This window comes from Sphingomonas sp. S2-65, assembly GCF_021513175.1.
Lineage (GTDB): Bacteria > Pseudomonadota > Alphaproteobacteria > Sphingomonadales > Sphingomonadaceae > Sphingomonas.
Genome location: NZ_CP090953.1, coordinates 3,623,752 through 3,677,250, shown reverse-complemented (window position 1 = coordinate 3,677,250; position 53,499 = coordinate 3,623,752). Strand labels below are relative to the sequence as shown.

67 protein-coding genes and 1 riboswitch (2 of these 68 cut by a window edge) are annotated in these 53,499 nt (G+C 65.4%); of the genes, 22 read left to right on the top strand and 45 right to left on the bottom strand.

Features of this window, described 5'->3' with window-relative positions; all coding sequences use genetic code 11:
• Both LZ586_RS17430 and LZ586_RS17425 read right to left on the bottom strand, forming a co-directional pair.
• Positions 1-361: the 5' portion of a (2Fe-2S)-binding protein gene (locus LZ586_RS17430; protein ID WP_235077565.1), read on the bottom strand. Its footprint begins 101 nt before the window's first position; the window shows 361 of its 462 coding nt (coding positions 1-361); it begins with the start codon at positions 359-361; its stop codon lies off the left edge, out of view.
• Complete coding sequence (locus tag LZ586_RS17425) at positions 358-1,659, bottom strand: c-type cytochrome (protein WP_235077564.1); 1,302 nt, start codon at positions 1,657-1,659, stop codon at positions 358-360. Before LZ586_RS17425 ends, LZ586_RS17430 begins: the two co-directional genes overlap by 4 nt.
• 355 nt (positions 1,660-2,014) lie before the next feature.
• On the opposite strand from LZ586_RS17425, the gene LZ586_RS17420 reads away from it, so the two are divergent.
• Positions 2,015-2,644: a response regulator transcription factor gene (locus tag LZ586_RS17420; RefSeq protein WP_235077563.1), complete on the top strand. Its 630-nt coding sequence runs from the start codon at positions 2,015-2,017 to the stop codon at positions 2,642-2,644.
• 16 nt (positions 2,645-2,660) lie between these two features.
• Here LZ586_RS17420 and LZ586_RS17415 read toward each other — a convergent pair whose 3' ends face one another.
• The 3 genes from LZ586_RS17415 to LZ586_RS17405 all read right to left on the bottom strand — a co-directional run bounded on the left by LZ586_RS17415 (position 2,661) and on the right by LZ586_RS17405 (position 5,013).
• A complete protein-coding gene (locus LZ586_RS17415; RefSeq protein ID WP_235077562.1) occupies positions 2,661-3,002 on the bottom strand; it encodes a lysozyme inhibitor LprI family protein in 342 nt (113 codons plus the stop codon).
• 86 nt (positions 3,003-3,088) lie between these two features.
• Positions 3,089-3,436, bottom strand: coding sequence for a hypothetical protein (locus LZ586_RS17410; RefSeq protein WP_235077561.1), 348 nt, complete (start codon positions 3,434-3,436; stop codon positions 3,089-3,091).
• A 104-nt stretch (positions 3,437-3,540) separates the two neighbouring features.
• Entirely contained in the window at positions 3,541-5,013 is a 1,473-nt protein-coding gene (locus tag LZ586_RS17405; RefSeq protein WP_413777303.1) for a PAS domain S-box protein, read from the bottom strand.
• Between the two features lie 161 nt (positions 5,014-5,174).
• Here LZ586_RS17405 and LZ586_RS17400 point away from each other — a divergent pair, with 161 nt between their 5' ends.
• From LZ586_RS17400 to LZ586_RS17380, 5 genes are all read left to right on the top strand, one after another.
• Entirely contained in the window at positions 5,175-5,444 is a 270-nt protein-coding gene (locus LZ586_RS17400; RefSeq protein ID WP_235077559.1) for a GlsB/YeaQ/YmgE family stress response membrane protein, read from the top strand.
• Between the two features lie 17 nt (positions 5,445-5,461).
• Positions 5,462-5,995 carry a hypothetical protein gene (locus LZ586_RS17395; RefSeq protein ID WP_235077558.1) on the top strand — a complete coding sequence of 178 codons (534 nt, stop codon included), beginning with the start codon at positions 5,462-5,464 and terminating at the stop codon, positions 5,993-5,995.
• Between the two features lie 99 nt (positions 5,996-6,094).
• Positions 6,095-7,063, top strand: a complete 969-nt coding sequence (locus LZ586_RS17390; protein WP_235079843.1) for an SAM-dependent methyltransferase — start codon at positions 6,095-6,097, stop codon at positions 7,061-7,063.
• Between the two features lie 102 nt (positions 7,064-7,165).
• On the top strand, positions 7,166-8,443 hold the full coding sequence (locus LZ586_RS17385; protein ID WP_235077557.1) for a cytochrome P450: 1,278 nt from the start codon (positions 7,166-7,168) through the stop codon (positions 8,441-8,443).
• Positions 8,436-9,146, top strand: coding sequence for a DoxX family protein (locus LZ586_RS17380; RefSeq protein ID WP_235077556.1), 711 nt, complete (start codon positions 8,436-8,438; stop codon positions 9,144-9,146). The genes LZ586_RS17385 and LZ586_RS17380 overlap by 8 nt, the downstream gene beginning before the upstream one ends.
• A gap of 109 nt (positions 9,147-9,255) precedes the next feature.
• Here the strand turns inward: LZ586_RS17380 and LZ586_RS17375 are convergent, their stop codons facing one another.
• The gene (locus LZ586_RS17375; RefSeq protein WP_235077555.1) at positions 9,256-9,657 is read right to left on the bottom strand and encodes a UrcA family protein; all 402 of its coding nucleotides are present in this window, start codon (positions 9,655-9,657) and stop codon (positions 9,256-9,258) included.
• A gap of 416 nt (positions 9,658-10,073) precedes the next feature.
• Between LZ586_RS17375 and LZ586_RS17370 the strand changes: the two genes are divergently transcribed.
• From LZ586_RS17370 to LZ586_RS17360, 3 genes are all read left to right on the top strand, one after another.
• Positions 10,074-11,684: a GMC family oxidoreductase gene (locus LZ586_RS17370; RefSeq protein ID WP_235077554.1), complete on the top strand. Its 1,611-nt coding sequence runs from the start codon at positions 10,074-10,076 to the stop codon at positions 11,682-11,684.
• Positions 11,685-11,772: 88 nt separating this feature from the next.
• A complete protein-coding gene (locus LZ586_RS17365; protein WP_235077553.1) occupies positions 11,773-12,543 on the top strand; it encodes a winged helix-turn-helix domain-containing protein in 771 nt (256 codons plus the stop codon).
• Between the two features lie 136 nt (positions 12,544-12,679).
• Entirely contained in the window at positions 12,680-13,828 is a 1,149-nt protein-coding gene (locus LZ586_RS17360) for a GAF domain-containing protein (RefSeq protein ID WP_235077552.1), read from the top strand.
• Positions 13,829-13,832: 4 nt separating this feature from the next.
• Here the strand turns inward: LZ586_RS17360 and LZ586_RS17355 are convergent, their stop codons facing one another.
• The gene (locus LZ586_RS17355) at positions 13,833-14,309 is read right to left on the bottom strand and encodes a MarR family winged helix-turn-helix transcriptional regulator (RefSeq protein ID WP_235077551.1); all 477 of its coding nucleotides are present in this window, start codon (positions 14,307-14,309) and stop codon (positions 13,833-13,835) included.
• Positions 14,310-14,440: 131 nt separating this feature from the next.
• On the opposite strand from LZ586_RS17355, the gene LZ586_RS17350 reads away from it, so the two are divergent.
• The 3 genes from LZ586_RS17350 (at position 14,441) to LZ586_RS17340 (ending at position 16,340) form a co-directional block, all read left to right on the top strand.
• Positions 14,441-14,866: an Ohr family peroxiredoxin gene (locus LZ586_RS17350; RefSeq protein WP_235077550.1), complete on the top strand. Its 426-nt coding sequence runs from the start codon at positions 14,441-14,443 to the stop codon at positions 14,864-14,866.
• 20 nt (positions 14,867-14,886) lie between these two features.
• Positions 14,887-15,681, top strand: a complete 795-nt coding sequence (locus LZ586_RS17345; RefSeq protein WP_235077549.1) for an alpha/beta fold hydrolase — start codon at positions 14,887-14,889, stop codon at positions 15,679-15,681.
• Between the two features lie 92 nt (positions 15,682-15,773).
• Entirely contained in the window at positions 15,774-16,340 is a 567-nt protein-coding gene (locus LZ586_RS17340; RefSeq protein ID WP_235077548.1) for a benzoate/H(+) symporter BenE family transporter, read from the top strand.
• Positions 16,341-17,632: 1,292 nt separating this feature from the next.
• Here LZ586_RS17340 and guaA read toward each other — a convergent pair.
• Positions 17,633-19,192 carry a glutamine-hydrolyzing GMP synthase gene (gene guaA, locus LZ586_RS17330; protein ID WP_235077547.1) on the bottom strand — a complete coding sequence of 520 codons (1,560 nt, stop codon included), beginning with the start codon at positions 19,190-19,192 and terminating at the stop codon, positions 17,633-17,635.
• Between the two features lie 511 nt (positions 19,193-19,703).
• Between guaA and LZ586_RS17325 the strand changes: the two genes are divergently transcribed.
• Genes LZ586_RS17325 through LZ586_RS17315 form a run of 3 tightly spaced genes read left to right on the top strand, consistent with a single transcriptional unit; the run spans position 19,704 to position 21,492 of the window.
• Positions 19,704-20,681: an alpha/beta fold hydrolase gene (locus LZ586_RS17325; protein ID WP_235077546.1), complete on the top strand. Its 978-nt coding sequence runs from the start codon at positions 19,704-19,706 to the stop codon at positions 20,679-20,681.
• Positions 20,678-21,034: a PadR family transcriptional regulator gene (locus LZ586_RS17320; protein WP_235077545.1), complete on the top strand. Its 357-nt coding sequence runs from the start codon at positions 20,678-20,680 to the stop codon at positions 21,032-21,034. The genes LZ586_RS17325 and LZ586_RS17320 overlap by 4 nt, the downstream gene beginning before the upstream one ends.
• Positions 21,031-21,492 (top strand): HAAS signaling domain-containing protein, encoded by a 462-nt coding sequence (locus LZ586_RS17315; RefSeq protein ID WP_235077544.1) that lies wholly within the window; start codon positions 21,031-21,033, stop codon positions 21,490-21,492. The genes LZ586_RS17320 and LZ586_RS17315 overlap by 4 nt, the downstream gene beginning before the upstream one ends.
• Before the next feature lie 105 nt (positions 21,493-21,597).
• Here LZ586_RS17315 and LZ586_RS17310 read toward each other — a convergent pair whose 3' ends face one another.
• The 4 genes from LZ586_RS17310 to LZ586_RS17295 all read right to left on the bottom strand — a co-directional run bounded on the left by LZ586_RS17310 (position 21,598) and on the right by LZ586_RS17295 (position 25,567).
• On the bottom strand, positions 21,598-23,745 hold the full coding sequence (locus tag LZ586_RS17310) for a prolyl oligopeptidase family serine peptidase (protein ID WP_235077543.1): 2,148 nt from the start codon (positions 23,743-23,745) through the stop codon (positions 21,598-21,600).
• Positions 23,746-23,858: 113 nt separating this feature from the next.
• The gene (locus LZ586_RS17305) at positions 23,859-24,281 is read right to left on the bottom strand and encodes a c-type cytochrome (protein WP_235077542.1); all 423 of its coding nucleotides are present in this window, start codon (positions 24,279-24,281) and stop codon (positions 23,859-23,861) included.
• Positions 24,282-24,357: 76 nt separating this feature from the next.
• Complete coding sequence (gene rplQ / locus LZ586_RS17300; RefSeq protein ID WP_235077541.1) at positions 24,358-24,780, bottom strand: 50S ribosomal protein L17; 423 nt, start codon at positions 24,778-24,780, stop codon at positions 24,358-24,360.
• Positions 24,781-24,907: 127 nt separating this feature from the next.
• Positions 24,908-25,567: a CGNR zinc finger domain-containing protein gene (locus tag LZ586_RS17295; protein WP_235077540.1), complete on the bottom strand. Its 660-nt coding sequence runs from the start codon at positions 25,565-25,567 to the stop codon at positions 24,908-24,910.
• Between the two features lie 57 nt (positions 25,568-25,624).
• Here LZ586_RS17295 and LZ586_RS17290 point away from each other — a divergent pair, with 57 nt between their 5' ends.
• The 3 genes from LZ586_RS17290 to LZ586_RS17280 all read left to right on the top strand — a co-directional run bounded on the left by LZ586_RS17290 (position 25,625) and on the right by LZ586_RS17280 (position 27,512).
• Positions 25,625-26,476 carry an AraC family transcriptional regulator gene (locus tag LZ586_RS17290; RefSeq protein WP_235077539.1) on the top strand — a complete coding sequence of 284 codons (852 nt, stop codon included), beginning with the start codon at positions 25,625-25,627 and terminating at the stop codon, positions 26,474-26,476.
• A gap of 69 nt (positions 26,477-26,545) precedes the next feature.
• Complete coding sequence (locus LZ586_RS17285) at positions 26,546-26,974, top strand: VOC family protein (protein WP_235077538.1); 429 nt, start codon at positions 26,546-26,548, stop codon at positions 26,972-26,974.
• Positions 26,975-27,041: 67 nt separating this feature from the next.
• Entirely contained in the window at positions 27,042-27,512 is a 471-nt protein-coding gene (locus LZ586_RS17280; RefSeq protein WP_235077537.1) for a hypothetical protein, read from the top strand.
• Between the two features lie 103 nt (positions 27,513-27,615).
• Here LZ586_RS17280 and LZ586_RS17275 read toward each other — a convergent pair whose 3' ends face one another.
• The 33 genes from LZ586_RS17275 to LZ586_RS17115 form a co-directional block, all read right to left on the bottom strand.
• Positions 27,616-28,683 (bottom strand): DNA-directed RNA polymerase subunit alpha, encoded by a 1,068-nt coding sequence (locus LZ586_RS17275; RefSeq protein WP_235077536.1) that lies wholly within the window; start codon positions 28,681-28,683, stop codon positions 27,616-27,618.
• A 95-nt stretch (positions 28,684-28,778) separates the two neighbouring features.
• Positions 28,779-29,168 (bottom strand): 30S ribosomal protein S11, encoded by a 390-nt coding sequence (gene rpsK / locus LZ586_RS17270; protein ID WP_077511532.1) that lies wholly within the window; start codon positions 29,166-29,168, stop codon positions 28,779-28,781.
• A gap of 60 nt (positions 29,169-29,228) precedes the next feature.
• On the bottom strand, positions 29,229-29,597 hold the full coding sequence (gene rpsM, locus LZ586_RS17265) for a 30S ribosomal protein S13 (RefSeq protein WP_235077535.1): 369 nt from the start codon (positions 29,595-29,597) through the stop codon (positions 29,229-29,231).
• A gap of 249 nt (positions 29,598-29,846) precedes the next feature.
• Positions 29,847-30,071 (bottom strand): hypothetical protein, encoded by a 225-nt coding sequence (locus tag LZ586_RS17260; RefSeq protein WP_235077534.1) that lies wholly within the window; start codon positions 30,069-30,071, stop codon positions 29,847-29,849.
• Between the two features lie 162 nt (positions 30,072-30,233).
• Complete coding sequence (locus LZ586_RS17255; protein ID WP_235077533.1) at positions 30,234-30,893, bottom strand: adenylate kinase; 660 nt, start codon at positions 30,891-30,893, stop codon at positions 30,234-30,236.
• Between the two features lie 32 nt (positions 30,894-30,925).
• Positions 30,926-32,287 carry a preprotein translocase subunit SecY gene (gene secY / locus LZ586_RS17250; RefSeq protein WP_235077532.1) on the bottom strand — a complete coding sequence of 454 codons (1,362 nt, stop codon included), beginning with the start codon at positions 32,285-32,287 and terminating at the stop codon, positions 30,926-30,928.
• 179 nt (positions 32,288-32,466) lie between these two features.
• Positions 32,467-32,997, bottom strand: coding sequence for a 50S ribosomal protein L15 (rplO, locus tag LZ586_RS17245; protein WP_235077531.1), 531 nt, complete (start codon positions 32,995-32,997; stop codon positions 32,467-32,469).
• A gap of 122 nt (positions 32,998-33,119) precedes the next feature.
• Complete coding sequence (rpmD, locus tag LZ586_RS17240; protein WP_235077530.1) at positions 33,120-33,299, bottom strand: 50S ribosomal protein L30; 180 nt, start codon at positions 33,297-33,299, stop codon at positions 33,120-33,122.
• Between the two features lie 5 nt (positions 33,300-33,304).
• Complete coding sequence (rpsE, locus tag LZ586_RS17235) at positions 33,305-34,072, bottom strand: 30S ribosomal protein S5 (protein WP_235077529.1); 768 nt, start codon at positions 34,070-34,072, stop codon at positions 33,305-33,307.
• A gap of 2 nt (positions 34,073-34,074) precedes the next feature.
• Positions 34,075-34,434, bottom strand: a complete 360-nt coding sequence (rplR, locus tag LZ586_RS17230) for a 50S ribosomal protein L18 (RefSeq protein WP_235079842.1) — start codon at positions 34,432-34,434, stop codon at positions 34,075-34,077.
• Positions 34,434-34,967 (bottom strand): 50S ribosomal protein L6, encoded by a 534-nt coding sequence (gene rplF, locus LZ586_RS17225; RefSeq protein WP_184084628.1) that lies wholly within the window; start codon positions 34,965-34,967, stop codon positions 34,434-34,436. The genes rplR and rplF overlap by 1 nt, the downstream gene beginning before the upstream one ends.
• Positions 34,967-35,362 carry a 30S ribosomal protein S8 gene (gene rpsH / locus LZ586_RS17220; RefSeq protein WP_184084631.1) on the bottom strand — a complete coding sequence of 132 codons (396 nt, stop codon included), beginning with the start codon at positions 35,360-35,362 and terminating at the stop codon, positions 34,967-34,969. The genes rplF and rpsH overlap by 1 nt, the downstream gene beginning before the upstream one ends.
• 11 nt (positions 35,363-35,373) lie before the next feature.
• Positions 35,374-35,679, bottom strand: a complete 306-nt coding sequence (gene rpsN / locus LZ586_RS17215; protein ID WP_235077528.1) for a 30S ribosomal protein S14 — start codon at positions 35,677-35,679, stop codon at positions 35,374-35,376.
• A gap of 19 nt (positions 35,680-35,698) precedes the next feature.
• The gene (rplE, locus tag LZ586_RS17210) at positions 35,699-36,283 is read right to left on the bottom strand and encodes a 50S ribosomal protein L5 (RefSeq protein WP_235077527.1); all 585 of its coding nucleotides are present in this window, start codon (positions 36,281-36,283) and stop codon (positions 35,699-35,701) included.
• On the bottom strand, positions 36,276-36,593 hold the full coding sequence (gene rplX, locus LZ586_RS17205) for a 50S ribosomal protein L24 (RefSeq protein WP_235077526.1): 318 nt from the start codon (positions 36,591-36,593) through the stop codon (positions 36,276-36,278). Before rplX ends, rplE begins: the two co-directional genes overlap by 8 nt.
• Positions 36,593-36,961: a 50S ribosomal protein L14 gene (rplN, locus tag LZ586_RS17200; protein ID WP_235077525.1), complete on the bottom strand. Its 369-nt coding sequence runs from the start codon at positions 36,959-36,961 to the stop codon at positions 36,593-36,595. The genes rplX and rplN overlap by 1 nt, the downstream gene beginning before the upstream one ends.
• An 83-nt stretch (positions 36,962-37,044) precedes the next feature.
• Positions 37,045-37,314, bottom strand: coding sequence for a 30S ribosomal protein S17 (gene rpsQ, locus LZ586_RS17195; protein ID WP_184084646.1), 270 nt, complete (start codon positions 37,312-37,314; stop codon positions 37,045-37,047).
• Between the two features lie 11 nt (positions 37,315-37,325).
• Positions 37,326-37,529, bottom strand: a complete 204-nt coding sequence (gene rpmC, locus LZ586_RS17190) for a 50S ribosomal protein L29 (RefSeq protein ID WP_184084649.1) — start codon at positions 37,527-37,529, stop codon at positions 37,326-37,328.
• 4 nt (positions 37,530-37,533) lie between these two features.
• A complete protein-coding gene (rplP, locus tag LZ586_RS17185) occupies positions 37,534-37,965 on the bottom strand; it encodes a 50S ribosomal protein L16 (protein WP_235077524.1) in 432 nt (143 codons plus the stop codon).
• A 14-nt stretch (positions 37,966-37,979) separates the two neighbouring features.
• Entirely contained in the window at positions 37,980-38,690 is a 711-nt protein-coding gene (gene rpsC, locus LZ586_RS17180; protein WP_184084654.1) for a 30S ribosomal protein S3, read from the bottom strand.
• Positions 38,690-39,067 carry a 50S ribosomal protein L22 gene (rplV, locus tag LZ586_RS17175; RefSeq protein WP_184084657.1) on the bottom strand — a complete coding sequence of 126 codons (378 nt, stop codon included), beginning with the start codon at positions 39,065-39,067 and terminating at the stop codon, positions 38,690-38,692. Before rplV ends, rpsC begins: the two co-directional genes overlap by 1 nt.
• Positions 39,067-39,342, bottom strand: coding sequence for a 30S ribosomal protein S19 (gene rpsS, locus LZ586_RS17170; protein WP_029936458.1), 276 nt, complete (start codon positions 39,340-39,342; stop codon positions 39,067-39,069). Before rpsS ends, rplV begins: the two co-directional genes overlap by 1 nt.
• A 1-nt stretch (position 39,343) precedes the next feature.
• Positions 39,344-40,195, bottom strand: coding sequence for a 50S ribosomal protein L2 (gene rplB, locus LZ586_RS17165; protein WP_235077523.1), 852 nt, complete (start codon positions 40,193-40,195; stop codon positions 39,344-39,346).
• Positions 40,195-40,515, bottom strand: coding sequence for a 50S ribosomal protein L23 (locus tag LZ586_RS17160; protein ID WP_184084663.1), 321 nt, complete (start codon positions 40,513-40,515; stop codon positions 40,195-40,197). Before LZ586_RS17160 ends, rplB begins: the two co-directional genes overlap by 1 nt.
• Positions 40,508-41,119, bottom strand: coding sequence for a 50S ribosomal protein L4 (rplD, locus tag LZ586_RS17155; protein WP_235077522.1), 612 nt, complete (start codon positions 41,117-41,119; stop codon positions 40,508-40,510). The genes LZ586_RS17160 and rplD overlap by 8 nt, the downstream gene beginning before the upstream one ends.
• Complete coding sequence (gene rplC / locus LZ586_RS17150) at positions 41,120-41,869, bottom strand: 50S ribosomal protein L3 (protein WP_235077521.1); 750 nt, start codon at positions 41,867-41,869, stop codon at positions 41,120-41,122. It abuts the gene before it with no gap.
• Between the two features lie 337 nt (positions 41,870-42,206).
• The gene (rpsJ, locus tag LZ586_RS17145; protein WP_184084671.1) at positions 42,207-42,515 is read right to left on the bottom strand and encodes a 30S ribosomal protein S10; all 309 of its coding nucleotides are present in this window, start codon (positions 42,513-42,515) and stop codon (positions 42,207-42,209) included.
• 176 nt (positions 42,516-42,691) lie between these two features.
• Positions 42,692-43,888, bottom strand: coding sequence for an elongation factor Tu (gene tuf, locus LZ586_RS17140; RefSeq protein WP_184084683.1), 1,197 nt, complete (start codon positions 43,886-43,888; stop codon positions 42,692-42,694).
• 90 nt (positions 43,889-43,978) lie between these two features.
• Positions 43,979-46,075: an elongation factor G gene (gene fusA, locus LZ586_RS17135; protein WP_235077520.1), complete on the bottom strand. Its 2,097-nt coding sequence runs from the start codon at positions 46,073-46,075 to the stop codon at positions 43,979-43,981.
• Between the two features lie 66 nt (positions 46,076-46,141).
• Positions 46,142-46,612, bottom strand: coding sequence for a 30S ribosomal protein S7 (gene rpsG / locus LZ586_RS17130; protein ID WP_235077519.1), 471 nt, complete (start codon positions 46,610-46,612; stop codon positions 46,142-46,144).
• Positions 46,613-46,674: 62 nt separating this feature from the next.
• A complete protein-coding gene (gene rpsL / locus LZ586_RS17125) occupies positions 46,675-47,046 on the bottom strand; it encodes a 30S ribosomal protein S12 (RefSeq protein WP_235077518.1) in 372 nt (123 codons plus the stop codon).
• A gap of 326 nt (positions 47,047-47,372) precedes the next feature.
• Positions 47,373-47,975, bottom strand: coding sequence for a DUF4142 domain-containing protein (locus LZ586_RS17120; RefSeq protein WP_235077517.1), 603 nt, complete (start codon positions 47,973-47,975; stop codon positions 47,373-47,375).
• Between the two features lie 79 nt (positions 47,976-48,054).
• Positions 48,055-49,317 (bottom strand): methyl-accepting chemotaxis protein, encoded by a 1,263-nt coding sequence (locus LZ586_RS17115; protein WP_235077516.1) that lies wholly within the window; start codon positions 49,315-49,317, stop codon positions 48,055-48,057.
• Positions 49,318-49,478: 161 nt separating this feature from the next.
• Positions 49,479-49,667: riboswitch (cobalamin riboswitch) on the top strand.
• 114 nt (positions 49,668-49,781) lie between these two features.
• Between LZ586_RS17115 and LZ586_RS17110 the strand changes: the two genes are divergently transcribed.
• The 4 genes from LZ586_RS17110 to LZ586_RS17095 form a co-directional block, all read left to right on the top strand.
• On the top strand, positions 49,782-51,635 hold the full coding sequence (locus LZ586_RS17110; RefSeq protein WP_235077515.1) for a TonB-dependent receptor plug domain-containing protein: 1,854 nt from the start codon (positions 49,782-49,784) through the stop codon (positions 51,633-51,635).
• Positions 51,636-51,706: 71 nt separating this feature from the next.
• Positions 51,707-52,456: an ABC transporter substrate-binding protein gene (locus LZ586_RS17105; protein ID WP_235077514.1), complete on the top strand. Its 750-nt coding sequence runs from the start codon at positions 51,707-51,709 to the stop codon at positions 52,454-52,456.
• Entirely contained in the window at positions 52,453-53,424 is a 972-nt protein-coding gene (locus tag LZ586_RS17100) for a FecCD family ABC transporter permease (protein WP_235077513.1), read from the top strand. Before LZ586_RS17105 ends, LZ586_RS17100 begins: the two co-directional genes overlap by 4 nt.
• A protein-coding gene (locus LZ586_RS17095; protein WP_235077512.1) for an ABC transporter ATP-binding protein crosses the window boundary here: on the top strand, positions 53,415-53,499 show its beginning. Its footprint extends 692 nt past the window's final position; the window shows 85 of its 777 coding nt (coding positions 1-85); the start codon lies at positions 53,415-53,417; its stop codon lies off the right edge, out of view. The genes LZ586_RS17100 and LZ586_RS17095 overlap by 10 nt, the downstream gene beginning before the upstream one ends.

Sequence of the window (53,499 nt, the reverse complement as noted above, 5' to 3'; positions counted from 1 at the left end):
CGCTAGGTGTTGAATTCACGTCGAGCAGGGCCTGTGCGCGCATGATCATCCCGGCGATACAATAGCCGCACTGGGCCGCCTGTTCGTCTTCAAAGGCACGCTGAAGCGGGCTCATCTCCTCGGCAGTGCCCAGCCCCTCGACGGTGCGAACCGATCGTCCTTCCAACGCGGCGAGGGGCGTGACGCACGAGAATGCCGCCTGGCCGTCGATCTGCACCGTGCAGGCGCCGCATTGCCCCAGGCCGCAGCCATATTTGGCGCCGTTCAGTCCAAGCTCCTCGCGAAGCACGTAGAGCAGTGGCGTGGCGGGATCGACGTCTACGCGGTGCGACGTCCCGTTTACGGTGAGCGTGACGGTCATGGCTGTGTCCCCTGCTGGCGAGCGTTGCGCACGGCCTTGGCGAGCTTCGGCCAAGCGGGATTCGCGGTGTATCGCGCGCGGGCATAAGCGAGCACCGCGGCCACTTGGGCGTCGGTCAGGCTGGTGGCGAAGGGTGGCATCTTGGGGCCGCGCCCCGCGACCGGAGGTTCGATCCCTTGCAGCACGGCCTGGATCGCGCTGGTCGGATCGCTGTCACCCAGATCGCTCGACAGCGCCAGGGGCGGCCTGCCCTGCACGGCCATCGCCGCGCCAGATCCGTGGCATCCCGCGCAAGCCCCCGCAAACAAAGTCGCACCCTCGGGTTCGCGGCGCGACGCCAGATCGGCGCGATCGATCAGGCTGCCTGGGCCATGGCCGGCGCCGCCGCCCATTTTGCTGGCGAAGTAATTGGCGAGTGCGCGGACATCGGCTTCAGGCACCGTCGACAGGCTCTCGACCACCGCGCCCATCGGCCCTGCCGCGGCGGAGTGATCGGGCGAAACGCCGGTGCGCAGGAAAGTGAAAAGCGCATCCGCGGTCCACCGCCGCGCGGCCGGGTTGCTGCGATCCAGCGGCGGGGCGCGCCATCCCTCGGCCACTCCCCCCGCATAGGCGCTGCTTCGCTCCTCACCGCCCGCCAGGTTGCGGGGCGAATGGCAAGCGGCGCAGTGGCCCAGCCCTTCGGCGAGGTACGCGCCGCGATTCCACTCGGCCGACTGGCCCGGATCGGCGGCGATCGGCCCCTTGTGCAGGAACAGCAGCTTCCAACCCGCGAGCAGCGGCCGAAAGCCCAGCGGGAAAATCAGACGATTGGACGGCGTGACCGCGCGCACCGGCCGGCGCGTCATCAGAAACGCATAGATCGCCGCCAGGTCGGCGTCGGTGACATGCGTGAAATGCTCATATGGCAGGGCCGGATAGAGGTGGGCGCCATCGCGCCGTACGCCATCGCGCATGGCGCGCGTGAAGGCCGCGAGCGACCAGCGCCCTATACCGGTCTCGGGATCGGGCGTGATGTTGTTGGCATACAAGGTCCCGAACGGCGTGGGCAGCGGCCTTCCGCCGACAAGCGGGCGCCCGCCCGCCGCGGTGTGGCAGACGGCGCAATCCCCTAGCTTCGCCAGCACCGCCCCGCGCGCGACTTGGCTCGCCGCGAAGGATTGCGGCGGGGGCGGCGCGATCGGTGCGATCGACGGCCGCCACGTCGCTGCGAGCGCAAAGAGCGCCGTCGCGAGCAATAAGGGGCCCCAGCGCCAAAATGTCCGCCTTGCGGCCGCGAGGAAGGTGCGAACGATCATTCGACATGGCTAGCTCGCGCCGATCAGAGCGCCAACTATATCAAGGTATGTCGGCAAGCCGCCGCAGAAGAGCCGCAGCGCCGGAGCCCCGGCCGCGGCGCGCAATCCACGTCAAGCCGGCCACTCCCCTTCCCGCCTCGCTCACCCTCAAACCTAGGTATTATTAGAACAGCGCGACCCTCTTCTTAGATCGCCTCCGACGCGAAATCAGGATGCCGCTAGCGAGCAGCATCCGCGCATTGTCGAGTGCTGGACGTTTCTTGATCGATACTGTGCCACTTGCCGGGCGCAAAGCGCGGCCCGGTGGCCGCAGCCGATCCTGACAAACTCCTTCTCGGCGCGAGGGAGAAAGACGATGAAGCACATCTATGTGGTCGACGATGATACCGACATGCGCAACTGGCTGCGAAACCTCATCCTTGAGGAGACCGAGGCGACAGCGGTGGAGTGCTTCGAAGACGGGCGCTCCTTCCTGGCAGCTGCCGACCATCTCCCTCCTGGGTTGGTCATCCTCGACATCCGCCTGCCGCAGTTCGACGGGCTCGATGTCCTCCGCACGATCCGCCGCGGCAAACTACGCTTCAGCGTCATCTTCCTGACGCGGCACGGAAGCACGCCGATAGCGGTTGAAGCCATGAAAGAGGGTGCCGTCGACTTCCTGGAAAAGCCCGTGGATCCGGAGCTGCTTCTGGGCTCGATCGCCGCGGCCTGGCAGAAACTGCATGTCGATCGCGCGAAGGCCGATCGAGCCGCGGAGGCGTCCGCGAAGATGGAGAAGCTCAGCCCCCGTGAAAAGCAGGTGCTGCACGGTCTCATGGATGGATTGCGAAACAAGGACATCGCTCTCCGTCTTGAGATCAGCCCCCGGACAGTGGAAATCTACCGGGCGAAGATCATGGACAAATTGGAGGCGCGAACATTTGCAGATGCCGTGTTTCTCGCGCTTCAGTCAGAAGCAGCTACCGTACAAGCCAACGATCGATGAGGGGCTCATGGCGATGTCACTGCGCCTCGATCTGTAGGATGCGCAGACTGGCTTCCAACTGCAGTGCCCGGTCTCGCACGACACGTGTAGCGGAGCCGCCCTGCATCGGAACGTACATCGTTCCCTGCCTGGTGGCGAACAGGGCCGCGTCCGCCATGCGCTGCGCGTCACGAAAGGCGAGCCAAGTGCGCTGCGCATTCCTCAACTCGCCCGCGGCCCGACGTGGCAGGGTGCGGAGCAATGCTCCATAGGCCGCGTTCATCCGCCGATCATAGGCACTCTCAGCCTGGACCTCACAGCGCGTCTGCGCCGAGGTTGATCCGTTCGCGGGATTGTCGAGGCAAAGGTTGAGCGCCATTTCCGTGGGATCTGCTTGCTGCCCTGCGAAGCTGGCCGCGGAGAATAGTATCGCGGGAAGGAGCGAAGCGAACAAGTTGCCGTCGCTCAGCGGGCCATGCGGCGCTGCTGACGTGCAGCAATCCCGCCGAGAACAGCCATCACGGCCCCGATGCCGATGAGGAACATCGCCAGCATGCCGCCGCCGACTTCAGCGTTGTTCGCGCGGCTGATCGCCGCCGCCGCTTCGTTGGCATCGGTCGCGGTCATCGCGGAAGCAAATGCGCGGTCCTGACACCGGGCGATCATTGCAGCCCCCTGGCTGCGTACCCGGTCCTCACACTGCGCGACGCTTATCGGATCGGCAGCGGGCGGCCCATTGGTCAGGCGAAGCGCCAACCCCGCAAGAAGGAGGATCACGCCGATGACTGCGACGCTTGCCGGATACTTCTTCATGCAGAACCCCGCGAAAAATTGGACGCACGGTCGCAACGAAGAACATCCGCTTTCTTTCCTCCGCACGGCACCGGGACCGCGCTGGTCGGCGTGCTGCCTGGCCCTCAGTCCCGCTTGGAACCCATGCCACGCTCCCGGCCCCAGACGACGGCGCCGCTGCGCCTGTTCGTGCCGATCTTGGCGTAGATGCGCGCGACATGGTTCCGCACCGTGTTGCGCGCGATCGCCAGCCGGTCGGCAATGGCGCTGTCATCGAGATCGTCGCAGATCAGGTCGAGGATTTCGCGCTCGCGCGGGCTCAATTCGGTCGTGGCGTGATGCGGCGCGGGCCTGCGCAGCCGCGCCAGCCTGTCCAGGATGGAGCGGCTGAGCCAACTCGCGTCCTTCAGTGCCTCCTCGATCGCTTCGCCGAGCTCCGCCTCGCTCCTGCGGCGCTCGGTCACATCTTCGTAGACCCAGAGTACGCAAGGCGCGCCATGGACGTGGATCGTCTCGGCCGAGACGATGCAGTCCACCGGCACCTGCGACCGCGAAACCAGGCTGGCGTCGCGGCCCCGAACCGAGCCGTGCCGGCGCACCTCTCCCTCTACCGCCGCGCCCTCCTCCGCCCTTTGCCACAGCCCCAGCTCGTCCGCGGTATGGCCCAGCGCGAGATCGCCCTCATGGCCGGTGAGCTGGCGAAAAGCGGCGTTTACGCTGGTGATGCGGTGATCGACATCGCGGGTGATCGCCATCGCCACCGGCGCCATCTCGAACACCGCCTGCAGATGCCGCTCGCTGGCGACGAGCGACTGCTCGGCTTCCCGCCTGGGCTGAAGGTCGGCGAAGGTGAGCAGCAGCGCATCCTCGCCCATGACGTCGATCGGCTGGCCGGCGAACAGCACCAGCCGCCGCGATCCGTCGGCCACGAGCAGTTCGGCCTCGGCTTGGGAGATGATCTCGCCGCCCTCCATCTGCTGCCGCACCGCCGAGCTGTCGGGCAGGCCGCCCAGCAGGTCGAGGCTGAATAGCGAGCGGCCGACAAGTTGCTGCGGCTCGAACCCGGTCAAAGCGAGGAAGCCGTCATTGGCCTGAAGGAGCCGAAGATCCCGTTGCCGCACGATGATCGCCGGCGCGGGATTGGCCCGGAACATCGCGCTGAACCGCGCTTCCGCATCATGCCGCTCGGACACGTCGCTGAGCACGATGGCGAGATAATCCGGCTCGCCGCCGTCCACGTCCATCGTGACATCGCGCGCCTGATGCACCCAGCGCGCCTGGTCCTCGCCCGCGGGCGCCACTTCGACCACCATGTCCGGGATAGCCTCGCCGGCCAGCACCTTGAACAGCGGGTACTCCCGTTGCTTCAGCCGGCGGTGGTCGGCCGCCCACAGCGTGAAACGCCGGGCATAGCCCTCGGCCGTCCCACCCAGATCCTCCAGGCGATGAACGCCATGCATTTCGAGCGCCGCGGCATTAGCGCTCAGGATCACCCCGCTCGGGTCGAGCAGGATCACGCCGTCGAGAAGTTGCGCCATCAGCTGTTCCAGGTGACGCAGGTTCGGCTGCCGGTGCGCAGAGGCGGTGGTCGCTGGCATCGATGTCCAACCCGGCACTCCTGCCCGAGTTCCCGGGGCAAGCACCACCCCGACTAGTACTGGCGCACTAGCTACCGGCCTCGGGAAGCACCGCCTTTTTGAACCTAGCCAGGCACTCCTCCGTTCTGAGCCCTGTTATCCACCATGCGGAAGGAACGGCCATGGGCCTCATCTTACTTCTTGTTGTCGGCGGCCTGATCGGCTGGGTCGCCAGCATGATCATGCGTACCGACGGTCAGCAGGGCATCTTTCTCAACATCGTCGTCGGTATCGTCGGCGCCCTGCTCGCCGGCTTCATCGTGACCCCGCTTATCGGCGGCGCGCCGATCACCAGTGGCGAGATCAGCATCCAGTCGGTGCTCGTGTCGCTGGTCGGCGCGGTCGTGCTGCTCGCCATCATCAACCTGGTTCGCCGCGGTTCGGTTCGCTGATCAAAGGACATAACACCATGAACACCCAAACGGCTTCGGCCATTTTCGATACCGAGGCAGCAGCGCAGCGCGCCGTCGCCGATCTTCGCGACGCCGGCGTGCCCGAGCAAGCGTTCTCGGTCGTCACGCAGCGCGGCGGCGTCACCACCACGGCGGATGCCGACGGTGCCGTCACCGACGAGGATCATGGCAGCGTCGCGCGCGGTATTCTGGGCGGCGGCGCGCTGGGCGCCGGCCTCGCCGTCGCGGCGCTGGCGATCCCCGGCGTCGGCCCTCTCGTCGCTGCAGGTGCTATCGCAGCGTCGGCTGTTCCCGGTGCAATGGCGATCGGCGCCGCTGCCGGGGCCGCGGCAGGCACCTTGAACGAAACGCTGGGCAAACACGGCATCGACCACGACGATGCCGATTATTACGGCACGCATCTCGGTCAGGGCGGCGTGCTGGTTTCGGTGGACACAAACGCCGGCGGCGTGTCGTCCGAGGCGGTCTCCGACATCCTCTACCGAAATGGCGGCCACAACTCGCGCCGCTCTCGCCTGTCGGCCTACTGACGCCGGGTCATTCGCAAGCGGGCCGGGGATGCGTGTAGCGTCCCCGGTTCGCCTGCAATGCCGGACGCGAGCGTACGCCCTCACTCAAAATGATTGCGGGTGTCACAACAGTATTTCGTCTGTAACGATAACAGCCATCCCGAAGCTCAGCCGAAACCCATTCGAGCGCAGAACCTGCCGGTCACAATTAGGGTTCGGCTTATGGAACAGAGCATTCAGGACTGCATCGACGAGCTCCGCCGCTCAACCAGAATGATCGCAGTGATCGGAGCGTCGCTCAAGCTGCGAGCCGATCTGGACGTCGCGCCGAGCGTTGCCGAGTTGATACGTCACGGTGCCGAGATGGCCCTCGGTGAGGACCTGGCGACGTTGAGCGCTGCCGACGCGCATGCGCTGCTTGTCTCGATTGAGATGGCGATTGCGGAGAGCAGCGAATTGCTCCGCCATCCTGAACGAGCGACCACCTGGAAGGTCGAGGACGCCGACCTTCTTCAAGCGACGACACGAGCATCAAGCGCTGCGTTCACCCGCATCCTCGCCCTTGCTGAAACGCGTCCGGCCCTGCGAGGGGCGTTGAACGGCGTGTTCCTCGATGTCGGCACGGGCGGCGGCGGCATCGCACTAAAAGCCGCGGAGGCCTGTCCCGATCTCGAGGTCGATGCGATCGATCTGTGGCAGCCCGCGCTTGCTCTGGCGCGGCAGAATATCGCCGCCAGCCCCTATGGCGATCGCATCCGCCTGTCCGATCTGGACGTCACCGCCCTTCCGTCGCGGCCACGGTACACGCTGGTCTGGCTGCCGACCATGTTCCTGTCGCGCGCCGTCCTCGAACAGGCGCTGGACCGCATCGTTGCAGCGTCGCGAGGCGGCGCTTCGATCGTCGCGGCGCTCTACACCGCGCCCGACGATCCGTTCCTGGCGGTGATGGCGGCGCTGCGGACGCTGCGTAGCGGGGGTGAGGTCACCGAGCCTTCTGAGCTGGAGACGATGCTGCGCGCACGCGGCTATCGCGATGTCGAGATCGATATCGCCCCGATCGCAACCTTCGTGCTGGGTCGCCTGCCCTAACCACCCGGGCAACACTGCATTCGTAACCCGAAGCCGTGGTCCTGAAATGCCGGGTCAGCCCCAGCGGATCACCTCGCAGCTTCCATCTGCGAGGAGCGCTGCATGCACGGAACCGAAAAAGACGCCATCGACACCAGCACGTTCGAGCAGGATCTCGCGTCGCTTCCGATCGACTCGCTCGATGTGGCGCAGCCGCGGCTGTTTCAGCTCGGGCTGGCGCCGCGCTATTTCGAGCGGCTGCGCCGCGAAGCGCCGGTGCATTATTGCGCCGACGGCCATTACGGCGCCTATTGGTCGGTGACCCGGCTGGCCGACATCGAGGCGGTCGAGCTTGATCCCGCGACCTTCTCGTCGGATCACGCGAACGGCGGGTTCACGATCGCGTCCCACCAGGACCAACCGCAATTCCTGCCCTCGTTCCTGGCGATGGATCCGCCGCGCCATACCGAGCAGCGCAAGATCGTCGCGCCAGCCTTTTCTCCCGACCGGCTAGGAGCGATGGCGGACCAGCTTCGGCGCTGGTCGGCGGATATCCTCGATGCCCTACCCGTCAACGAGCCCTTCGACTGGGTGGATCGCGTATCAGTGGAACTCACCGCGCGGACGCTGGCCCTGCTGCTCGGCTATCCGCAGGAGCGATCGCGCGACCTGATCCGCTGGTCGGAGGCGATGGTGGCGCTGGTCGGCACGCCCGCCTTCCCCACGCTCGCGGACAAGCTGCGCGTCATGCAGGAATGTTTCACCGCCTTCGATGCGATCTGGGCCGAGCGGCTGCAACGACCCGCCGGCAACGACCTCATCTCGATGCTGGCGAGCCAGCCGGAGACGCGCGATATGGCGCCCACCGAGCTGCACGGCACCCTGCTGCTGCTGATCGTCGGCGGCAACGACACGACACGAAACAGTATCACCGGCAGCGTCGTCGCGTTCGACCGCTTTCCCGAGCAACTCGAGCGCCTGCGTGCGCAGCCGGGCCTGATCGCGGGACTGACGCCCGAGCTGCTGCGGTGGCAGACCCCGATCGCGCATATGCGCCGCACCGCTACACGCGACGCCAAGCTGGGCGGCCGCCAGATCGCCAAGGGCGACAAGGTCGTCCTGTGGTATCTGGCGGCGAATCGCGACGACACGATGTTCGAGCAGGCAGACTCGTTCGTGCTCGATCGGCCCAATGCGCGGCGGCATCTTGCCTTTGGCGCGGGCATCCACCGCTGCGTGGGCGCGCGGCTGGCCGAGTTGCAGGTGCGTACGCTTTGGGAAGAAATCCTGAAGCGCTTTCCGCGGATCGAAGTGTTGCAGCCGCCGGGGCGGACCTTTTCCACCTTCATCCACGGCTATACCGATCTTGAGGTGATCCTTCCGGAACGCCGCGGTGGCTGACACGCCGGCGGGTTACGACGGTAGCGCGGGCGCCTGTGGCGGTAATTCGATCGCGTTGCGGCACGAACAAGCTCTCCGCATGGAAACCGAAGACAAGCCCGAGCGCCCGCCGTCCTTCCTGTCGCTATTGATCGAGTCGATGGCGGCGGCCGGTTGCGCCCTCTACCCCTCCTCCGCGTCGATCACGCTGATGGTGGAGATCGAAGCGCAACGCGAACGCCGCCGGCGCGAGCGGCTGGCCCTCAAACAAGAAAACAACATGGAGCAGGCTCGGACAACAACGGAGCTGTCGATGAATACCGTGGTCGAACGTCTGTTGAAACTGCCGATGGTCGAGATGATCGCCCGTATCGTGCTGACCTTTCCCTTCTGGGAAAGCGGCCTCGCGAAAATCATCAACTTCACGGCGGGTGTCGCCGAGATGGCGCATTTCGGCCTGGAGCCCGCCCCGGCGTTCAACATCGCGACGGTGATCGTCCAGCTCGGGGGATCGATGCTCATCATCCTGGGCCGGTACGCCTGGCTCGGGGCCGGCGCCCTCGGCGTGTTCACCGGGCTCACGATCGTTCTGGTGCACCGTTTCTGGGCAATCGCCGAGGACCCGTTCAGGACGATCGCGTTCCACACCGCGACCGAGCATGTCGGCATGATCGGGGGCCTGCTCGCGATCGCGATCCTGACGACCCGTTCCCGGGCTGAATGAAGCAGCATCCTGAACGGCACCGAGAAACATCGGGAGCCGCTTCAACACGCCGAAAGGCTGGCCGGCACGTCTGCGACGACCGACCAGCTCTTCGGCGCGAGATCCCAGGTCAGCCGACCGGCGGGCCGAACTCCTCCCCGATCGTCTCGCCCCGCCCTTGATTGGTGCGGCTCGGTTCGCCTGCATAAGGCGGGCGAACGGCGTTGCAGACACGGACAGCCTTGGCGATCACGCGATCACGCTGGACCACGGCGCTGCGATACGCTTCGCGCCGGCATGCCATCGTCGGGCTCAACGGGTGCACAATATCGGCCGCCGGACATACGGCGGCAGCGGCGGCGCGGATCCGCCGGTCCAGCCGCTTCTGCCCATGCCGCGTCGTAAGGTCGAGATCGTTCGTCCGTACTACGATGTGAGCCTCGTGGCTGGAATCGACGGGCTTCGCTGCGGCGACACCCGCGGCCATCGTTGCCGCGACAAACGCGGCGGTAAGACCTGCTACTGTTCTCATTTGAATGCTCCGATACTGAAAAGATGCCCCACCCAGGCCCCTTCACGTTCGGCAGTTGCGATTGCGCTTCGTGAGAAACGGAGATCGTTAGGGTTGAAACAGCGGTTCGGAGCGCCCCGGCGGCTTCGCTCCAAGGCGGCTCCATCACCAATTTCGCGCAAGCCCCTGCAATTCTGTAAAATTATCTTATTTGCTATATTTGATATATTTGATAGAAAGACGTTGTCCGAACGGTGCTGATCAAAGCGCTTCGGGTGCTGCACTCGATCCTGATGCCTAAGCGCATCTGAGCGAATGCGGCGACACACGTCTGGATGAGGTCCGGTTTCGACCGCCGCTGCTTGTGCGCACCCGCGCCAGCGGCGCCGGTCTTCTGCGGCTCACGTCTGGCGATCGAAATTCGAAAGGAGATACCGATGGCAAACGCGACTGATGCCCACGACTTCGCCCGAGCGGCGCAGGAAAACCAAGCCCGGCTGACCGCCGATCTGAAGCCCAGCTATGACTTCATTGTCTGCGGTGCCGGCGCGTCCGGCTCCGTCACGGCACGCCGGTTGGCGGAGAACCCCGACGTGCAGGTGCTGCTCATCGAAGCGGGCGGCAGCGACGAGGTGGAGCAGGTGCTCGACCCGGCGCAATGGCCGACCAATCTGGGCAGCGAGCGTGACTGGGGGTTTCAGGCCGAACCCAACCCGCATCTGAACGGCCGCGCCCTGCCGATGTCGATGGGCAAGGTGCTCGGCGGCGGCTCGAGCGTCAACGTGATGGTTTGGGCGCGCGGCCATCGCAGCGATTGGGACTATTTCGCCGCGGAGGCGGGGGACGACGCTTGGGGCTACCGGAACGTTCTCGACCTCTACCGCCGCATCGAGAATTGGCAGGGCGCGCCCGACCCGGAGTATCGCGGCACCTCCGGTCCGGTCTGGGTGCAGCCCGCGGTTGATCCGAGCCCGATCGCACGGACCATGCTCGACGCAGCCCGCGAGATTGGCATCCCGACCTTCGACAGCCCGAATGGGCGGATGATGGAAGGCTTGGGCGGCGCGGCGATCAGCGACATGATTGTGCGCGACAGCCGGCGTCACTCGTTGTTCCGCGCCTATGTCCAGCCCCTGCTCGACCGCCCGAACCTGACTGTGCTGACCGGCACCACCGTTCTCCGCGTCACCCTGGAAGGCAATCGCGCGACCGGTGTCGAGATCCTTCGCGGCAACGACGTGCGCACCATTGGCGCGCGGATGGAGGTGATCCTTTCGCTCGGCGCGATGCAGACTCCCAAGGTGCTGATGCATTCCGGCATCGGTCACGAAGGTGAGCTGAACCGCGTCGGTATCCCGGTCATCCAGCATCTCCCCGGTGTCGGCCAGAACCTTCAGGACCATGTCTCGTTCGGTTGTATCTGGGAATATCAGGAACCGATCGCCCCGCGGAACAGCGGCAGCGAGGCGACTCTATATTGGAAGAGCCGACCGGAGCTGGAATCGCCCGACCTGCTGTTCTGCCAGGTCGAGTTCCCGGTGCCGAGCGACCGGACAGTGGCACGCGGCGTGCCAGACCACGGCTGGACGATGTTCGCCGGCCTTGCGCGGCCGAGCAGCCGAGGCCGGCTGCGGCTGCGCAGTTCGGACCCGTTCGCCCCGCTGCAGATCGACGCCAACATGATGTCCGATCCGGACGACATGCGCGCAGCGTTGGCCTGTGTTCAGCTGTGCCGCGACTTGGGCAATGCGCAGGCGTTCCGCCCTCACGTCAAGGGAGAGGTCATGCCGGGGAGTCTGGAAGGCGAGGCACTCAAGGACTATGTCCGCGATGCGGCTGTCACTTATTGGCACCAGACCTGCACCGCCAAGATGGGCCGCGACGCGATGTCGGTCGTCGACGCCTCGCTCAAGGTCTATGGCATTGACGGACTGCGCATCGCCGACGGGTCGATCATGCCGCGCGTCACAACCGGCAACACCCAGGCGCCTTGCGCCATCATCGGCGAGCGCGCCGCCGAGATGATCCGCGCCGCGCACCAACTCTGACTCCTGCGCCGCCACGGCAGGCCTGCCTGCGCCATCGGTGCGCAGGTCGGGCCGGTCGCGGCCGCGCTCAGATCGGGAGACTGAAACCATGTACCGTTCCGGCACCAGCCTCTTCACGACGCCGCCATCCGCGCCGATCCGCCCGAGCCACTTCGGCCGCGTCCTCGTCATCGACGAGGACGCGCGGATGCGGGACACAATCATCGACCATCTGAGAGACCGCGACTGGGCGGCGATCGGATGCGGCCAGCGCGACGTGACGCGCCACCTGCAGAGCAAGGACCTCAGCCTCATCGCGCTCCATGCGCGGCTGGAAACCACGGTCGGTCTCGACATGCTACGTCAGATCCGCGGCCAGTCGCATGTGCCGGTCGTGCTCTATGGCAATGACTTGGGCGACGGCGTCACCCGCATAGTGGCGCTCGAGCTCGGCGCAGACGACGTGCTGTGCGGGCCGCTCAATCCGCACGAGTTCCTGGCGCGCGCCCGGGCGATTCTCCGACGGCAGGAACTCGGCCGCCTCGTCGTCCAACCACGTCGCGGCGGCTATCGGTTCGATGGCTGGGAGCTGCGCCATGCCACGCGTGAGCTTCGCTCGCCCCAGGGCGAACTCGTCCCGCTGACCAAGAAGGAATACGCGTTGCTCGGCGTCTTTCTCGGCGCTCCGGGCCGGCCACTATCGCGCGTCCAGCTGATGCATGGAACGCGTGCCGACGAGGACATCTTCGATCGTAGCATCGACGTTCAGGTACTGCGGCTGCGGCGCAAGCTGCAGACCGATCCGTCGGCGCCACAGCTGATCAGGACCGAGCGAGGCTTTGGCTACACGCTGAATGCCACGGTGGAGCCGCTATTCTGACGACCCTGATAGGCAATCCGTGCAGCGGTCGATTGTCGAGATCGTCTGAACACACATGCTTTTCGCAGTGCGCAAGCGCTGTGCTAGGCAGGCGCGGCGAGGGCGCATGGCTTCGCGAACTGGGACTGAGAGAGCGATGGCGACGGCCGAAAAGGACATTCTGACGACCGCGGACACCGCGAAGCTGCTCGGCGTCTCGATCCGCACCGCCCAGCTGCTGATCGAGGGCGGGTCGATTCCGTCGTGGAAGACCCCCGGCGGGCATCGTCGCGTGTACCGCACCGACGTGATGGCTGTGATCGACGGACAAGCGAACGATCCCCTTCCCCAGCCCTCCGCGGTGATCGTCGTGATCTGCCCGAGCGCGCAAGCCTCCGAGTACAGGCAGATCTTCGCGAAGCTGGGTGAGTTCGCAGTCGAGATCTTCGAGGACGTCCTCGCCGCGCTGGTGGCGGTTGGCTCGCTCAGGCCGCACGCGATCATCGCGGACGTCGCGGACACGGGCGTCGATCACGCGTCGCTATTGCGCAGCCTGGCGGGCAATCCGGCGCTCGGGCATAGCCGGATCTTCACCGTCGGCAGCGAGGCGAGCCACGCCGCCAAGCTGCCCGCGCGGGTGGTGCGCGTCGATACTCCGGAAGCGGCACGGGACGCGATCCGCCAGGCGCTGCAGGCGGACGGCGGCGCCACGCTTGATGGCGGCGACCTGCCCTTCCCGATCGCGCTTAACGAGAAGCAGCGGCTGATCGCGCTCGAGCGCGCCGGCCTGCTAGACACCGCGCCCGAAGAGGCGTTCGATCGGCTGACTTGGCTCGCTGCGGAGAGCCTGCAGGCACCGATCGCACTGATGACCCTGCTCACGCCGACGCGGCAATGGTTCAAGTCGCGCGTCGGCCTCGATCTGCCCGAAACGCCTCGGAGCTGGGCATTCTGCAACCACACGATCACGCAACGTGAGGTCTTCAGCGTCGAGGATTTGGCAAGCGATCCGCGTTTCGCCGAAAATCCCGCGGTGACCGGCGCCCCCGGCTTCCGCTTCTACGCCGGCGCGCCGGTCACCGACGAAAACGGCTTCGTAGTCGGGTCGCTATGCGTGATCGACTATAAGGCCCGCCAGCTGGATGCGCGCGAATCGCAGATCATCCAGGCGCTAGCCGCGCTCGCCTCCGACGAAGTGCGTCTCCGCGCGTTCGACCGCCAGGCTCGCAGATCGACGCCTGCAGCCGGGCGCGAAGCCCGCAAGCGCGGCGGCGAAGGGCAGCGCGAAGCCAGTCCCAAGGACTGACGCGTCACACCTCGTCGACGCCACCCCGCGACCATGCACCGATATGCCCGTACAGTGAGTCGCGAAGCTGCCGGGTGCTCTGGTTGAGCGAACCCAGCTCGGCCGCGGTCTGGCCCGATCCGGCGAGCAGCGCGTCGGCCAGGCAGCCCGCATCCTGCCGTAGGTCGCGGCCCTTCGCGGTGAGCGACACCAGCACCTGCCGCTCGTTCCGCGGATTGCGCGATCGGCGCACCAGCCCTGCCGCTTCGAGCCGCTTGAGCAGCGGCGTGAGCGTGCTCGATTCCAGCGCCAGCTGCTCCGCGATCCCGCCCACGGTCTGGCCATCTTTCGCCCACAGGACGTTGAGCACCAGATACTGCGGGTAGGTCAGCCCCAGCCGGTCGAGCAGCGGCTTGTACAGCCGCTGGATCGCCATGGCCGCGGAATACACCGCATAGCAAAGCTGGTCGTCGAGCGGCACCGGGCCGGCAGGGTCGGTCATGGAAAATCCTCGAACGCGCGCGAAAATCGCGCAAGTCTCTAATATCGCGATAAACATTATCCTAGACAAGTCCATCCGGATCATCGATACATATATCGCGATAAACGTTATCGCAGCATTGGAGATGGTGGATGGACATCCTGTATCGAGCCCGCGCTTCTGCGACCGGTGGCCGAACCGGTCATGCCATGACCGATGACGGCGCACTGGCTTTCGCCTTGATGACGCCGAAGGAACTCGGCGGCCCCGCTGGCCAGGGCGCCAACGTCGAACAGCTCTTCGCCTGCGGTTATGCCGCCTCGTTCCTGGGCGCAGTCAAGTTCGTCGCCCGCCGCCACAAGCTGGAGCTGACCGCCGAAACCAACGTCGCCGCCACCGTCGGGATCGGGATGCGTGAGGACGGCACCGGCTTCGGCCTAGACGTCGCGCTTGCCGTCACTCTCCCCGAGATCGAGCCCGCCCTCGCCGCCGACCTGATCGAAGAGGCCGGCGTCGTGTGCCCCTATTCCCACCTGACGCGGAACGGCCTCGCGGTCCGCGTCTTCCTCGCCGCCTGAACCCAAGAAAGGACATGATCATGCTTCGTAACATTCTGACCTTCGCCGCCACCGTAACCGTCGCTGCGGGCCTCGCTACCGCCGCCCAGGCCCAGACCAGCCAGTCGCTGCCGCAGGAACAGGCAGTGAAGAACGTCGTCCTTGTCCATGGCGCCTTTGCCGATGGTTCTGGCTGGCGCGGGGTCTATGACAACCTCACCAAGCGCGGCTATCGCGTCACGGTGGTGCAGAACCCGCTCACGTCGCTGGCCGACGATGTCGCGGCGACCCAGCGCGCGCTCGACCGCCAGGACGGCCCGGCCATCCTCGTCGGCCATAGCTGGGGCGGCACCGTGATCACCGAAGCGGGCGTCCACCCCAAGGTTGCCGGGCTCGTCTATGTCTCCGCACTCTCTCCGGATGCGGGCGAGAGCACCGCGCAGCAATATGACGGCTTCACCACCCCGCCCGAGTTCAAGCTCGACACGCATGGTGACGGGTTCGGTTTCGTCCTGCCCGCGCAATTCAAGGCCGGCTTCGCCGCCGACACGAGCGACGCCGACGCCGCCTTCATGCGCGACTCGCAGGTGCCGATCCGCATGTCGGCCTTCGGCACCAAGCTCGAGCATGCGGCCTGGCGCAGCCGCCCGAGCTGGGCCGTGATCGCCACCGACGACAAGGCGTTCGACCTCAAGATGCTGCGTTCGATGGCCAAGCGGATCGCCGCGGCGACGGTGGAGGTGAAGGCAAGCCACGCGGTCTTCAAGACCCAACCCAAGGTCGTCGCCGACGTGATCGACCAAGCGGCCAGGGAGTCCGCGCGCAAGGCCGGCTGACGCCAGCTCCCTAAGCTGACCATCGCAGGCGGACGAGGAGCCATCCTCGTCCGCCTGTTTGCCGTTCGAAGACGATGACAAGAGGGCGCCCCATGCTTCGATCCCTCCTTCCCCTCTCCGCCTGGTCCTCGGCGCTCGTCGCCGCCGCGCTGGGTTTTGGCGGCACGATCGCGCTGGTCATCCAGGCAATGGCCAATCTCGGCGCATCGGTCGATCAGACCGGGTCCGCAGTGACCGCCTTGTGCCTCGGCATCGCGATCGCCGGCGCTGCGCTTTCCTTCCGGCTCCGCATCCCGGTGGTGCTCGCCTGGTCGACGCCTGGAGCAGCGCTGCTGGCGACGGCGCAGCCGCTCTCCTGGCCGGTCGCGTGCGGCGTGTTCCTCGCTGCCGGGCTGATGACCGCGATGCTCGGCGCGATCCCCGCGCTCGCGCGGCTCGCCACGGCGATCCCCGCCTCGATCGCGTCGGCGATGCTGGCGGGCGTGCTGCTGCCTTTCGGACTCGAAGTGTTCCGCCTTGCGCCGAGCGAGCCGCTGCTCGTCGTCCTGCTGCGACACTCGCCTGCTGGTCGGCCGTGCACGGTATGGCGACGCTCGCGCTCGACGGTGGCTTACCAACCGGGGGAGCACGGCTCGAACACGCGGCGCTCTCGCTCGTAGTAGCGGGCTTAGCTACATCGAGACCGACCATGCCAAGATAGACAGCACCGTGCGTTACCTGGGCGTTGACGTAGAGGACGCTTTGGAATTGGCCGAGCGCACGGAGATCTGAGCCGGCCCACAATCGGTCGTCCAGACCACCCTTTCAGCTCCCCAACTCCGGACGCTCATTCACATCAATCCGACAGCCGCTATCCGGGCGCCGCACCAGCGGTTCGGACGTCTTTACGCGGTTGGAAAGCGGAATGGCGGCTTCAGAGCGTCAATCTTCAAAAGCTGACGCTCACCTTCCGTCGCTTCGCGCTTGTTCAATGGAGCAGAACTTGGCCCTAGCCCTGCCCTGCGGCCACAGCGACCATGAAGAGGAAGGCGATTCCAGCAAGCAGGGCAAGCGGGCCAAGCAAAAAGGAAAGAGCCGCACAGCCAGCGGCTGATTGAGCACTACGGTTCGAAGATGGAAGTAGCGCCCAAACCAGGAGTCCCAAACCGCCGAAAACCAGAAATCCTAGAGGTGTCATCGATCCCCTCCTACGCTGATACATGACGCCAAGAGGTATATTCTCCATTAATTGCTTTCCCGCCTCGGCTTGTGGATTGTGCGCGGAGGGGCGATGGCTTGCGGTCGTTGCCGAGCCTCCATTTGTCTGTGATAATTAGAAACATGATAGATCAGCCGATCGCATCTAAGGTGGTTAGCCTCCTGGCGGCTCATCGAAGCACATCTAGTGAAGAGATCGACTTGCCACACCGGCTCTGTGAAGATCTTGGCATGAGCGAGCGCGAGGCTGCGGAATTCTTAGCGCTTTTGCATTGTCAGTTCGGAACCGACCTACGGCACCTGCACCGGGAATGGGTTAGCCACTTCGAACCTCGCCTTGCGGCAGGGTGCGGCGTGTTATATCTTTTCTTCTCCCTTGCCGTAGCGGTGCTCGCATTTTGGGCCTCGCCGGTTGTCTTGCTGGTGCTCGCGCTAGTGGCAGGATGGTATTGGGTTTCACGAAAGACCGCACGAAGACGAACGCCGATCACAGTGGCGCAAGTGATCGCGGCGGCCGAGGCTGGGTCGTGGCCGAAACATTCCAAGTTTTGGTAGGGCCAGCGGACTGCTTTCGATCGCCAGGGTGCATGAGCCGAGCGGCGACTATTGAGCGGAAGCGGAAGGGCGGGTTATTGAGAGACACAATCGAGACCGGGCGCTTACAGTTGTATCCCCCAGACGAAAAAAGCCCGCATTTCTGCGGGCTTTTCCGTAGCGTATTGCCTCCCAGTGCCGGCCTGTACCGGAGGTCAGATCATTCCCATTCGATCGTACCGGGCGGCTTCGACGTGTAGTCGTAGGTCACCCGGTTGACGCCGCGCACTTCGTTGACGATCCGCGTCGCCACCCGCGGCAGAAAGTCGCCGGGGAACTGGAACGCGACCGCGGTCATCCCATCGGTCGAAGTCACCGCCCGCAGCGCCAGCACGCTGTCATAGGTCCGGCCATCGCCCATCACGCCGACGCTGCGCACCGGCAGCAGCACCGCGAACGCCTGCCAGATCGCATCGTACAGCCCGGCGTTGCGGATCTCCTCGAGGTAGATCGCATCGGCCTTGCGCAGGATGTCGCAGCGTTCCTTGGTGACTTCGCCGGGAATGCGGATCGCCAGGCCGGGGCCCGGGAACGGGTGCCGTCCGACGAAGATGTCGGGCAGCCCCAGCTCGCGGCCGAGTTCGCGGACCTCGTCCTTGAACAGCTCGCGCAGCGGCTCGACCAGCTTCATGTTCATGCGCTCGGGCAGCCCGCCGACATTGTGGTGGCTCTTGATCGTCACGCTCGGCCCGCCGGTGAAGCTCACGCTCTCGATCACGTCGGGATACAGCGTGCCCTGCGCCAGGAAGTCGGCGCCACCGATCTTCTTGGCTTCATCCTCGAACACTTCGATGAAGGTCTTGCCGATGAACTTGCGCTTGGCCTCGGGATCGGTGAGCCCGGCAAGCCCGTTCAGGAACAGCGTCTCGGCGTTCACATGGACGAGCGGGATGTTGTAATGCCCGCGAAACAGGCTGACGACCTGATCGGCCTCGCCGCTGCGCATCAGGCCATGATCGACGAACACGCACGTCAGCTGCTCGCCGATCGCCTCATGGATCAGCACCGCCGCAACCGCGGAGTCGACGCCGCCCGACAGCCCGCAGATCACGCGGCCGCTGCCCACCTGCGCGCGGATCTCGGCAATCTTGGCGGCGCGGAACTCCGCCATCGTCCACTCGCCCTTCAGCCCGCACACGTGCCGGACGAAATTGGCCAGCAGTCGCGCGCCGTCGGGCGTGTGCACCACCTCGGGGTGGAACTGCATCGCATAATAGCGCTTGGCGTCGTTGGCGATCACCGCATGCGGCGCGCCCGGGCTGGTCGCCACCGCGCGGAAGCCGGGCGCGAGCGCGGTCACCTTGTCGCCATGGCTCATCCACACCTGGTGCTTCTCGCCGACCTGCCACAGCCCGTCGAACAGCTCGCAATCGTCGACCACGTCGACGAACGCCTGGCCGAATTCGCCCGAATCCCCCAGCACCACGTCGCCGCCGAGCTGGTGAGTCATGGTCTGCTGGCCATAGCAGATGCCCAGCACCGGCAGCCCGGAATCGAAGATCTCCTGGGGCACGCGCGGGCTTCCTTCGGTCAGCACCGAAGCGGGCGAGCCCGACAGGATCACGCCCTGCGGCTTCATCCGCTCGAACGCCTCGCGGGCAGTGGTGAAGGGTGCGATCTCGGAATAGACCCCGGCCTCGCGCACGCGGCGCGCGATCAGCTGGGTAACCTGGCTGCCGAAATCGACGATGAGGATGGATTCGCTGTGCTCGACCGTCATGGCTGGCCGATAGGCAGGGTGCGCCGGTCTGTAAAGTCGGCCGCGCCGCACGGCAGGCGCCGACTCGAGAGCCGCGGATCAACCAACCTTTTGGTTGGATGAAGAACCCACGCATTTGCGCGGAACCGCGGCGCTTTGGACGAAGGTGAAGTTGGCGAAGTTCTTGTCTGCCGCAGGTTCGTGGCGGGGCAAGCGGGGGCGTAGAGACCAAGCATCGGCGAATACCAGCAAAGCAAATCCAACTTTGCCAGCTAATCCGCTGACCGTCGGCAAGCGAGTGGGTGTCAGATCTTCCACTTTCGAGCCGTAAGCGGTTCAGGCGGGCCTTCGTTCAAATTGCGGGTGGCTCCCTTTGCGGGCGCTAGCTGCCGCCGCAGTTTCGCGCAGGTGCTGATTTTTCGCTGACGCGCATCTCCCCGCTTCCGCAACATGACTTCCGCCAGGCGCCGGACCGTTGACAGTGCGACGCACACTGTGCAATGCATGCAGTCAGAGTAACGGAGTGTCACTCATGCACCGACTGCTTGTCCTTGCCTGCCTTTCGACCACGCTTGCCTGTTCGCCCGCTGTCGCTGCTTCCGGGGATCGGCAGGCCGCGACGGCGCTGGTGCAGGCGAACGGCGTGCAACTTGCCTATCGCATCGCCGGGCCGGCAAAGGGCCGGCCGCTGCTGCTGATCGCCGGGACGGGCATGCAGTTGATCGAGTGGCCGCCCGAGTTGATCGATCGCCTCGCCCGCGCCGGGTTCCGCGTCATCGTCTTCGACAATCGCGACGCCGGCACCTCGACGCATTTTTCCCGTGCGGGCTCTCCGGATTGGGCCGCAATTTTCGGGGCACTCGGCGCCGGCAAGAAGCCGGATCTTCCCTACACCGCCGACGACATGGCGAAGGACGCCGTTGCGCTGCTCGACCAGCTCGGGATCGCCCGCGCCGACCTGCTCGGCATATCGGGTGGTGCCACCATCGCCGCTCTCGTTGCGGAGGCTCGGCCAGAACGCGTCCGCTCGCTCAACCTCATCGCCGCGAACTCGGGCAATCCCCAGATCCCGATGCCGGCTGATCCTGCGACGCTGTCCGCCATTCCGCAGCCGTCCCCCAACGATGGCGCGCCGCAGGTGCTGGCCCGCCGGCTTGCCAGCTATCGCGCACTCGCCGGCCGCGCATCCGGCTTCGATGCCGACGCGGCGCGGCAGCTGATCGAACGGACCGTCGCGCGCGACGCGGACCCGGTCGGCTTCGCGCGGCAGGGCGCGGCGATGCTAGTGCTTGGCGATCTCCGCCCGAGGCTGGCCAAGATCCAGACCCCCACGCTGGTAATCCACGGTGGGGACGATCCCCTGATCTCGCCTAAATCGGGCCAGGAGGTTGCCGACACGATCGCCGGGGCGCGGTTCATGACGATCGAGGGCATGGGCCATGATCTGCCAGCCGGCAAAGGCGCGGCCATCGTCTCGGCCGTAAAAGCCAATGCGGCGAGAGCCCGTTGAGCGGAGGAACGCCCACGAAGCGGCCTGTCGCCGACGCGCTGCGCCAGGAGTTGCGACGCGGCACGTTGGTCCTCGCCGTCCTCGCCGTTCTGCGGGAGGAAGCGAACGGCACGGCGGTGCGCGATGCCCTGGCCGGCGGCGGCGTCGAGATAGAGGAAGGCGCGCTCTATCCCATGCTGCGTCGGCTCGAAGAACAGGCGCTGTTGACGAGCGAGTGGCGAATGGAGGGGTCGCGCAACAAGCGCTTCTACCGCCTCTCGTCCGTCGGCGCCGAGACCTATGCGGCCCTGATCGGCGAATGGCGTCGCCAGACTGCTGGGCTCGAAGCACTGACCGGGGAGCAAAGCCGATGACCGCCCTTGACCGATACCTGAAGCGGATGTCCTTCTGGATGCCGCGCGCGCAGCGATCCGACATCCTGGCCGAACTGCGCGGCGTGCTGCTCGAGCGGATCGAGGCCGCCGAGCTGGTGCGTGGGCGGCCGCTGACCAGCGACGAAGAGCAAGACGCGTTGGATGACTTTGGCCATCCCGCCCTGGTGGTTTCGCGGTATCTGGAGCGCCCCCCGGTGATCTCGGGTGGTCTGGCCTTCTTCTTCTGGCGCGTGCTGGCGATCGCGCTGATCGGGACAGTGGTGGGGCAGGCGATCGCGTTGACGATCGAGGCGGCACATGCGCAGTCGCTATGGCCGGTGATCGAGCAAGCAGTCCGGCGAACCCTGCTCGCGCTCCTGCTCGCCTTCACCTGCGTCACGGCGAGCTTCATGCTCCTTGATCGCCGCTATCGCGCAGGCCGAGGGCGGGCTTGCTGAGGCCGAAACAAGGCCGGCTCGCGGGTAGCGCCTCGACCGTGCTGGACGACGAGGCGTGGCGGAAGCTGCCGTTCGCCCGCGGGAGCGAACGGCAGCAGCGCCTGGTCAGCGCGGCTTTACGTCCATGCCCGTCCACTTGGCGGCAAAGGCGTACAGGTCCGACGTTTCCTCGATGATCTTGTCGGTCGGCTTGCCCGAGCCATGTCCCGCGCGTGTCTCGATGCGGGCGAGGTGCGGCTTGTCGCCGATGTCCGCCGCCTGCAGCGCGGCGGTGTATTTGAAGCTGTGGCCGGGCACGACGCGATCGTCGGTGTCCGCGGTGGTCACCAGGATCGCCGGATAGTCCCGCCCGCCCTTGATATTGTGATAGGGCGAATAGGCGTAGAGCCGCTTGAAGTCGGCCTCCTTCGACGGATAGCCATAATCGTCGACCCAATAGCGCCCCGCGGTGAACCGGTCGAAGCGCAGCATGTCCATCACGCCCACCGCCGGCAGCGCCGCCGCGAACAGGTCGGGCCGCTGGTTGACCACCGCGCCGATCAGCAGCCCGCCATTGGAGCCGCCCTGGATCGCCAGCTGGTTCTTGCCGGAGATGCCTTCGCGGATCAGATACTCGCCCGCGCCGATGAAGTCGTCGAACACGTTCTGCTTGTTGGCCAGTCGTCCGCCATCGTGCCACGCCTTGCCATATTCGCCGCCGCCGCGGATGTTGGCCAGCACGAACACGCCGCCCTGCTCCATCCACGCCACCCGGGCCGCCGAGAAGCTGGGGGTATAGGGCACGTTGAACCCGCCATAGCCCCACAGCAATGTCGGTGCCGGCCCGGTGGTGGTCGCCTTGCGCACCACGAACATCGGCACCTTGGTCCCGTCCTTCGACGCGAAGAAGCGCTGCTCGACCTTGTACTGGCTGGGGTCGAACGCGACCTTGGGCTGCGCCCAGGGCGTCGCCTGGCCGGTCTTCACATCGTAGCGGAAGATCGTGGTGGGATAGTTGAAGCTGGTGAACGCGAAGAAGGTCTCGGGATCGTCCACCTCCCCGCCAAAGCCGCTCGCGGTGCCGATGCCCGGCAGGGTCACCTTACCCTCGGCCTTGCCGTCCAGCGTGTAGCGGCGCACCTCGGTCTTCGCGTCGACCATATAGTTGAGCACCAGCCGCCCGCCGACGATCGACGCGCCCGCCAGCGTTTCCTTCTGCTCGGGCACGATCTCCTTGGGCGTCAGACTCGGATCGTTGAGGTCGATGCTGACGATCCGGTCGCGCGGCGCGCCGGCATTGGTCGAGAAGAACAGCCGCGAGCCCTGGTTGCCGATCGCGCTCCAGTCGTTCTCGAGCCGGCCGATGATCGTCCGCGGCGTCCAGCTGGGGTCGCTCAGGTCGACGACATGCACCATGTTGCGGTTGTCGGTGCCTTCGGTGGTGCCGATCACCAGATACCGGCCATCGTCGGTGATCCCGGCATAATGGCCGAGCTTGGGGTTCTCCGGAGTCGCATAGACCAGCCGGTCGGCGGACTGCGGCGTGCCCAGCTTGTGGAAGAACACCTTCTGGTTCTCGCTGGTGGCCTGAAACTTCTCCGCGGCGGGCGGCTCGGGATAGCGCGAGTAGAAGAAGCCGGTGCCGTCCTTCGCCCAGGACACCCCCATCGTGTACTTGGCCCAGCCGATCTCGTCGCCGGTGTCCTTGCCGGTCGCGGTATCCAGCACCTTGATCGTGCGCCAGTCGGTCCCTCCGTCCTGGATCGAATAGGCCAGCAGCTTGCCGTCCTCGGAGGGCAGCCACTCGGCCAGCGCCGTCGCCCCGTCCTTCGACCAGCCATTCGGGTCGATCAGCACGCGCCCCTGGCCGTTCAGCTGGTCGCGCACCCACAACACCGCCTGGTTCTGCAGGCCGCTATTATGCGAATAGAAGTAGCGCCCGCCCTTCTTCACCGGCACGCCGAAGCGCTCATAGTTGAACAGCGTCTTGATCCGCTGCGCGAACAGCTGGCGCCCGGGCAGCGTCGCCAGATAGGCGTTGGTCACCTGGTTCTGCGCCGCCACCCAGGCCGCGACTTCCTTGTCGCCGCGGACGTCGTTCTCCAGCCAGCGATACGGGTCGGCGACCTTCACCCCGAACTGCTGCTCCACCACGTCGACGCGGCGGGTCTGCGGATAAGCGGGCTTGGTCATGGGTGCGGAAGGCTCCGAAGCGGTCTGGGCAAGTGCGGGAGAAACGAAAAGAAGCGGAAGGGCAAACAGGGTGCGGCGCATCAAAGGCCTTTCGTCGGCAGGTGCATGAGGTACGCCGAAAGCTATCCGCCGAGCGCCGGGCTTGTCACCGCTTTTCGTGTGTCTGGCTCGCAATCCTCCCAGTGCCTTGGAGGTTAGTTCGCCCGCAGAAACGCGATCACGTCCGCCCGGTCGAGCGGATCGGCAATCCCGCCGAACCGCATGCTGGTCCCCGGGGCGAAGCGCTGCGGCGCGGTCAGCCACGCGTCCAGCGCCTCGGGCGTCCACACGCCCGGCTTCGCCTGCAACGCCGCGCTGTAGCCGACCCGCGCCCGCCCCTCGGCGATTCTCCGTCCCACCACGCCGTGCAGGTTGGGCCCGTTCAGGTCCGGCCCGCCCTCGCGGACCGTGTGACACGCCGCACATTGCCCGAACAGCCGCCCTCCGCGCGCCGCATCGCTTACCCGCAAATAGTCGGCCAGCGTGGGATCGGCCCCCGCCGCCGCGCGCCGCTCAGCCAGGCCGCTGTCGCCGCACCCGCCCAGCGCCACCGCCGCCACCAGCACCCAACGCCGCATCGCCGCCTCCCGGAACGAAAAAGGGCGGCCGCACCGCAGTGCCGCCGCCCCCGAATTTCTCAACGTCCTGAAGCGATCAGGCGGCGTCGGCGAAATCGTCGTCGTTATAGACCGGGCCCGAATCCTGGCCCTTGGCCGACACGTCGCGGTCGACGAACTCGATGATCGCCATCGGCGAGGCGTCCGACTTGCGGATGCCGGCCTTGATGATGCGGGTATAGCCGCCGGCGCGATCGGCATAGCGGGTCGCCAGCACGTCGAACAGCTTCACCAGCTGCGCGTCGTCGAGCAGGCGCGAATGCGCCAGACGGCGATTGGACAGGCCACCCTTCTTCGCCAGCGTGATCAGCTTCTCCACATAGGGACGAAGCTCCTTCGCCTTGGCGACGGTGGTGGTGATCTGCTCATGCTTGATCAGCGCGGCCGACATGTTGCGGAACAGGGCCAGGCGGTGAGCCGAGGTACGCTGCAGCTTACGGCCGCCAACACGATGACGCATAATCTCTTCCTTCGTTCGTTAAGGGGCCGTTTGACGGAACCCCAGACCAGGCGGTGATCAGGGCCACCGCCAACAACCCACGCGCACAAACGCGAAGCGGCGCCCAAAGCCGACCTGGCTCGCAAAGTCAAGCGCTTCCCGCTTTCCCCCGCTTCCGAAACGCCGCCACCTTGGCGCGGTTGCCACAGCCGCGCATCGAGCACCAGCGCCGATCGCCCTTGCGTGAGGCGTCCAGGAACACCGTCCCGCACCCCTCGCCTTCGCACCCTTTCACGCGCCCGGCAGCATCGCCCCCGAACAGCAAGACCGCTTCGCGCGCGAGCGCCGCCAGGTGTGCGCCCGCGCTTCCTTCGCGCACCACATGCCCTACAGCATCCAGTACCGGCACGGCGGCGTCGCCCGCCGCAGCCGCGTTCACCGCCGCCAACGCCCACTTCCCACCAGCACCGCTCGCCAGGGCAAAGAACGCCTCGCGCAACCGCCGCGCGCTGTCCAGCTCCGCCTGGCTCACCTTGTCCACCGCAGTCGCCACCCCGGCGCTGATCAGCCAGCGCCGCAGATCCTCGGGCGTCGCCAACAGATCGAGCGCCCTGCCACTTGCCCGCGCCGTTAACGTTGCGGTAAGATCCAGTACTGGGTGTCCGGCCAAGAACCGGAAACCGTCACGCCGCTGAGCGGTTGATTGCGAAGCAGCCCTCACGAGCAGGAACGTAACCGCTCCAGCCAGACGCGGCAACCGCCCCGACGGGTTACGGTAACCAGTCGGGGCCGACGTCGTAACCACCATGGACCTCCGGTTCCGGGACACTCTGGACGGGCGGCGACCCGCGCCGCATCCTGGGCCATGCGCACGCCAACCCGACTCCGTGAGTTCGACGACGGCAACGACCGGTGGCACATGGTTGATGTCGCCCCCGCCGAGCATCTGCGCGACGCGATCAGTGGCTATGGCTGGTGGTCGGAAAGCACCACTTCGTTCGATACGCGCCGAGAGCTGGCCGGCACGCGGGGCACGCTGATCGTCAACCTGGCCAGCGACCTCGACCTGGTCGACGCGCAGGGAAACGCGGTCCGGCTGCGCGCTGGTGAGGGCTTCATCGCGGGACTGGCCCAGGCGACCTCGCTGTCGCGCTCCACCGGCGCGATGGCCGGGGTCCACGTCCAAGCCCCCCTGGCGACACTGGCGCGCCTGGCAGGCACCAGCATAGCCGATCTCACCGACCGGATCGTCCCGCTCTCCGACTTGCCCGCCTTCGACATGCTGCGCCTGGGAGACAAGCTGCTGGACGTCGTGGATGCCGAAGCGCGCTGGACACTGCTCGACACATTGATCGGCGACCGGCTGGCCGCCGCCGCCGACCCGTCTCCGGCGATCGCGCACATCGCCCGGCGCCTGCGTGCCGGGGCGCGGGTCGAGGCGATCGCGACCGAACTCGGCTGGAGCCGCAAGCGCCTGGCCGAAACCTTCAAGCAGGCGACAGGGCTTGAGCCGCGCACCTATGCCGGCCTCGCCCGGTTCGAACGCTTTGCCGCGCGATTGCAGGCGGGCCCGGCGCTGCCGCTCGCCCAGGCCGCGGTTGCCGCCGGCTATGCCGATCAGCCGCACCTCACCCGCGAGGTCGCACGCTATGCCAGCATGACCCCGGCCGCGCTTCGCCGGCATCTTCTGCCAGACGGCGGCGGCGTCCGCGAGTGACGCAAAGCTTCAAGATCGGCTTCCCCGGTGCCGCTATCTCGGAGCCGCAGCAAATTGGGAGAAACCACCATGCCCGTTACCCCCGCGATCATTCCGGTGCTCCGTTATGCCGATGCACCCGCCGCCATCGCCTTTCTATGCGCCGCATTCGGCTTCACCCGCCACGCGGTCTATGCCGATCCGGACGACCCGAACCGGATCGCCCACGCTCAGCTGATCAAAGACGGGCACATGATCATCCTGTCATCCGCAGTGCCGACGCCGTTTTCCGAGGCCGTCCGCATGCGCACGCCGACCCAGGCCGGTGCCGTCACGCAATCGATCTACGTCGTGCTCGATGATGTCGACGGGCACGCGGCGACCGCACGGAGCGCGGGTGCCGAGATCGTCCTGCCGCCGGAGGATCAATCCTATGGCGGCCGCAGCTACAGTGCGCGTGATAGCGAGGGGAACGTCTGGACCTTCGGCAGCTACGATCCGTCGGCGGATGCAGGATAGACGCGGGCCGGCCCGCCACCGCGAACAACGTCATTCCCGCGCGTCCTTGCTGTGATAGGCTGGCCGCATGCGCCCGTTCGACCAGCCCGTAACCGCGAAGATCCTCGCCTTTGTCGAGAGGGTCGGCATCCCCGTGGAGATTGCCGATCTGCCCCACGCCACGGTGCTTCCGGGCATGGACGTGGTCCGCGGACGGCTGATCGTCGACCCCGAGCGCCTTGGTTGGCCTGGGGACCTGCTGCACGACGCCGGGCATATCGCAGTCAGCGATCCCGCTTCGCGCGCGACGGCGGAGGCGGTCTCCCCCGATCAGGGTGAGGAAATGGCGGCGATTGCATGGTCCTGGGCGGCGGCTCTGGAGATCGGCATCGATCCCGCGATCGTGTTTCACGATGCCGGCTATGGCAGCGGCGGCGGCTACCTGGCCGAGAATTTCGCGGAAGGGCGCTATGTCGGCGTGCCGCTCCTGCAATGGTTCGGCATGACGCGCGAGCGCGGCGAGGGTGCGTTTCCAGCGATGCAGCGCTGGGTGCGCTGACGCTCCGCTTCCGACGGCTTCGGCTCGGCGCCGCCGCCAAGGCATGAAAAAAGGCCGTCCCTTGCGGGACGGCCTTTTTTGTCTCCACAACAGATCCTGGGATTTAGCCCATGATCTCCTGCTCGAGCTTCTTTGCCATCTCTTCGATGTTCTCCGGCGGCCAGCCCGGGATTTCCATCCCCAGCCGCAGGCCCATCGACGACAGCACTTCCTTGATCTCGTTCAAGGACTTGCGGCCGAAGTTCGGAGTGCGCAGCATCTCGGCTTCGGTCTTCTGGACCAGGTCGCCGATATAGATGATGTTGTCGTTCTTCAGGCAGTTCGCCGAACGCACCGACAGCTCCAACTCGTCCACCTTCTTGAGGAGGTAGCGGTTGATCTGCGCGGTATCGCCACCCGATTCCGGAGCGGCGGCGGGAACGCCACCGGCCTGGATAGGTGCCGAGCGCGTGACGGCCGAATCGTCGAAGTGGACGAACAGCGCCAGCTGGTCCTGAAGGATGCGCGCGGCATAGGCCACGGCGTCTTCCGGAGTGATGGTGCCATCGGTCTCGATCGAAAGCGTGAGCTTGTCGTAATCGAGCTCCTGGCCGACGCGGGTGTTCTCGACCTTGTACGACACCTGGCGAACCGGGCTGTACAGGGCGTCGACCGGGATCAGGCCGATCGGCGCATCCGCCGGACGGTTCGACGCGGCGGGGACATAGCCCTTACCGACATCGGCGGTCAGCTCCATGTTGAGCGTCGCGCCCTCGTCCAGGTGGCAGATCACCAGTTCGGGGTTCATCACTTCGATGTCGCCGGAAACGGCGATGTCGCCGGCCTTCACTTCGGCCGGGCCCGTCGCGGAGAGCTGCAGGCGCTTGGCGCCCTCGCCCTGCATGCGAATGGCGATCTGCTTCACGTTCAGGACGATGTCCGTCACGTCTTCACGCACACCAGCAAGCGAGGAGAATTCGTGCAGCACGTTCTCGATCTTGATCGAGGTGACCGCAGCGCCCTGAAGCGATGACAGCAACACGCGGCGCAAAGCGTTTCCAAGCGTAAGGCCGAAGCCGCGCTCGAGCGGTTCGGCCACAAAGGTCGACTTGCGCTTGGTATCGCCACCCGGCTTCTTTTCAAGGCCGGTTGGCTTCTTGAGTTCCTGCCAGTTCTTGGAATTGACCGACACAGGCTTTCCTCATGTTGGGCAGGCTGGGGCGGCCTGCCAGAAAATAACTGCCGACCGCAGGCCCGCCCCCGGGCCCGCGGTTCAAGCAGGGCAGATCAGACGCGACGGCGCTTCGAAGGACGAACGCCGTTGTGCGGGATCGAAGTCACGTCGCGGATGGACGTGATCTGGAAACCGACCGCCTGGAGGGCGCGAAGCGCGCTCTCACGACCCGAACCCGGGCCCTTCACTTCCACTTCCAGGGTGCGCACGCCGTGCTCGGCTGCCTTGCGGCCAGCGTCCTCGGCAGCGACCTGGGCGGCGTACGGGGTCGACTTGCGCGAACCCTTGAAGCCCATCATGCCGGCCGACGACCAGCTGATCGCATTGCCCTGCGCATCGGTGATGGTGATCATGGTGTTGTTGAAGCTGGCGTTCACATGCGCGACGCCAGAGGTGATGTTCTTGCGCTCACGACGCTTAATGCGCTGCGGTTCACGTGCCATTATTGGAAATCCTTCGAAAAGCGAAGAGCAGGCGGGCCGCTCGGAAAGCGGCCCAGCGGCTTACTTCTTCTTACCAGCGATCGGCTTGGCCTTGCCCTTGCGGGTGCGCGCATTGGTATGCGTGCGCTGGCCACGGACCGGCAGGCCCTTGCGGTGACGCAGGCCGCGATAGCAGGCCAGGTCCATCAGGCGCTTGATGTTCATCGCGGTTTCGCGACGAAGATCGCCTTCCACGGTGTACCCTGCGTCGATCGCTTCGCGGATCTGCAGCACTTCCTGATCGCTCAGGTCCTGCACGCGACGCTCGGTAGCGATGCCCAGCTTTTCGGTGATTTCCTTGGCCTTGGTCGGACCAATGCCGTGGATATACTGAAGCGCGATCAGAACGCGCTTGTTGGTCGGGATATTTACACCCGCAATACGTGCCATGAACTTTGTTCTCCCAGCTCCACGGGACGCCGCATGGCAGCCTGCGTCCCATCTCGTAGCGTTGCCATCCAAATGCGACGACACGACTGGCGCTGGAAGCGCCGCCGGTACAACCGCTGTTCGGAAGAAAGGCGACATATGCAGCCGCACGCCCGCTGTCAAGCGCAGCAAGCCGGGAAAACCGGAACCCGATACATACACGAACGTTCCGGGCGCGCCAAGCGACGCCCGGCGCCGCCCTGCCCCCGTTTACCGCCGCGCGCGGGCTTTCCCCGCGGCGTGGACGATCGCCGCCGATCCCAGCAGGATCATGCCCACCATCCCGCCGATCGACAGCAGGCCGGCGGGCGTCACTTCCACCTCCGCGGTCGCCGCGAATCGCTCGCCCCATCGCATCCGCGCCGAGGCGCGCTGCGGCACCGCGACTTCCCGCAGGTCAGCACGGTCGGCGAGCGGCAAAGGGTCGGAAGGCACGATGGGAAGCGGGTCTACCATCCCCCCTCAACGCACGATCCGGCCCCGATCTCCCGCCGCAGCGGGAGTTGAGCCTCAACGCATTGATCTCAGGGGATATTAGGCCAAAAAACGCCCGCGCAGCCGGATTGTCTCGGCGTCAACAAGATAGTCGCGAGAGCCTCAGGCCCCCGACGCACCATCCAGAACCGCATCGATCTGGCGCGTCACTTCGTCCATGTCGGCCATGCCGTCGACGTGCCGGACCAGTCCCTTGGCCTCGTAGAAAGGCAGGATCGGCGCCGTCTTCGCCCGGTACTCCGCCATGCGGGTCCGCACCGTCTCGGCATTGTCGTCGGGCCGCCGCTTGAACTCGTGGCTCCCGCACACGTCGCACGTGTCCGCCACCACCGGCAGCTTGAAGGTGTCGTGATAGCCGGCGCCGCACTGCGCACAAGTGAAGCGCCCGGTGATCCGATCGACCAGCGCATCCTCGTCGACGTGGAGCTCGATCACATAGTCCAGCTTGCGCCCCCGCTCGGACAGCAGCGCCTCGAGCGATTCGGCCTGTGCCGACGTCCGCGGATAGCCGTCGAAGATCGCGCCCCGCTCGGTGTCGGCCATGTCGAGCCGCTCACCGATGATCCCGGACACGATCTCGTCGGAAACGAGCTCACCCGCGTCCATGACTGCCTTGGCCTTGATGCCCGTAGGCGTTCCGGCCTTCACCGCGGCGCGCAGCATGTCGCCCGTCGATAGCTGGACCATGCCCCGGGCCGCTTCCAGGCGGCTCGCCTGGGTGCCCTTGCCCGCGCCCGGAGGGCCCAACAGGATGATGTTCAACGCAACTGTCCCCTTCGATGCGCTCGCGCCTGTTAGCGCGTCCGACCCTTCAGCTTCGCCTTCTTGATCAGGTCACCATATTGGTGCGCCAGCAAGTGCGACTGGATCTGCGCGACTGTGTCCATGGTTACGTTGACCACGATCAGAAGGCTAGTGCCTCCCATCAGGAAGGTACCGCCGAGCGACGAGATCGCGAACTCGGGCACCAGACAGATGAAGGTCAGGTACGCCGCGCCGACCACGGTGATGCGGGTCAGCACATAGTCGAAATACTTCTCGGTGTTCTTGCCGGGACGGATGCCCGGGATGAACCCGCCATGCCGCTTCAGATTGTCCGCGGTCTCTTCCGGATTGAACACGACGGCGGTGTAGAAGAACGAGAAGAAAATGATGCCGAAGCCATAGAGCGCCATGTAGAGCGGCGAGCCGTGGCGCAGCCAGGTGTTCAGGTTGATCACCAGGTCGCCCATCCAGCTCTCGCCCGCAGTCGCCTGACCGGCGAACTGGGTGATAGTCAGCGGCAGCAGCAGCAGCGACGACGCGAAGATCGGCGGGATGACGCCGGCGGTGTTGAGCTTCAGCGGCAAGTGGCTGCGCTCGGCCTGCACGCCCCGCGCGGTCTGGCGCTTGGGATACTGGATCAGGATGCGGCGCTGCGCGCGCTCCATGAAGCAGATGAACAGCACCAGCGCGATCACCGCGACCAGGATCAGGATGAGGCGCAGCGGGTCGATCGTGCCGGTACGACCGCTCTCGAACAGCTGGACCAAAGTGGTTGGCAGGCGCGCGACGATGCCCGCCATGATGATCAGCGAAATGCCGTTGCCGATGCCGCGGCTGGTGATCTGCTCGCCGATCCACATCAGGAACAGCGTACCGCCGACCAGCGACACCACTGCGCCGACACGGAACAGCATGCCCGGCTCGATCACCGGCTGCAGGCCCTGCGCCGCGCCGAAGCTTTCGAGGCCGACGGCAATGAACCAACCCTGCACCGCGGTCAGCGCGACCGTGCCGTAGCGGGTATATTGGTTCAGCCGCTTGCGGCCGCTCTCGCCTTCTTTCTTGATCGCGTTGAGCTGCGGCGACAGCGACGTCGCGAGCTGCACCACGATCGAAGCGGTGATGTAGGGCATGACGCCGAGCGCCACGACCGACATGCGGTTGAGCGCGCCACCCGTGAAATTGTTGAAGAAGTCGAGCACGCCGCCCTGGGTCTGCTGCGCCAGCAGGTTGAGCTGGGTCGGGTCAACGCCCGGCAGCGGCACATAGCTGAGCAGCCGGAAGACGATCAGCGCGCCGATCGTGAACCACAGGCGCTTCTTGAGTTCGGTCGCCTTGCCGAACTTGGCCAGGCTGATGCTGGAGGCGAGTTGATCGGCTGCGGATGCCATGTGCGAATCTGTCCTGGAAACCAAAGCGGCGGGAAAGCGTTCGACCGCCCCCGCCGCTCATATAGTCACGCGCCGAGGCTTGTCTAACCTCTAGCGCATTTTGTTCCTCGGCCGGGCCGAGGCTCAGGCATCGAGCGGCTCGATACTGAGCCCCGGCTCGTGCCGGGGAACCGCAAGCGTCAGCCCTGCTGCGCGGCCTTCTTGGCGGCCTGGGTCGTGCGATGCTTGGCCTTGTGCTTGTCTGCGGCCGGCACGATTTCCGGCACGGTCACCGAGCCACCAGCCTTTTCAACCGCTTCGCGGGCGCCCTTGGACACGCCGGCTACGGTGAAGCTCAGCTTCGCGGTGAGCTCGCCCTTGCCGAGCAGGCGCACGCCATCCTTGCCGCCACGAGCCAGGCCGACGGCTTTGAGAGCCTCGTGGTCGATGTCGGTCGCGGTCAGGCGGCCTGCGTCGATCATCTTCTGGATCTCGCCCAGGTTCACCTCGGCATAATCCTTGGCGAAGATGTTGTTGAAGCCGCGCTTCGGGATCCGCATGTGAAGCGGCATCTGGCCGCCTTCGAAGCCCTTGATCGAGACGCCGCTGCGGCTCTTCTGACCCTTCTGGCCACGGCCGGCGGTCTTGCCCAGGCCCGAGCCGATGCCACGGCCGACACGGACGCGGCCCTGACGGGCACCCTGGTTATCGCGGAGATCGTTCAGCTTCATATCGTGCACTCGCTTTCGCTTTTGTCGCGCTGACGGTTGATTGAAATTGGAAAGGGGGCCGCATAGCCCCCTCTCCCCAGCTTGTCACTGGTAATATGTCACCTGGTAGAGGCGACGAGGGCTCAGCCCTCGACGACCTGCACCATGTGCGGCAGCTTGCGGATCATGCCACGAACTTCGGGCGTATCCTCGAGCTCGCTGACCTTGTGCATCTTGTTGAGCCCAAGGCCGATCAGCGTTGCGCGCTGATCCTTCGTGCGGCGGATCGGCGAGCCGATCTGCTTGATCTTGATGGTTGCCATGTTCGTTACTCCACGATCGCGGCTGCATCCGCCTCGGCGGTCTGCGAACCGCCGCGGCCGAGCAGGTCGGCAATCTTCTTGCCGCGCCGCTGAGCGACCGACTTCGGCGAAGTCTGCTCGTTCAGCGCCTCGAAGGTGGCGCGGATCATGTTGTAGGGGTTCGAAGTGCCGACCGACTTGGTCACCACGTCAGCAACGCCCAGCGATTCGAAGATGGCGCGCATCGGGCCACCCGCGATGATGCCGGTACCGGCAGGCGCGGTACGAAGCGTCACGCGGCCGGCACCGAAGTGGCCATTGCCGTCATGATGCAGCGTGCGGCCTTCCTTGAGCGGAATGCGGACCATCGTCTTCTTGGCAGCTGCCGTCGCCTTGGAGATGGCTTCCGGCACTTCGCGTGCCTTGCCATGACCGAAGCCGACCCGGCCCTTGCCGTCGCCCACGACGACCAGCGCCGCGAAGCCGAAGCGCTTGCCGCCCTTCACCGTCTTCGAGACGCGGTTGATGTGAACCAGCTTCTCGATCAGCTCTTCGCCGCCATCGTCGGCGCCGCGCGGGCCGCCGCGGTTGTCACGACCGCCACGACCGCCATCGCGACCGCCACGACCGCCACCGCCGCCGGGGCCACCACGGCCACGGCCACCGCCGCCACCGCCGCCGGGACCGCCACGACCGCGGCCACCGCCCTGGTAGCCGCCGTCCTGCGCCGGAGCACTGGCTTCCGCGGGAACGGCCGAGCCGTCAGCTTCTGGCGTGTTGTTCTCGTCAGCCATCTTTAGAACTCCAGTCCGCTCTCACGAGCGGCATCCGCCAGCGCCTTGACGCGGCCATGATAGAGGAAGCCACCGCGATCGAAGACGACCTGCGTCACGCCGGCGGCCTTGGCCGCCTCTGCAACGCGCTTGCCGACTTCCTGCGCCGCCGCGATGGTCGCGCCGGTCGAGCCGCGCACGTCCTTCTCGAGGGTGGAGGCAGAGGCCACGGTGCGGCCCGCGGCGTCGTCGATCACCTGGGCATAGATGTGCTTGCCCGAGCGATGGATCGACAGACGCGGACGGCCACCAGCGCGCGCACGAAGCGCAGTGCGGTTGCGGCGACGACGCTTTGCGAAAAGCGAGAGACCCTTGGTGCTGATCACTTCTTCTTCCCTTCCTTACGGAAGATGAACTCGCCGTCGTACTTGATGCCCTTGCCCTTATACGGCTCGGGCTTCCGCCAGCGGCGAATCTCGGCCGCAATCTGGCCGACCTTCTGCTTGTCGATCCCCGAGATCTCGACCGTGGTCTGATCGGGGGTCTTGATCTCGATGCCTTCCGGCACGTCGATGTTCACGTCGTGCGAATAGCCGAGCTGGAGCTTGAGCACCTTGCCCTGCGATGCGGCGCGATAGCCGACGCCGGTGATCACGAGCTTCTTGGTGAAGCCCTCGGTCACGCCGGTGATCAGGTTCTGGACCAGCGTGCGCTGCATGCCCCAAAAGGCACGCGCCGCCTTGGTCTCGTTCGCCGGCTTCACCAGGATGCCGTCATTCTCGAGCGTGTAGCTGATCTCGTCGCGCAGGTTAAGCGAAAGCGCACCCTTGGGGCCCTTCACGTTCAGCACGCGATTGTCGATCGAGGCGGTAACGCCTGCCGGTACGGAGACCGGCTTCTTACCGATGCGGCTCATCAGAACACCTCCGCGAGCACTTCGCCACCGACATTCTGTTCGCGCGCTTCGGCGTCGGACAGAACGCCACGCGGCGTCGAGACGATCGTGATGCCCAGGCCGTTGCGAACGCGCGGAAGTTCCTGCGAACCCGAATAGACGCGGCGGCCAGGCTTCGAGACGCGGGCGACGTGCTTGATCGCCGGCTGACCCTCGAAATATTTGAGCTCGATGCGGATGCCCGCTGCCGGGCCCATCTGCTCTTCGGAATAACCGCGGATATAGCCTTCGCGCTGAAGCACGTCGAGGACGCGGACACGCAGCTTGGAAGCAGGCGTCAGGACGGAGTCCTTCTTCGCCCGCTGGCCGTTGCGGATGCGGGTGAGCATGTCACCCAGGGGATCGGTCACTGCCATCTTCGTGATCCTTACCAGCTCGACTTGGTGACACCGGGGATCAGGCCCTTGTTGGCCAGATCACGGAACATCACACGAGCGAGACGGAACTTGCGGTAATAAGCGCGCGGGCGGCCGGAAAGCTCGCAGCGGTTGCGAATCCGGGTCGGATTGCCGTTGCGCGGAATTTCCGCCATCTTGAGACGCGCGATGAGACGCTCGGTCTCATCCAGGCTCTCGTCGTTCGCGATCGCCTTCAGCTTCGCATACTTGCCGGCGTACTTCTTCACCAGCTGCTTGCGACGCTCGTTCTTGTTTACGGAACTCAGTTTCGCCATGACTTAAGTTCTCTTTCCCTTACGCTGCTTGCTTCGCTTCGCCGTCCGCATCCTGCGGGAACGGGAAGCCGAAGAGACGGAGAAGCTCGCGAGCCTCGTCGTCGGTCTTAGCGGTGGTGGTGACGATCACGTCCATGCCGCGCACCTTGTCGATGCGGTCATAGTTGATCTCGGGGAATACGAGCTGCTCCTTCAGGCCGCAGGCATAGTTGCCGCGTCCATCGAAGCTCTTCGGATTCAGCCCACGGAAGTCGCGGACGCGCGGCAGCGCGATCGTGACGAAGCGGTCGAGGAACTCGTACATGCGCTCACGGCGAAGGGTGACCTTCACGCCGATCGGCATGCCCTCACGCAGCTTGAACTGCGCGATCGACTTCTTCGCCTTGGTGATGACGGGCTTCTGACCAGCGATCAGCTCCATCTCACCAGCGGCCTGCTCGACCTTCTTCTTGTCCTGGGTCGCTTCGCCAACGCCCATGTTCAGCACGATCTTGTCGAGCCGGGGGACTTCCATGACGTTCTTGTAGCCGAACTTCTCGGTCATCGCCTTGGCGATGGTCTCGTCGTACAGCTTCCGCATCCGCGGCGTGTAGCTATCAGCCATTGATGACATCCCCGGTCTTGACGGCCACGCGGACCTTCTTGCCGTCGCGCTCTTCGAAGCGGACGCGCGTGGGCTTGCCGTCGGCGGTCACGTGCGCGACCTTCGAGACATTCATCGGCGCTTCCGAACGCTCCAGGCCACCCTGCGGGTTGGTCTGGCTCGGCTTCTTGTGGCGAACCGCCACGTTGATGCCCGACACGACGACCTTGCCGTCCTTGGGCAGCGACTTGACGACCTCACCGGTCCGTCCCTTGTCCTTACCGGACAGGACGATGACCTGGTCGCCCTTCTTGATCTTGGCAGCAGCCATCACAGCACCTCAGGGGCGAGCGAAATGATCTTCATGAAGCCCTTCGAGCGGAGCTCGCGGACCACCGGGCCAAAGATACGAGTGCCGATCGGCTCCTCGTTCTTGTTGACCAGCACCGCGGCATTGCCGTCGAAGCGGATCACCGAACCGTCGGTACGACGGACGTCCTTGGCGGTGCGGACGATCACAGCGCGGTGAACGTCGCCCTTCTTCACGCGGCCGCGGGGTGCGGCCTCCTTCACGCTGACGACGATAACGTCGCCAACGCCGGCAAAGCGGCGCTTAGAGCCGCCCAGCACCTTGATGCACTGCACCCGCTTCGCGCCGCTGTTGTCAGCGACCTCGAGATTGGATTGCATCTGGATCATGGATCCGGTTCCTTCTCGTTCGGCCTACCGGGACCAGTGAATACCTGGCCCGGCGGTTCCAGTTAAAGCCGTTAGGCCCTTGGTTAGGCGATGTCGGCCCGCTCGGGGGTCGCGTGGGTGTTAACCCGCTCGATCACCTTCCAGGTCTTCAGCTTGGAAATCGGCGCAGTCTCTTCGATGCGCACGGTCTCACCCGCCTTATACTCGTTGCCCTCGTCATGGGCATGGTACTTCTTCGAACGACGGATGATCTTGCCGTAGAGCGGGTGCTTGACCTTACGCTCCACCAGCACGACCACCGTCTTCTCGCCCTTGTCGGAGACGATCTGCCCCGTCAACACGCGCTTAGGCATGGTTCGTTTCCTTACTTCGCTTCCGAGCGCGAACGCTCGGACTGCAGCGTCTTGATACGGGCGATATCCCGACGGACTTCCTTGACCCGGCTCGGCTTCTCAAGCTGGCTGGTCGCGGCCTGGAAGCGCAGGTTGAATGCCTCGCGCTTCAGGTTGCCAAGCTCGTCGCTCAGCTGGTCGTCGGTCTGGGCCCGAAGATCGGTAGCCTTCGTCATTCTATCAACCCTCCAGGTGCGACGTGTCGCCGAGACGCGCCACGACCTTGACCTTGATCGGCAGCTTCATCGCCGCACGCTCGAACGCTTCCGCCGCGAGCGGACCGGGAACGCCGTCCAGCTCGAACAGGATGCGGCCCGGCTTGACGCGAGCTACCCAGAACTCCGGCGAACCCTTGCCCGAGCCCATGCGGACTTCGGCAGGCTTCGACGAAACCGGAAGATCCGGGAAAATACGGATCCACAAACGGCCCTGGCGCTTGATGTGGCGCGTGATCGCGCGGCGAGCCGCTTCGATCTGGCGGGCGGTGATCCGCTCCGGCTCCATCGCCTTCAGGCCATACGACCCGAAGTTGAGGTCCGTGCCACCCTTGGCGTCGCCATGGATGCGGCCCTTGAAAGCCTTGCGGAACTTGGTGCGCTTAGGTTGCAGCATGTTTCTCTACTCCCTTAGCGGCGATGATCGTCGCGCGCGGGGCGCACGCCGGAGGTCTGAGCCTCCATCATCAACCGGTCCTGCGCCATGGGATCATGGCCCAGGATCTCACCCTTGAAGATCCACACCTTCACGCCGCACACGCCATAAGCGGTGTGCGCAGTCGCATCGGCATAGTCGAGGTTGGCGCGCAGCGTGTGCAGCGGCACCCGGCCCTCGCGATAGCTCTCGTTGCGCGCGATCTCGGCGCCGCCAAGACGGCCGCCGCACATCACGCGGATGCCATCGGCACCCAGACGCATCGCCGACTGCACCGCACGCTTCATGGCGCGGCGGAACGCGATACGGCGCTCCAGCTGGTCGGCAATGCCCTGCGCGACGAGCTTGGCGTCGACTTCGGGCTTGCGGATCTCGACGATGTTCAGGCTCACGTCGGAGCTGGTCATCGCGCCGAGCGTCTTGCGCAGCTTCTCGATGTCGCCACCCTTCTTGCCGATGATCACGCCGGGGCGCGCAGCGAAGATGGAGATGCGGCACAGCTTTGCCGGACGCTCGATGACCACCTTCGAGATCGCGGCCTGGGGCAGCGTCTTGATGATGTACTGGCGGATCTTGAGATCCTCCAGGAGCAGGCGGCCATAGTCCGCGCCTTCGGCGAACCAGCGGCTGTCCCACGTCCGGTTGATCTGCAGGCGCAGACCGATTGGGTTGCTCTTGTGACCCATTATGCTTCTTCCTGCTCGCGCACGACGATGCGCAGACGGCTGAACGGCTTCAGGATGCGGGTGGACTTGCCACGGCCGCGGGTCGCGAAGCGCTTCATCGTGATCGACTTGCCGACCGACGCCTCGGCGACGACGAGCGCGTCGACGTCGAGGTTGTGGTTGTTCTCGGCATTGGCGATCGCCGAAGCGAGCACCTTGCGTGCGTCAACCGCCATCGCCTTGGTCGAGAACTGAAGGATGTTCAGCGCATCGCCGACCTTCTTGCCGCGGATCAGGCCAGCGACCAGGTTCAGCTTCTGCGCCGAACCACGGATCTGCGTGCCGACCGACAGCGCTTCGTTATCGCCTACGCGACGGGGTGCCTTTGGCTTCGACATCAGCGCTTACCCTTCTTGTCGGCAGCGTGGCCCGGGAAGAAGCGGGTGGGAGCGAACTCGCCCAGCTTCATGCCGACCATGTCTTCGTTGACCGATACCGGCACGAACTTGCGGCCGTTGTACACGCTGAAGGTCAGGCCAACGAAGTCCGGCAGGATCGTCGAGCGGCGCGACCAGGTCTTGATCGGCGCGCGCGCGTTGGTTTCCTGCGCGGTCTGCGCCTTCTTCAGCAGATGGAGGTCCACGAACGGACCCTTCCAGACTGAGCGAGCCATGTTAGCCCTTCCTCTTCGTCGAATGACGCGACCGGATGATCATCTTGTCGGTCGACTTGTTGTGACGGGTGCGCGCACCCTTGGTCGGCTTGCCCCATGGCGTGACCGGATGACGGCCGCCCGAGGTCCGGCCTTCACCACCGCCGTGCGGGTGGTCGACCGGGTTCTTGGCGACGCCGCGGGTCAGCGGACGCTTGCCCAGCCAGCGATTGCGGCCGGCCTTGCCCAGGTTGGTGTTCTGGTTGTCGGGGTTCGACACCGCGCCAACCGTACCCATGCAATTGCCGTGGATATAGCGCTGCTCACCCGAGTTCAGGCGAACGATGACCATGCCGCGATCACGGCCGACGACCTGCACATAGGTGCCTGCCGAACGTGCGATCTGACCGCCCTTGCCCGGCTTCATCTCCACATTGTGGACGATGGTGCCGACCGGCATCGAGCCCAGCTCCATGGCGTTGCCCGGCTTCACGTCGGTCTTCTGACCGGCGATCACCTTGTCACCGACAGCCAGACGCTGCGGCGCGATGATGTAGGCCTGGCTCGGCTTACCGTCGATCTCGCCATAGTTGATCAGCGCGATGAACGCAGTGCGGTTCGGGTCATATTCGATCCGCTCGACCGTGCCTTCGACGTCCCACAGGCGGCGCTTGAAATCGACGATGCGATAACGCTGCTTGTGACCGCCGGCGATGCCGCGCGAGGTCACATGACCCTTGTTGTTACGGCCGCCGGTCTTGGTCTTGCCCTCGGTCAGCGACTTGACCGGACGACCCTTGTACAGGCCCGAACGGTCGATGAGGATCAGGCCACGAACGCCAGGCGACGTCGGGTTGTAATTCTTGAGTGCCATTACGAGTTGACCCCCGAGGTCACGTCGATCTGCTCACCGTCGGCGAGCGTCACGATTGCCTTCTTCATGTCGGAACGCTTGTAGGGAGCACCCTTCCAGCGCTTGGTCTTGCCCTTCTGGACGATCGTGTTGACGCCGGTCACCTTGACATTCCAGAGCGCCTCGACGGCGGCCTTGATCTCAGGCTTGGTGGCGTCGCCGGCGACCTTGAACACAACCGCGTTGTGCTCGGAGACGAGCGTCGACTTTTCGGTGATGTGCGGCGCGACAATCACGTCATAATGACGGTTGTCGATCGCGGCAGTCTGCTTCTTAGCCATTGAAGCGCGCCTCCAGCTTCTCGACGGCAGCGCGGGTCAGGACCAGCGTGTCGCTCTTCAGGATGTCGTAGACGTTGGCACCGATCGCCGGCAGGACGTTGACGCCCTGCAGGTTGCGGGCCGCGAGGAAACCGCCGGTCTCCGCGTCGATGATCAGCGCCTTCTTGCCAAAGCCCAGCTTGATGAACTGTGCTTCCAGCTCCTTGGTCTTCTCACCGGCGTTGCCGTCCAGGATGATCAGCGAGCCAGCCTTGGCGTGGCTCGACAGTGCCATCCGAAGACCCAGCGTGCGGATCTTCTTGTTCAGCGACGGATTGAAGTCGCGGACGCGGGCGCCGTGCGCCTTACCACCACCGATGAAGATCGGCGCGCGGCGATCGCCGTGACGAGCCGTGCCGCCGCCCTTCTGGCGGCCCCACTTCTTGCCGGTACGCGCCACATCCGAACGCTCGCGAGTGCCGCGGGCGGTGCCGCGACGCTTCTCGAGCTGCCACGTCACGACGCGGTGCAGAATGTCGGCGCGCGGCTCGACGGCGAAGATCTCGTCGTTGAGCTCGATGGCACCCGCTTCTGCGGCGTCGAGGGTTTGAACCTTGACCTGCACTTAGCCCTCCTGGCCTTCGGTAGCTTCCGGAGCGGCCTGGACAGGCGCTTCAGCGGGAGCTTCATTGCTGTTGGCGACGGCCTTCAGGCCGGCGGGGAACGGCGCAGTCTCAGGACGCGAAACCTTGACGCTGTCCTTGACGAACAGCCAGCCACCCTTCGAGCCGGGCACGGAGCCCTTCACGAAGATCAGGCCACGCTCGACGTCGGTGCCGACGATCTCGAGGTTCTGCTGGGTGCGGAACTTGTCGCCCATGTGACCGGCCATCTTCTTGTTCTTGAAGACCTTGCCCGGATCCTGGCGCTGACCGGTCGAACCGAGCGAACGGTGCGAGACCGAGACGCCGTGGGTAGCGCGCAGACCGCCGAAGCCCCAACGCTTCATGCCGCCCTGGAAGCCCTTACCCTGGGTCTTGCCCTGGATGTCGACATACTGGCCAGCGACATAGTGATCGGCCGAGATTTCGGCACCCACGTCCAGCAGGCCATCCGCATCGACGCGGAATTCATGAACCACAGCCTTGGGCTCGACTTCGGCCTTGCCGAAGTGGCCGCGCTGCGGCTTGGAAACGTTCTTGCTCTTCGCCGAACCGGCGCCGAGCTGGACGGCAGTGTAACCGTCACGATCTTGCTCGCGGACGGAGACGACCTGAACGCCTTCGAGAGCCAGAACGGTGACCGGCACGTGGCGGCCGTCGTCCTGGAACAGGCGGGTCATCCCCAACTTCTTCGCGATCACGCCAGTGCGCATGATCTTATGCTCCTATGCATAGGCACCCGCGGGACCATTCCCCCGGGTGCGTGCCTCAGCCCGTTTTATCGATGCGAGCCCCCGTCCGGGCTGAACCCTCACCAAGGTGAGGGAGACGGGGGACGCAGGCCCGGACACTCCGAAGAGGCCGGCGGTATCCCTATATCGTCATGAGCGCGCCGTGATGGCGCCCTCCATTCCTTGCGTCGGACCGGGAAGATCCTGTCGAGGAACCTGCGAATCTCACTAGAAGACTCGCGAAACTCTTGCGAAGGCGCGCCTTTACGTCAGCACGCCTTCCCTGTCCACCCCCGCCGAAGCGCGGGCGGACAATCAATTATGCCAGCTTGATTTCGACGTCGACACCGGCCGCGAGGTCGAGCTTCATCAGCGCGTCCACGGTCTGCGGGGTCGGCTGCACGATGTCGAGCATCCGCTTGTAGGTACGGACTTCGAACTGCTCGCGCGACTTCTTGTCGATGTGCGGACCACGGAGAACGGTGAACTTCTCCGTCTTGGTCGGCAACGGGATGGGGCCACGGATGAGCGCGCCGGTGCGGCGCGCAGTGTCGGCGATGTCGCCGGTCGCCTGGTCGAGCACGCGATGGTCGAACGCCTTCAGGCGAATGCGGATATTGCTGTCCATAGTCCCTACCGATGCGAAAGAGCGGGCCCCGTGTCCGGGGCTCTTGCTGTTTACGAAAAACCGAAGGGCGGCCCTTACAGGTGCCCTCATTAAAAAGCAACCGCCCGACACCCCTTTTATAGGGTGCCGGGCGGCTGTTCATCCTTTGGAGCGGTCAGCCCGCTCCGAAGTCTGGCTTACTTGACGATTTCTGCGACGACGCCTGCACCGACGGTGCGGCCGCCTTCACGGATCGTGAAGCGCTGACCAACGTCCATTGCGATCGGCGCGATGAGCTTGACGCCCAGGGCGACTTCGTCACCCGGCATCACCATCTCGGTGCCGGCCGGCAGTTCGATCGTGCCCGTCACGTCGGTCGTGCGGAAGTAGAACTGCGGACGATAGTTGGCGAAGAACGGCGTGTGACGGCCACCCTCGTCCTTCGACAGGACGTACACCGACGACTGGAACTCGGTGTGCGGCTTGATCGAACCCGGCTTCGCCAGAACCTGACCACGCTCCACTTCGTCGCGAGCGACGCCGCGGATCAGCGCGCCGATGTTGTCGCCTGCCTGGCCCTGGTCGAGCAGCTTGCGGAACATTTCAACGCCGGTGACGGTCGTCTTGCGGACCGACTCCTGGATGCCGACGATCTCGACTTCCTCGCCAACCTTGACGATGCCGGTCTCGACGCGGCCGGTGACGACCGTACCACGACCCGAGATCGAGAACACGTCCTCGATCGGCATCATGAACGGCTTGTCCAGCGGACGCTCCGGTTGCGGGATCGACTCGTCGACTGCTGCCATGAGGGCCAGGATCGCTTCCTTGCCGAGCTTGTCGTCCGAACCCGACAGGGCTGCGGTCGCCGAGCCACGGATGATCGGGATGTTGTCGCCGTCGAACTCACGCTTGGAGAGCTCTTCGCGGATTTCCATCTCGACCAGCTCGAGGATTTCCTCGTCGTCGACCAGATCGACCTTGTTGAGGAAGACCACCATGGTCGGCACGCCAACCTGGCGGGCGAGCAGGATGTGCTCCTTGGTCTGCGGCATCGGACCGTCGGTCGCTGCCACAACCAGGATCGCGCCGTCCATCTGCGCCGCACCGGTGATCATGTTCTTCACATAATCGGCGTGGCCCGGGCAGTCGACGTGCGCATAGTGACGCGCGTCGGTTTCATACTCGACGTGTGCGGTCGAGATGGTGATGCCGCGCTCGCGCTCTTCCGGAGCCTTGTCGATGTTGGCGAAGTCGACAGCGGCGTTGCCAGCGACGTTTTCCGCCAGAATCTTCGTGATCGCGGCCGTCAGCGACGTCTTGCCATGGTCGACGTGACCGATGGTGCCGATGTTCAGGTGCGGCTTGTTCCGCTCAAACTTTGCCTTCGCCATTGGTTTCCTACCTTCTGGAATCTGATTCGCGGCCTTCAGGGCACCACGCGAACGCGGCCCCTTAGCGCCTGATTTAAAATAACGCCAGCCTTAGGCCAGCTTGGCCTTCACTTCGTCGGCGACGTTCTGCGGCACTTCGTCGTAGTGCGAGAACTGCATCGAGTAGTTCGCGCGGCCCTGGGTGAACGAGCGGAGCGCGTTCACATAGCCGAACATGTTCGCCAGCGGAACCATCGCGGTAACCGCCTGCGCGTTGCCGCGCGTGTCGGTGCCCTGGATCTGGCCACGACGGCTGTTCATGTCGCCGATGACATCGCCCAGATAATCCTCCGGAGTGACGACCTCGACCTTCATGACAGGCTCCAGCAGGGTGATGCCTGCCTTCTGCGCGACTTCGCGCATCGCGCCACGGGCACAGATTTCGAACGCCAGCGCCGACGAGTCGACGTCGTGGTACGCGCCGTCATACAGCACGATCTCGAAATCGATGATCGGGAAGCCGACCAGCGAACCGGTAGCCGCGGTCTCGCGGAAGCCCTTCTCAATCGCCGGCAGATATTCCTTGGGAATATTACCGCCCTTGATCTCGTCCTTGAAGATGATGCCCGAACCGCGCTCGCCCGGCGCGACCTTCACCTTCACGCGGCCGAACTGGCCGGTGCCGCCCGACTGCTTCTTGTGGGTATAGTCGACGTCGACCGGCTTCTTGAGATACTCGCGATACGCCACCTGCGGCGCGCCGACATTGGCCTCGACCTTGAACTCGCGCTTCATGCGATCGACCAGGATCTCGAGATGGAGCTCGCCCATGCCCTTGATGATGGTCTGGCCGCTCTCGTTGTCCGAAGACACGCGGAAAGACGGATCTTCGCGCGCCAGGCGGTTCAGGGCAACGCCCATCTTCTCCTGGTCGGCCTTGGTCTTCGGCTCCACCGACAGCTCGATCACCGGCTCGGGGAATTCCATCCGCTCGAGGATGATCGGCGAGCTGATCGCGCAGAGCGTGTCACCCGTCGTGGTGTCCTTGAGGCCCGCCAGTGCGACGATGTCGCCGGCATAGGCCACCTGGATGTCCTCGCGCTCGTTCGCATGCATAAGCAGCATGCGGCCGACCTTTTCCTTCTTGTCCTTGACCGAATTCGTCACCTGCGACGCGGTCTCGAGCTTGCCCGAATAGATGCGGGCGAAGGTCAGCGTACCCACGAACGGATCGTTCATGATCTTGAACGCCAGCGCCGAGAACGGAGCCTCGTCCGACGAGGGGCGCTCGTCCGGCGTCTCGCCGTCAAGCAGCACGCCCTTGATCGCGGGAACGTCGAGCGGCGAAGGCAGATAGTCGACCACGGCGTCGAGCAGGGGCTGGACGCCCTTGTTCTTGAAGGCCGAGCCGCAAACGACCGGCACGAACGCCATTGAAAGCGTGCCCTTGCGGATCAGCTTCTTGAGATCGGCGGTCGAAGGCTCGTTGCCTTCGAGATACGCTTCCATCAGGTCGTCGTCGAGTTCGACGGCCATCTCGATCAGGTCACTGCGATACTTCGCGGCCTTCTCGACCATGTCCTCGGGGATGTCCTGATATTCGAACTTCGCGCCCAGGCTCTCTTCGAGCCAGATGATCGCGCGGTTCTCGACCAGATCGACCAGGCCCTTGAACTGGCCCTCGATGCCGATCGGGAGATACAGCACGGCCGGACGCGCGCCCAGACGCTCGATGATCGAGTTGACGCAGAAATAGAAGTCCGCACCGGTGCGGTCGAGCTTGTTGACGAAGCACATGCGGGGCACGCCGTACTTGTCGGCCTGACGCCAGACGGTCTCGGACTGCGGCTCGACACCGGCGACGCCGTCGAAGCATGCCACGGCACCGTCGAGCACGCGCAGCGAACGCTCGACTTCAATGGTGAAGTCGACGTGCCCGGGGGTGTCGATGATGTTGATCAGATGCTCTTCGCCCTTGCCTTCTTCGGCGCGCCACTTGCACGTCGTAGCGGCGGACGTGATCGTGATCCCGCGCTCCTGCTCCTGCTCCATCCAGTCCATCGTCGCAGTGCCTTCGTGCACTTCGCCGATCTTGTAGGACTTGCCGGTGTAATAGAGGATGCGCTCGGTCGTCGTCGTCTTACCAGCGTCGATGTGCGCCATGATGCCGATATTGCGGTAACGCTCGAGCGGATGGCTGCGGGCCATGATCGTTGCTTCCTTAGCGATTTGGGGAGCCGGACGATCCGGCTCCCCAATATATAGGTTTTAAATTTACCAGCGGTAGTGGCTGAAGGCGCGGTTCGCTTCGGCCATACGGTGGGTATCTTCGCGCTTCTTCACCGCGTTGCCGCGGTTGTTTGCGGCATCCATGAGTTCGCCCGAAAGGCGACCCGACATGGTGTGCTCGCTGCGATTGCGAGCCGAGGCGATCAGCCAGCGGATCGCCAGCGCCTGCGCGCGCTCGGGACGCACTTCGACGGGGACCTGGTAGGTCGCACCGCCGACGCGGCGGCTGCGGACTTCGATGCCCGGCTTGATGTTGTTCAGCGCGTCATGGAACACGCCGATCGGCTCGCGCTTGGCGCGCTGCTCGACGGTGGTCATCGCCGAATAGACGATGTTTTCCGCGACGGACTTCTTGCCGTCCAGCATGACCGAATTCATGAACTTGGACAGAACCTCATCCCCGTACACGGGATCAGGCAGGATTTCCCGCTTTTCGGGACGACGACGACGAGCCATCTTGAACTTCCTTCTAAACTTCAGCCGGTTCCGGAACGCGTCCGGGGCTTACTATGGCTGGATTACTTAGGACGCTTCGCGCCGTACTTCGAACGGCTCTGCTTGCGATCCTTGACGCCCTGCGTGTCGAGCACGCCGCGCAGCACGTGGTAGCGCACACCGGGAAGATCGCGCACACGGCCACCGCGGATCAGCACGACCGAGTGCTCCTGAAGGTTGTGACCTTCACCCGGGATGTAGCTGATGACTTCGCGCTGGTTGGTCAGGCGAACCTTGGCCACCTTGCGCAGAGCCGAGTTCGGCTTCTTCGGGGTCGTCGTGTAGACGCGGGTGCAAACGCCGCGCTTCTGCGGGTTCTGTTCCATCGCAGGGACCTTGGACTTGGTCTTCTGCGGTTCGCGGCCCTTGCGGACCAGCTGGTTGATTGTCGGCATGAAGCCCTTCACCTTTTCTACGGTACCGGGCGAACCCGGCGGTTACTTTGCTGGAGCCCTAGATCAAGAGAATACGAAAAAGCGCGGGGTATCCGTGGATTCCCCGGGCCATTGCGTCCCCAGCAACGTTCAGCTCTTTGTCCCCCGAGGCTTAACGGCCAAAAGCCTTCTCGTGGAACGGTCGCGCCTATAGCTGCGCCACGGGTAGCGGTCAATGCCTCCCCCGCACACGGCCATGCGGCGCGGGGGCCCGGTGGACCCGCCACAAACGAAAAGGCGCGCCCCTTGTCGGAGCGCGCCCTTCCGAACCCGTGCTCGCGTCGAGCTTACAGGCTCTTGATCTTGGTCAGGTGCGACTGCACGACCTTCTGCGCTTCGGCGGCGAACACCTTCAGCTCGGCAACGTCACCCGTGGCTTCATAGCCCTTGATGATCGTCAGCGCCTTCTCATGGGCCAGCGTCTGCTGCTTCTTGAACAGCGTGTCGAACTCGGCGCCGCTCGCCTTGTCCAGCGCGGCGAGGTTGGCCTCCTGCTCCGCGTTCAGCGCCGGGCTCGGCACGATCGCCGGCTGGGCCTTGGCGCCGGCCGCGGTCAGCTTCTGAGTCGACTCGGTGTGATGCTGCACGATCATCGCGCCGAAGTCCTTCAGCGCCTGGTTCTGCGCCTTGTCCTGCGCCAGCTTGCCCGACTGGATCTCGAAGAAGTCGCTCGCGCCAACATCATTGGCGAACTTCTGCGACGGAGTCGCCGCCTCGCCGGTCATCAGGGCGTTGTCGGCTTCATTGCCCGGCGTCAGCGTGTCGGTCGCCAGGCCCGAATTGCTCACATCCGCATCGGCGGTGTTTGCGGTCGTGTTGCCGGCCGTATTGCCGTTGCAGGCGGCAAGCGCCAGCGCGGGCAAGAGCCCGAGGGCCAGAATCTTCTTCATGCAGGTAATCCTCCTCCGAAGCTGCCAAAACGGCTCGGCAAGGGGAATGTTCCAGGGCCGAAGCGAGATCCGGGTACCGCTACAAGGTCCGGAGTTCCGCCAGAAATCCGCCGACCTGGCTGGAAAGCGCTTCCGCTTCACCCTGCAGCCGCTGCGCGACCGCCGCCATGCTGCGCGCGCTGGCAGAGGCGTGGCGCGACGACTCGCCGATGGCCTCGACCTCCAGACGAATGCCGTCGCCCGCCTCGACGGCCTCGGCGACGTTGCGGGCGATGCCGCGCGTGGCGACTTCCTGTGCCTCCACTGCCGATCGAACGCTCGCCGCCATCGTCGCCATGGTGCCGATCGCCTGCTCGACGCGGTCATGGCCTTCCGCCACGTCCTCGATGCCGTTGCGGATATCGCCGACATGGCTCGCCACCTTGGCGGCGGCCAGGCCCGTCTGCGTCGACAATTGCTTCACTTCGTTGGCGACGACGGTGAAGCCCCTGCCCGCCTCGCCCGCCCGCGCCGCCTCGATCGTCGCGTTGAGCGCCAGCAGGTTCACCTGACGGGCGATGTCGCTGATCATCCCCACCACCGAGTCGATGGTCTGGGCGGCATTGAGCAGCTCGCGCGTGCGCTCGCTGCCCAACTGCACCAGCACCGCTGCTTCCTCGGCCGCGGCGCTCGCTTCCCTGGACTCGCGTTCTATCGCAGTCAGGGTCGCGGCAAGGCCAGCGCCGCGCGCGGCGATCTCGGCCATGTTGTCGCTGGTTTGCGACGCGGCCGCGGCAACCGCCGTCGCACGATCGCCGACTTCCACGGCGCGGTCGGCCGTGCCCCCCGCGCCCTGCTGCAATTCGATCGCCAGCCCGCGCATCGCCTGCGCAAGGACCGCCACCTGCCCCTCGAACTGCTCGCTCGCCTGCTCGATCCGCTCGGCACGCGCGATCCGCAGCTTGGCGGTGACGCGCTCATGCTCCGCCGCCAGGTGCACCAGACGGCGATTGTTGATCACCGCGTGCAGCCGCCCGCCACGCACCACGATCATGCCTTCCGAACCATTGGCCGCCCGATACGCGTCGATCATCGCGCCGATGTCGAGCGACGTGTCGGCCACGGGGCACGTCCGCACGTGCCGGGCCACGCTGTGGCCATAGCTTGGGTTGCGCAGCAGCGCATGGCCGAACGGGTTCAGCAGCAGCCGGCGCACTTCCTTCTCGAAGATCGCACCCACCGGCCTTCGCGCCCCGTCCAGCACCGGCATCACTCTCAAATCCGGGTCCGCGGTGAAAGCTTCCACGGCCTTGAACACAGAATCCTCCATCGTCAGCCAGGGAGGATCGATTTCCGACGGCAACAGCCAATCGTCGGCAGCAGCGGCAGGGAATGCTAAGGACGGAGCGGCGGAAAACATGCCCTGCATAGAACATGGGTTGGTAAAGACAGGTTTTACGGTTGGTTACACATCCGAGACAAAGCCAAGTTTTTCGCGGTTGCAGCAGCCGCAAGCAGGCCGTAGAGCCCCGCTTAGTGATGGGTGTCCCTTGCAAGAGGGATGAAAATGGGAAGTCGGTGCAAAGCCGAGGCTGCCCCCGCAACTGTAACCGGCGAGCGACGCGCACCATGCCACTGGGAAAACCCGGGAAGGCTGCGTGAACAAGCAAAGACCCGGGAGCCAGGAGACCTGCCCGTCACTTGTCGATTCCTTCGCGCGGGCGGGGTGCACCGGGCGAACGGGGAGAGAAATCCCCGCGTGAGCGACACCCAACGGGTCGCCGCGCCATGTTCATGGCAGACGGCCTTATAAGAAGGTGTCTTGCAGTGAAGACGTTCAAGCTTTTCCTTTTCGCCGGCGCGGCGCTCGCGCCAGCGGCTCCCGCTTTCGCCCAGACCGAGGTTCCCGAGGACGAACAGGTCGTCGTGGTCGCCAGCGGCGTGCCGCAAAATGCAGACGAGACGGGCCGCGCGGTCACCGTAATCGACCGTGAGACGATCGAGACGCGGCAGACCGTCGCCCTTTCCGACTTGCTGGCCACTACGGCGAGCGTCGACGTGACCCGCAGCGGCGGGCCCGGTGCGCTGACCGCAGTTCGCATCCGCGGCGCCGACGATGCGCAGACGCTGGTGCTGATCGACGGCGTGCGCGTCAACGACCCGTCCTCGCCAAGCGGCGCGTTCGACTTCGGCAACCTGCTCACCAGCTCGATCGAGCGAGTCGAAGTCCTGCGCGGCGCCAACTCGGTCGTCTGGGGCAGCCAGGCGATCGGCGGCGTGGTGAACGTCGTCACCGAAAGCCCGATCGGCGGGGTCAAGGCGCGCGCCAATGCCGAATATGGCTATGCCGACCAGATCTCGGCCAATGCCGGGATCGCCGGCGGCACCCACAGCGTCCAGGGCGGCTTCACCGCCGGCTATCTCCGCACCGACGGCATATCGCAGGCAGCGGCCGGCACCGAGGATGACGGCTTCCGCCAATACAATGCGAGCGGCCGCCTGCGCGTCGAGTTCGCCCCCGGCTTCGGCGCGGACCTGCGCGGCTATTATGCCGACTCGCGCGTCGACCTCGATGGCTTCCCGGCACCGAGCTACAGCTTCGCAGACACCGACGAGTTCGCCACCACGCAGGAACTGTACGGCTATGCCGGCCTGTTCGGCGATATCGGCCCGGTTTCCAACCGCATCGCCTTCACCATCGCCGATATCAACCGGGACAATTTCGACCCTGAGAACGGCTTCGCCGACACGCCGGCCTATCTCTATCGCGGCCGCAGCGAGCGGTATGAATATCGCGGCGACGCGGCACTCTCCGATCAGGTCCGCCTGACCTTCGGTGCCGAGCAGGAGAATCTGCGCTTCTACGACGGCAGCGACACCTTCCGCGCCGACATCACCAGTGTATTCGGCCAGGCGATCGTCACGCCGGTCGAGCAAGTCACGATCACAGGCGGCGTCCGCAACGACGATCACAGCCGCTTCGGCGGCTTCACCAGCTGGGGCGCCTCCACTGCGATCCGTCCGATTGCAGGCACGCTGCTGCGCGCGAGCTACAGCGAAGGCTTCAAGGCGCCGACGCTGTATCAGCTCTTCGCCCCCTTCTACGGCACCGATACCCTGGCGCCCGAAACCGCGAAGAGCTGGGATGTGGGCATCGAGCAGTCGGCGCTCGGCGGCGCGGCCAAGCTCGGCGTGACCTATTTCCACCGCAACACCCGCAATCAGATCGATTTCGACCTGGTGGACTTCGTCTACGCCAACATCGCCCGCGCGCATGCCGATGGTGTCGAGGTGGAGCTCGCGCTCAAGCCCGTCGACGCACTGACCTTCACCGCCAACTACACCTACACCGACACCGAGAACCGCTCGGCCGGGTTCGAAGGCAACGACCTCGCCCGCCGCCCGCGTGACGTCGCCAGCGTCTCGGCCGATTACCGCTTCCGGTTCGGCCTGTCGTTCGGCGGCACCGTCACCCTGATCGGTGACAGCTTCAACGACGCGGGCAACCGAACGCGCATCGACGGCTTCGCGATCGGCAGCGTCCGCGCCGAACTGCCGATCAGCCAGTTGCTGTCGGTATATGGGCGGGTCGAGAACGTCACCGACGCGCGGTACCAGGTCGTCTCCGGCTACGGCACGTACGGCCGCTCGGCCTTCGCCGGCGTCCGGCTCCGCTACTGATGCGGCGCGCCGCGCTTCTCTGCTTGGCTCTGGCAGGATGCGCGGCGCCCCCGCCCCGCACCGGCGAGATCGTGTCGCTCAACCCCTGTGCCGACGCGATGCTGATCGAACTGGTCGCGCCCGAACGGATCACCGCGATCAGCCGCTATTCGAAGGATCCGCGCGCAAGCTCGCTCAGGCCGGAGGTTGCGGCACGCTTCCCGGGAACCACCGGCACTGCCGAGGAAGTGATTACGCTCCGCCCCTCCCTTGTCGTCGCCAGCAGCTACACCGCGCCCGCGACGCGGGAAGCCTTCGCCCGTGCCGGGCTCAAGACGCTCTACTTCGACATACCAGCGACGATCGAGGCCAACAGGGCGCAGATACGCGAACTGGCCATTGCCGCTGGCGTGCCGGGCAAAGGGGAAGCGATGGTCGCCAGGATCGATACCGCCGTCCGCTCGGCCGCGACGAACGCTCCGCCTGTAACCGCTTTGTTATGGATCGGCGGCAACCTGGCCACGGGAGGCAGCACTTTGCTCGACGAGATGATGACAAAGGCCGGCTTCAGCAATCACGCCGTCCATTACGGCCTCACCCATACCGGCTACCTGCCGATCGAGCATGTCCTTGCCGATCCGCCTCGCGTGATGATCGCGCCGGAGGAGGAAGGCCGCGACGCCGGATCGCGCGCCGCCCAGCTCCGAAAATGGGCGGTCCGCCGCAGCGGCGCGAAGGTCGCCCAGGCCGTTTTCCCACGCGAGCTGGTCAATTGCGGCGGGCCGGTGATCGTGCCCTCCCTGGCACGCCTGTCCCAGATCCGCCGCGAGGTCGGCCAATGAACCGCGTCATCCTGAACCTGTGCCTGCTCCTGCTGGTGGCGTTGCTGTTTTCCGGCTCGCTGATGGCCGGCAAGGCATGGGTGCCCTTCGACGCCTGGTTCTCCCATGATCCGCGCTGGTGGATCATCGCCGAACTCCGCCTTCCCCGCGCCATCCTCGGCCTGGGCATCGGCGCCGCCCTCGGCCTCAGCGGCGCGGTGCTCCAGGGCTATCTCCGCAATCCGCTGGCCGATCCCGCCGTGCTGGGAATATCCTCCACCGCCGCGCTCGGCGCCGTCGCAGCGATCGTCCTCTTCGCGGCCACGGCCCCGCTCGCCATCTTCGGCGTGGCGATGCTCTTCGCCTGCGCGTCGATGCTCCTGCTCGCTACACTCGCCTGGCGCGCCCAAGGCGCCGTCGCCTTCATCCTCGCCGGCACCGTCCTCGCCAGCCTGTCCGGCGCGCTCACTGCCTTCCTGATCTCGATCGCACCCAATCCCTGGATGACCGCGGAGATCATCGACTGGCTGATGGGGGCGCTCACCGACCGCAGCTTCGGCGAAGTGCAACTCGCCCTGCCGCTCATCCTATTAGGCTGCGCCTTCCTTCTCTTCACCGGCCGCTCGCTCGACGCGCTCACCCTGGGCGAAGACGCCGCCCGCTCGCTCGGTGTTCGGCTTGGCCGCCTCCAGATGCTCGTCGTGCTCGGCACCGGCCTTGCCGTCGGCGCTTCGGTCGCGGTCACCGGCGTGGTGGGCTTTGTCGGGCTGATCGTCCCGCACCTCCTGCGCCCCTTGACCGGCGCCAAGCCCTCCGTCCTCCTCCTTCCCAGTGCGCTGGGCGGCGCAGCTTTGGTACTCGCCGCCGACAGCCTGGTCCGCCTCTCTCCGGGTGCGACGGAAGTCCGCCTCGGTATCGCGATGGCGCTGATCGGTACGCCCTTCTTCTTCGTGCTCCTGCTGAAGGGACGCCGCGCATCATGGATCTGAGCGTAACCGACCTGAGCGTCAGCCTGGGCAACCGCCGCGTCCTTGCCGGTGTCACCGCCCGCTTCCAACCCGGCC

Excerpts from the sequence above, each read along its gene's own strand:
- LZ586_RS17360 (WP_235077552.1), top strand. The coding sequence starts at position 12,680 with ATGGCGACGGCCGAAAAGGACATTCTGACGACCGCGGACACCGCGAAG.
- rpsJ (WP_184084671.1), bottom strand. The coding sequence starts at position 42,515 with ATGGACAGCAATATCCGCATTCGCCTGAAGGCGTTCGACCATCGCGTG.
- rplE (WP_235077527.1), bottom strand. The coding sequence starts at position 36,283 with ATGGCTGATAGCTACACGCCGCGGATGCGGAAGCTGTACGACGAGACC.
- LZ586_RS17290 (WP_235077539.1), top strand. The coding sequence starts at position 25,625 with ATGCGCACGCCAACCCGACTCCGTGAGTTCGACGACGGCAACGACCGG.
- rplO (WP_235077531.1), bottom strand. The coding sequence starts at position 32,997 with ATGAAGCTGAACGATCTCCGCGATAACCAGGGTGCCCGTCAGGGCCGC.
- LZ586_RS17375 (WP_235077555.1), bottom strand. The coding sequence starts at position 9,657 with ATGAGAACAGTAGCAGGTCTTACCGCCGCGTTTGTCGCGGCAACGATG.
- rplB (WP_235077523.1), bottom strand. The coding sequence starts at position 40,195 with ATGGCACTCAAGAATTACAACCCGACGTCGCCTGGCGTTCGTGGCCTG.
- rpsN (WP_235077528.1), bottom strand. The coding sequence starts at position 35,679 with ATGGCGAAACTGAGTTCCGTAAACAAGAACGAGCGTCGCAAGCAGCTG.
- rpsG (WP_235077519.1), bottom strand. The coding sequence starts at position 46,612 with ATGGCTCGTCGTCGTCGTCCCGAAAAGCGGGAAATCCTGCCTGATCCC.
- LZ586_RS17340 (WP_235077548.1), top strand. The coding sequence starts at position 15,774 with ATGCTTCGATCCCTCCTTCCCCTCTCCGCCTGGTCCTCGGCGCTCGTC.
- fusA (WP_235077520.1), bottom strand. The coding sequence starts at position 46,075 with ATGGCCCGCAGCCATCCGCTCGAGCGTTACCGCAATATCGGCATCATG.
- rplX (WP_235077526.1), bottom strand. The coding sequence starts at position 36,593 with ATGGCTGCTGCCAAGATCAAGAAGGGCGACCAGGTCATCGTCCTGTCC.
- rpsS (WP_029936458.1), bottom strand. The coding sequence starts at position 39,342 with ATGGCTCGCTCAGTCTGGAAGGGTCCGTTCGTGGACCTCCATCTGCTG.
- LZ586_RS17310 (WP_235077543.1), bottom strand. The coding sequence starts at position 23,745 with ATGCGCCGCACCCTGTTTGCCCTTCCGCTTCTTTTCGTTTCTCCCGCA.
- rpsL (WP_235077518.1), bottom strand. The coding sequence starts at position 47,046 with ATGCCGACAATCAACCAGCTGGTCCGCAAGGGCCGCGAACCGCAGAAG.
- rplN (WP_235077525.1), bottom strand. The coding sequence starts at position 36,961 with ATGATCCAGATGCAATCCAATCTCGAGGTCGCTGACAACAGCGGCGCG.
- LZ586_RS17325 (WP_235077546.1), top strand. The coding sequence starts at position 19,704 with ATGCACCGACTGCTTGTCCTTGCCTGCCTTTCGACCACGCTTGCCTGT.
- LZ586_RS17395 (WP_235077558.1), top strand. The coding sequence starts at position 5,462 with ATGAACACCCAAACGGCTTCGGCCATTTTCGATACCGAGGCAGCAGCG.
- tuf (WP_184084683.1), bottom strand. The coding sequence starts at position 43,888 with ATGGCGAAGGCAAAGTTTGAGCGGAACAAGCCGCACCTGAACATCGGC.
- guaA (WP_235077547.1), bottom strand. The coding sequence starts at position 19,192 with ATGACGGTCGAGCACAGCGAATCCATCCTCATCGTCGATTTCGGCAGC.
- LZ586_RS17285 (WP_235077538.1), top strand. The coding sequence starts at position 26,546 with ATGCCCGTTACCCCCGCGATCATTCCGGTGCTCCGTTATGCCGATGCA.
- rpmD (WP_235077530.1), bottom strand. The coding sequence starts at position 33,299 with ATGGCAACCATCAAGATCAAGCAGATCGGCTCGCCGATCCGCCGCACG.
- LZ586_RS17370 (WP_235077554.1), top strand. The coding sequence starts at position 10,074 with ATGGCAAACGCGACTGATGCCCACGACTTCGCCCGAGCGGCGCAGGAA.
- secY (WP_235077532.1), bottom strand. The coding sequence starts at position 32,287 with ATGGCATCCGCAGCCGATCAACTCGCCTCCAGCATCAGCCTGGCCAAG.
- LZ586_RS17295 (WP_235077540.1), bottom strand. The coding sequence starts at position 25,567 with ATGGTGGTTACGACGTCGGCCCCGACTGGTTACCGTAACCCGTCGGGG.
- LZ586_RS17385 (WP_235077557.1), top strand. The coding sequence starts at position 7,166 with ATGCACGGAACCGAAAAAGACGCCATCGACACCAGCACGTTCGAGCAG.
- LZ586_RS17405 (WP_413777303.1), bottom strand. The coding sequence starts at position 5,013 with ATGCCAGCGACCACCGCCTCTGCGCACCGGCAGCCGAACCTGCGTCAC.
- LZ586_RS17100 (WP_235077513.1), top strand. The coding sequence starts at position 52,453 with ATGAACCGCGTCATCCTGAACCTGTGCCTGCTCCTGCTGGTGGCGTTG.
- LZ586_RS17350 (WP_235077550.1), top strand. The coding sequence starts at position 14,441 with ATGGACATCCTGTATCGAGCCCGCGCTTCTGCGACCGGTGGCCGAACC.
- rplV (WP_184084657.1), bottom strand. The coding sequence starts at position 39,067 with ATGTCGAAGCCAAAGGCACCCCGTCGCGTAGGCGATAACGAAGCGCTG.
- LZ586_RS17365 (WP_235077553.1), top strand. The coding sequence starts at position 11,773 with ATGTACCGTTCCGGCACCAGCCTCTTCACGACGCCGCCATCCGCGCCG.
- rpsH (WP_184084631.1), bottom strand. The coding sequence starts at position 35,362 with ATGGCAGTGACCGATCCCCTGGGTGACATGCTCACCCGCATCCGCAAC.
- LZ586_RS17280 (WP_235077537.1), top strand. The coding sequence starts at position 27,042 with ATGCGCCCGTTCGACCAGCCCGTAACCGCGAAGATCCTCGCCTTTGTC.
- LZ586_RS17160 (WP_184084663.1), bottom strand. The coding sequence starts at position 40,515 with ATGGCTAAGAAGCAGACTGCCGCGATCGACAACCGTCATTATGACGTG.
- LZ586_RS17415 (WP_235077562.1), bottom strand. The coding sequence starts at position 3,002 with ATGGCGCTCAACCTTTGCCTCGACAATCCCGCGAACGGATCAACCTCG.
- LZ586_RS17420 (WP_235077563.1), top strand. The coding sequence starts at position 2,015 with ATGAAGCACATCTATGTGGTCGACGATGATACCGACATGCGCAACTGG.
- LZ586_RS17305 (WP_235077542.1), bottom strand. The coding sequence starts at position 24,281 with ATGCGGCGTTGGGTGCTGGTGGCGGCGGTGGCGCTGGGCGGGTGCGGC.
- rpsK (WP_077511532.1), bottom strand. The coding sequence starts at position 29,168 with ATGGCACGTGAACCGCAGCGCATTAAGCGTCGTGAGCGCAAGAACATC.
- LZ586_RS17355 (WP_235077551.1), bottom strand. The coding sequence starts at position 14,309 with ATGACCGACCCTGCCGGCCCGGTGCCGCTCGACGACCAGCTTTGCTAT.
- rplQ (WP_235077541.1), bottom strand. The coding sequence starts at position 24,780 with ATGCGTCATCGTGTTGGCGGCCGTAAGCTGCAGCGTACCTCGGCTCAC.
- rplP (WP_235077524.1), bottom strand. The coding sequence starts at position 37,965 with ATGCTGCAACCTAAGCGCACCAAGTTCCGCAAGGCTTTCAAGGGCCGC.
- LZ586_RS17410 (WP_235077561.1), bottom strand. The coding sequence starts at position 3,436 with ATGAAGAAGTATCCGGCAAGCGTCGCAGTCATCGGCGTGATCCTCCTT.
- rpsQ (WP_184084646.1), bottom strand. The coding sequence starts at position 37,314 with ATGCCTAAGCGCGTGTTGACGGGGCAGATCGTCTCCGACAAGGGCGAG.
- rplC (WP_235077521.1), bottom strand. The coding sequence starts at position 41,869 with ATGCGCACTGGCGTGATCGCGAAGAAGTTGGGGATGACCCGCCTGTTC.
- LZ586_RS17345 (WP_235077549.1), top strand. The coding sequence starts at position 14,887 with ATGCTTCGTAACATTCTGACCTTCGCCGCCACCGTAACCGTCGCTGCG.
- rpmC (WP_184084649.1), bottom strand. The coding sequence starts at position 37,529 with ATGACGAAGGCTACCGATCTTCGGGCCCAGACCGACGACCAGCTGAGC.
- rpsM (WP_235077535.1), bottom strand. The coding sequence starts at position 29,597 with ATGGCACGTATTGCGGGTGTAAATATCCCGACCAACAAGCGCGTTCTG.
- LZ586_RS17400 (WP_235077559.1), top strand. The coding sequence starts at position 5,175 with ATGGGCCTCATCTTACTTCTTGTTGTCGGCGGCCTGATCGGCTGGGTC.
- LZ586_RS17315 (WP_235077544.1), top strand. The coding sequence starts at position 21,031 with ATGACCGCCCTTGACCGATACCTGAAGCGGATGTCCTTCTGGATGCCG.
- rpsE (WP_235077529.1), bottom strand. The coding sequence starts at position 34,072 with ATGGCTGACGAGAACAACACGCCAGAAGCTGACGGCTCGGCCGTTCCC.
- LZ586_RS17120 (WP_235077517.1), bottom strand. The coding sequence starts at position 47,975 with ATGAAGAAGATTCTGGCCCTCGGGCTCTTGCCCGCGCTGGCGCTTGCC.
- LZ586_RS17425 (WP_235077564.1), bottom strand. The coding sequence starts at position 1,659 with ATGATCGTTCGCACCTTCCTCGCGGCCGCAAGGCGGACATTTTGGCGC.
- rplF (WP_184084628.1), bottom strand. The coding sequence starts at position 34,967 with ATGAGCCGCATCGGTAAGAAGCCGGTCTCCGTACCGGCAGGCGTTACC.
- rpsC (WP_184084654.1), bottom strand. The coding sequence starts at position 38,690 with ATGGGTCACAAGAGCAACCCAATCGGTCTGCGCCTGCAGATCAACCGG.